This window comes from Nocardia sp. AB354 (genome assembly GCF_049538315.1).
Taxonomy (GTDB): Bacteria; Actinomycetota; Actinomycetes; order Mycobacteriales; family Mycobacteriaceae; genus Nocardia; species Nocardia nova.
This window is the reverse complement of sequence record NZ_JBMVFU010000004.1, coordinates 227723-285246: the sequence shown is the minus strand read 5'-3', so window position 1 is coordinate 285246 and position 57524 is coordinate 227723. Positions and strand designations below refer to the sequence as shown.

The 57524-nt window shown below is 67.7% G+C and carries 49 protein-coding genes and 1 riboswitch (1 of these 50 cut by a window edge); of the genes, 17 read left to right on the top strand and 32 right to left on the bottom strand.

Annotated elements, in window-relative coordinates; translation table 11 throughout:
• Positions 1-37: 37 nt before the first annotated feature.
• The 5 genes from ACPCUW_RS08145 to ACPCUW_RS08125 form a co-directional block, all read right to left on the bottom strand.
• The gene (locus tag ACPCUW_RS08145; RefSeq protein WP_305780986.1) at positions 38-784 is read right to left on the bottom strand and encodes a succinate dehydrogenase/fumarate reductase iron-sulfur subunit; all 747 of its coding nucleotides are present in this window, start codon (positions 782-784) and stop codon (positions 38-40) included.
• 2 nt (positions 785-786) lie between these two features.
• Positions 787-2727, bottom strand: coding sequence for a fumarate reductase/succinate dehydrogenase flavoprotein subunit (locus ACPCUW_RS08140; RefSeq protein ID WP_305780987.1), 1941 nt, complete (start codon positions 2725-2727; stop codon positions 787-789).
• A gap of 60 nt (positions 2728-2787) precedes the next feature.
• Positions 2788-3618 carry a hypothetical protein gene (locus ACPCUW_RS08135; RefSeq protein WP_423424164.1) on the bottom strand — a complete coding sequence of 277 codons (831 nt, stop codon included), beginning with the start codon at positions 3616-3618 and terminating at the stop codon, positions 2788-2790.
• A gap of 306 nt (positions 3619-3924) precedes the next feature.
• A complete protein-coding gene (locus tag ACPCUW_RS08130) occupies positions 3925-4215 on the bottom strand; it encodes a hypothetical protein (protein ID WP_030514117.1) in 291 nt (96 codons plus the stop codon).
• Between the two features lie 169 nt (positions 4216-4384).
• Positions 4385-5401: an alpha/beta fold hydrolase gene (locus tag ACPCUW_RS08125; protein WP_305780989.1), complete on the bottom strand. Its 1017-nt coding sequence runs from the start codon at positions 5399-5401 to the stop codon at positions 4385-4387.
• Positions 5402-5650: 249 nt separating this feature from the next.
• Between ACPCUW_RS08125 and ACPCUW_RS08120 the strand changes: the two genes are divergently transcribed.
• Positions 5651-6781 carry an epoxide hydrolase family protein gene (locus tag ACPCUW_RS08120; RefSeq protein WP_423424162.1) on the top strand — a complete coding sequence of 377 codons (1131 nt, stop codon included), beginning with the start codon at positions 5651-5653 and terminating at the stop codon, positions 6779-6781.
• 71 nt (positions 6782-6852) lie between these two features.
• Here ACPCUW_RS08120 and ACPCUW_RS08115 read toward each other — a convergent pair whose 3' ends face one another.
• Together ACPCUW_RS08115 and ACPCUW_RS08110 are read right to left on the bottom strand one after the other, a co-directional pair.
• Positions 6853-8808 carry an acyl-CoA dehydrogenase family protein gene (locus tag ACPCUW_RS08115; protein ID WP_305780991.1) on the bottom strand — a complete coding sequence of 652 codons (1956 nt, stop codon included), beginning with the start codon at positions 8806-8808 and terminating at the stop codon, positions 6853-6855.
• A 95-nt stretch (positions 8809-8903) separates the two neighbouring features.
• Positions 8904-10088, bottom strand: a complete 1185-nt coding sequence (locus ACPCUW_RS08110; RefSeq protein ID WP_030514121.1) for an ATP-binding protein — start codon at positions 10086-10088, stop codon at positions 8904-8906.
• Positions 10089-10252: 164 nt separating this feature from the next.
• Between ACPCUW_RS08110 and ACPCUW_RS08105 the strand changes: the two genes are divergently transcribed.
• The 3 genes from ACPCUW_RS08105 to ACPCUW_RS08095 all read left to right on the top strand — a co-directional run bounded on the left by ACPCUW_RS08105 (position 10253) and on the right by ACPCUW_RS08095 (position 12108).
• Entirely contained in the window at positions 10253-10537 is a 285-nt protein-coding gene (locus ACPCUW_RS08105; protein WP_063014352.1) for a hypothetical protein, read from the top strand.
• Between the two features lie 262 nt (positions 10538-10799).
• A riboswitch (cyclic di-AMP (ydaO/yuaA leader) is annotated at positions 10800-10963 on the top strand.
• Between the two features lie 18 nt (positions 10964-10981).
• Entirely contained in the window at positions 10982-11659 is a 678-nt protein-coding gene (locus ACPCUW_RS08100; RefSeq protein WP_063920660.1) for a C40 family peptidase, read from the top strand.
• 62 nt (positions 11660-11721) lie between these two features.
• Entirely contained in the window at positions 11722-12108 is a 387-nt protein-coding gene (locus ACPCUW_RS08095) for an RNA-binding S4 domain-containing protein (RefSeq protein ID WP_104391982.1), read from the top strand.
• Here ACPCUW_RS08095 and ACPCUW_RS08090 read toward each other — a convergent pair.
• From ACPCUW_RS08090 to ACPCUW_RS08075, 4 genes are all read right to left on the bottom strand, one after another.
• A complete protein-coding gene (locus ACPCUW_RS08090) occupies positions 12085-13815 on the bottom strand; it encodes a fatty acyl-AMP ligase (RefSeq protein WP_423424160.1) in 1731 nt (576 codons plus the stop codon). The two genes, ACPCUW_RS08095 and ACPCUW_RS08090, sit on opposite strands and share 24 nt — an antisense overlap.
• Positions 13812-19025: an SDR family NAD(P)-dependent oxidoreductase gene (locus ACPCUW_RS08085; protein ID WP_423424159.1), complete on the bottom strand. Its 5214-nt coding sequence runs from the start codon at positions 19023-19025 to the stop codon at positions 13812-13814. The genes ACPCUW_RS08090 and ACPCUW_RS08085 overlap by 4 nt, the downstream gene beginning before the upstream one ends.
• Positions 19022-19273 (bottom strand): acyl carrier protein, encoded by a 252-nt coding sequence (locus ACPCUW_RS08080; RefSeq protein ID WP_063014346.1) that lies wholly within the window; start codon positions 19271-19273, stop codon positions 19022-19024. The genes ACPCUW_RS08085 and ACPCUW_RS08080 overlap by 4 nt, the downstream gene beginning before the upstream one ends.
• Before the next feature lie 233 nt (positions 19274-19506).
• Positions 19507-20478, bottom strand: coding sequence for an NAD(P)H-dependent flavin oxidoreductase (locus tag ACPCUW_RS08075; RefSeq protein WP_423424156.1), 972 nt, complete (start codon positions 20476-20478; stop codon positions 19507-19509).
• Between the two features lie 417 nt (positions 20479-20895).
• On the opposite strand from ACPCUW_RS08075, the gene fadD5 reads away from it, so the two are divergent.
• Positions 20896-22461, top strand: a complete 1566-nt coding sequence (gene fadD5, locus ACPCUW_RS08070) for a fatty-acid--CoA ligase FadD5 (protein WP_423424155.1) — start codon at positions 20896-20898, stop codon at positions 22459-22461.
• Positions 22462-22618: 157 nt separating this feature from the next.
• Here fadD5 and ACPCUW_RS08065 read toward each other — a convergent pair whose 3' ends face one another.
• The 3 genes from ACPCUW_RS08065 to ACPCUW_RS08055 form a co-directional block, all read right to left on the bottom strand.
• The gene (locus tag ACPCUW_RS08065; RefSeq protein WP_305780996.1) at positions 22619-24991 is read right to left on the bottom strand and encodes a lysylphosphatidylglycerol synthase transmembrane domain-containing protein; all 2373 of its coding nucleotides are present in this window, start codon (positions 24989-24991) and stop codon (positions 22619-22621) included.
• Positions 24992-25239: 248 nt separating this feature from the next.
• Positions 25240-26010, bottom strand: a complete 771-nt coding sequence (locus tag ACPCUW_RS08060) for an SDR family NAD(P)-dependent oxidoreductase (RefSeq protein WP_423424154.1) — start codon at positions 26008-26010, stop codon at positions 25240-25242.
• Positions 25997-26770 (bottom strand): 2OG-Fe(II) oxygenase family protein, encoded by a 774-nt coding sequence (locus ACPCUW_RS08055; RefSeq protein ID WP_064906326.1) that lies wholly within the window; start codon positions 26768-26770, stop codon positions 25997-25999. Before ACPCUW_RS08055 ends, ACPCUW_RS08060 begins: the two co-directional genes overlap by 14 nt.
• A gap of 114 nt (positions 26771-26884) precedes the next feature.
• Between ACPCUW_RS08055 and ACPCUW_RS08050 the strand changes: the two genes are divergently transcribed.
• Both ACPCUW_RS08050 and ACPCUW_RS08045 read left to right on the top strand, forming a co-directional pair.
• A complete protein-coding gene (locus ACPCUW_RS08050) occupies positions 26885-27484 on the top strand; it encodes a GDSL-type esterase/lipase family protein (RefSeq protein ID WP_305780997.1) in 600 nt (199 codons plus the stop codon).
• A gap of 126 nt (positions 27485-27610) precedes the next feature.
• Entirely contained in the window at positions 27611-28171 is a 561-nt protein-coding gene (locus ACPCUW_RS08045) for a dihydrofolate reductase family protein (RefSeq protein WP_423424153.1), read from the top strand.
• Positions 28172-28183: 12 nt separating this feature from the next.
• Here ACPCUW_RS08045 and ACPCUW_RS08040 read toward each other — a convergent pair whose 3' ends face one another.
• From ACPCUW_RS08040 to ACPCUW_RS08030, 3 genes are read right to left on the bottom strand one after another with little or no spacing between them, the layout of a single operon-like run.
• Positions 28184-28537, bottom strand: a complete 354-nt coding sequence (locus ACPCUW_RS08040; RefSeq protein ID WP_305780999.1) for a glyoxalase superfamily protein — start codon at positions 28535-28537, stop codon at positions 28184-28186.
• Between the two features lie 36 nt (positions 28538-28573).
• Positions 28574-30136: a phytoene desaturase family protein gene (locus tag ACPCUW_RS08035; RefSeq protein WP_423424152.1), complete on the bottom strand. Its 1563-nt coding sequence runs from the start codon at positions 30134-30136 to the stop codon at positions 28574-28576.
• Positions 30137-30148: 12 nt separating this feature from the next.
• A complete protein-coding gene (locus ACPCUW_RS08030; protein ID WP_305781001.1) occupies positions 30149-30820 on the bottom strand; it encodes a class I SAM-dependent DNA methyltransferase in 672 nt (223 codons plus the stop codon).
• Positions 30821-30916: 96 nt separating this feature from the next.
• Between ACPCUW_RS08030 and ACPCUW_RS08025 the strand changes: the two genes are divergently transcribed.
• Positions 30917-31447: an NUDIX domain-containing protein gene (locus ACPCUW_RS08025; protein ID WP_063014322.1), complete on the top strand. Its 531-nt coding sequence runs from the start codon at positions 30917-30919 to the stop codon at positions 31445-31447.
• An 11-nt stretch (positions 31448-31458) separates the two neighbouring features.
• Here the strand turns inward: ACPCUW_RS08025 and ACPCUW_RS08020 are convergent, their stop codons facing one another.
• Together ACPCUW_RS08020 and ACPCUW_RS08015 are read right to left on the bottom strand one after the other, a co-directional pair.
• Entirely contained in the window at positions 31459-32154 is a 696-nt protein-coding gene (locus ACPCUW_RS08020) for a methyltransferase domain-containing protein (protein ID WP_423424151.1), read from the bottom strand.
• Between the two features lie 26 nt (positions 32155-32180).
• Positions 32181-33203, bottom strand: coding sequence for an NAD(P)/FAD-dependent oxidoreductase (locus ACPCUW_RS08015; RefSeq protein WP_305781003.1), 1023 nt, complete (start codon positions 33201-33203; stop codon positions 32181-32183).
• A 78-nt stretch (positions 33204-33281) separates the two neighbouring features.
• On the opposite strand from ACPCUW_RS08015, the gene ACPCUW_RS08010 reads away from it, so the two are divergent.
• Positions 33282-33872: a helix-turn-helix domain-containing protein gene (locus ACPCUW_RS08010; protein WP_063014320.1), complete on the top strand. Its 591-nt coding sequence runs from the start codon at positions 33282-33284 to the stop codon at positions 33870-33872.
• Here ACPCUW_RS08010 and ACPCUW_RS08005 read toward each other — a convergent pair.
• Entirely contained in the window at positions 33869-35404 is a 1536-nt protein-coding gene (locus tag ACPCUW_RS08005; RefSeq protein ID WP_423424150.1) for an FAD-binding protein, read from the bottom strand. The genes ACPCUW_RS08010 and ACPCUW_RS08005 overlap by 4 nt on opposite strands.
• A 189-nt stretch (positions 35405-35593) precedes the next feature.
• Between ACPCUW_RS08005 and ACPCUW_RS08000 the strand changes: the two genes are divergently transcribed.
• The 3 genes from ACPCUW_RS08000 to ACPCUW_RS07990 all read left to right on the top strand — a co-directional run bounded on the left by ACPCUW_RS08000 (position 35594) and on the right by ACPCUW_RS07990 (position 38367).
• Complete coding sequence (locus tag ACPCUW_RS08000) at positions 35594-36853, top strand: MFS transporter (protein ID WP_423424149.1); 1260 nt, start codon at positions 35594-35596, stop codon at positions 36851-36853.
• A gap of 105 nt (positions 36854-36958) precedes the next feature.
• The gene (locus ACPCUW_RS07995; RefSeq protein ID WP_305781006.1) at positions 36959-37315 is read left to right on the top strand and encodes an ArsR/SmtB family transcription factor; all 357 of its coding nucleotides are present in this window, start codon (positions 36959-36961) and stop codon (positions 37313-37315) included.
• Between the two features lie 32 nt (positions 37316-37347).
• Positions 37348-38367: an LLM class flavin-dependent oxidoreductase gene (locus ACPCUW_RS07990; RefSeq protein WP_423424148.1), complete on the top strand. Its 1020-nt coding sequence runs from the start codon at positions 37348-37350 to the stop codon at positions 38365-38367.
• 54 nt (positions 38368-38421) lie between these two features.
• On the opposite strand, the gene ACPCUW_RS07985 is transcribed toward ACPCUW_RS07990, so the two are convergent.
• Positions 38422-40107 (bottom strand): cutinase family protein, encoded by a 1686-nt coding sequence (locus ACPCUW_RS07985; RefSeq protein ID WP_218399546.1) that lies wholly within the window; start codon positions 40105-40107, stop codon positions 38422-38424.
• 209 nt (positions 40108-40316) lie between these two features.
• Between ACPCUW_RS07985 and ACPCUW_RS07980 the strand changes: the two genes are divergently transcribed.
• Together ACPCUW_RS07980 and ACPCUW_RS07975 are read left to right on the top strand one after the other, a co-directional pair.
• Positions 40317-40943 (top strand): helix-turn-helix domain-containing protein, encoded by a 627-nt coding sequence (locus ACPCUW_RS07980; protein WP_305781007.1) that lies wholly within the window; start codon positions 40317-40319, stop codon positions 40941-40943.
• Between the two features lie 46 nt (positions 40944-40989).
• Positions 40990-41841, top strand: coding sequence for a helix-turn-helix domain-containing protein (locus tag ACPCUW_RS07975; RefSeq protein WP_423424147.1), 852 nt, complete (start codon positions 40990-40992; stop codon positions 41839-41841).
• Here ACPCUW_RS07975 and dnaB read toward each other — a convergent pair.
• The 5 genes from dnaB to rpsF all read right to left on the bottom strand — a co-directional run bounded on the left by dnaB (position 41810) and on the right by rpsF (position 46972).
• Positions 41810-44458 carry a replicative DNA helicase gene (gene dnaB, locus ACPCUW_RS07970; RefSeq protein WP_423424146.1) on the bottom strand — a complete coding sequence of 883 codons (2649 nt, stop codon included), beginning with the start codon at positions 44456-44458 and terminating at the stop codon, positions 41810-41812. The two genes, ACPCUW_RS07975 and dnaB, sit on opposite strands and share 32 nt — an antisense overlap.
• Positions 44459-45225: 767 nt before the next feature.
• A complete protein-coding gene (gene rplI, locus ACPCUW_RS07965) occupies positions 45226-45681 on the bottom strand; it encodes a 50S ribosomal protein L9 (RefSeq protein ID WP_030514150.1) in 456 nt (151 codons plus the stop codon).
• 16 nt (positions 45682-45697) lie between these two features.
• Positions 45698-45970 carry a 30S ribosomal protein S18 gene (gene rpsR, locus ACPCUW_RS07960; protein WP_025353551.1) on the bottom strand — a complete coding sequence of 91 codons (273 nt, stop codon included), beginning with the start codon at positions 45968-45970 and terminating at the stop codon, positions 45698-45700.
• A gap of 58 nt (positions 45971-46028) precedes the next feature.
• Positions 46029-46571 carry a single-stranded DNA-binding protein gene (locus tag ACPCUW_RS07955; RefSeq protein ID WP_305781009.1) on the bottom strand — a complete coding sequence of 181 codons (543 nt, stop codon included), beginning with the start codon at positions 46569-46571 and terminating at the stop codon, positions 46029-46031.
• Between the two features lie 110 nt (positions 46572-46681).
• Positions 46682-46972, bottom strand: coding sequence for a 30S ribosomal protein S6 (gene rpsF / locus ACPCUW_RS07950; RefSeq protein ID WP_030514152.1), 291 nt, complete (start codon positions 46970-46972; stop codon positions 46682-46684).
• 260 nt (positions 46973-47232) lie between these two features.
• On the opposite strand from rpsF, the gene ACPCUW_RS07945 reads away from it, so the two are divergent.
• Positions 47233-48603 (top strand): hypothetical protein, encoded by a 1371-nt coding sequence (locus ACPCUW_RS07945; RefSeq protein WP_423424145.1) that lies wholly within the window; start codon positions 47233-47235, stop codon positions 48601-48603.
• Between the two features lies 1 nt (position 48604).
• On the opposite strand, the gene ACPCUW_RS07940 is transcribed toward ACPCUW_RS07945, so the two are convergent.
• Complete coding sequence (locus ACPCUW_RS07940) at positions 48605-49144, bottom strand: CGNR zinc finger domain-containing protein (RefSeq protein WP_063026064.1); 540 nt, start codon at positions 49142-49144, stop codon at positions 48605-48607.
• Between the two features lie 83 nt (positions 49145-49227).
• Between ACPCUW_RS07940 and ACPCUW_RS07935 the strand changes: the two genes are divergently transcribed.
• On the top strand, positions 49228-50172 hold the full coding sequence (locus tag ACPCUW_RS07935) for a DMT family transporter (protein WP_423424144.1): 945 nt from the start codon (positions 49228-49230) through the stop codon (positions 50170-50172).
• Between the two features lie 24 nt (positions 50173-50196).
• Here ACPCUW_RS07935 and ACPCUW_RS07930 read toward each other — a convergent pair whose 3' ends face one another.
• A complete protein-coding gene (locus ACPCUW_RS07930) occupies positions 50197-50562 on the bottom strand; it encodes a MerR family transcriptional regulator (protein WP_423424143.1) in 366 nt (121 codons plus the stop codon).
• A gap of 48 nt (positions 50563-50610) precedes the next feature.
• Between ACPCUW_RS07930 and ACPCUW_RS07925 the strand changes: the two genes are divergently transcribed.
• Positions 50611-51699: an alkene reductase gene (locus ACPCUW_RS07925; protein WP_423424142.1), complete on the top strand. Its 1089-nt coding sequence runs from the start codon at positions 50611-50613 to the stop codon at positions 51697-51699.
• Positions 51700-51840: 141 nt separating this feature from the next.
• Here ACPCUW_RS07925 and ACPCUW_RS07920 read toward each other — a convergent pair whose 3' ends face one another.
• The 4 genes from ACPCUW_RS07920 to ACPCUW_RS07905 form a co-directional block, all read right to left on the bottom strand.
• Positions 51841-52593, bottom strand: a complete 753-nt coding sequence (locus ACPCUW_RS07920; protein ID WP_423424141.1) for an isocitrate lyase/PEP mutase family protein — start codon at positions 52591-52593, stop codon at positions 51841-51843.
• Positions 52590-54305: a glycosyltransferase family 87 protein gene (locus ACPCUW_RS07915; protein ID WP_423424258.1), complete on the bottom strand. Its 1716-nt coding sequence runs from the start codon at positions 54303-54305 to the stop codon at positions 52590-52592. Before ACPCUW_RS07915 ends, ACPCUW_RS07920 begins: the two co-directional genes overlap by 4 nt.
• Positions 54306-54334: 29 nt before the next feature.
• Positions 54335-56986, bottom strand: coding sequence for a transglycosylase domain-containing protein (locus ACPCUW_RS07910; RefSeq protein WP_423424140.1), 2652 nt, complete (start codon positions 56984-56986; stop codon positions 54335-54337).
• Between the two features lie 359 nt (positions 56987-57345).
• Positions 57346-57524, bottom strand: partial view of a DUF5318 domain-containing protein gene (locus ACPCUW_RS07905; protein ID WP_030514161.1) — the 3' portion only. It continues 235 nt past the right edge of the window; only the last 179 of its 414 coding nucleotides appear in the window; the start codon falls outside the window, past its right edge; it ends in the stop codon at positions 57346-57348.

Below are 57524 nucleotides of genomic sequence, written 5' to 3'. Positions count from 1 at the left end.
GGAAGCGAAGAAATTCTTCTCCGATTCCGCCGTAGATTTATCGCCGGAACAATTTGTTACCCAGCCAGACGATCGGATCGTATTTGCGATCCACAACCCTTTCCTTCATCGGGATGAGGGCGTTGTCGGTGATCTTGATGTGCTCCGGGCACACCTCCGTGCAGCACTTGGTGATGTTGCAGAAGCCGAGTCCGAACTCCTCCTGCGCCATCTCGCGCCGGTCCGCCACATCCAGCGGATGCATCTCCAACTCGGCCACCCGCATCAGATAGCGCGGTCCGGCGAAGGCGTTCTTGTTGTCCTCGTGGTCGCGCACGACGTGACAAACGTTCTGGCACAGGAAGCATTCGATGCACTTGCGGAACTCCTGCGAGCGTTCCACATCCCGCTGCTGCATGCGGTAGTCGCCCGGCTTCAGATCGGCCGGCGGAGTGAAAGACGGTATTTCCCTGGCCTTCTGATAGTTGAACGACACATCGGTCACCAGATCGCGAATTACCGGGAAGGTGCGCAACGGGGTCACCGTCACCACCTCGTCGGCGGCGAAGGTCGACATTCGGGTCATACACATCAGACGCGGACGGCCGTTCACCTCCGCCGAACAGGAACCACACTTGCCGGCCTTGCAGTTCCAGCGCACCGCCAGATCCGGGGCCTGGGTGGCCTGCAACCGATGAATGATGTCGAGGACGACCTCGCCCTCGTTCACCTCGACGGTGTAGTCCTGCAGTTCGCCCTTGTCGTCGTCACCGCGCCATACGCGGAAGTGGGCATCGTAACCCATTGCTACTCATCCCCTTTCGCGGATGATTCGGCGGCCGCGGGATGAGCGGCGGTCTCCGCCGGGGTGTAATACTTCTCCAGCTCGCTCAACTCGAACAGGGCGAGCAGGTCCGGTCGCATCGGCTTCTGATCCTCCGAGGTGACCACCACCGGCGGCACGGTCTGGCCGACACCGTCCGGATCGGTCCGGCACACCAGCAGCCGATTGCGCCACTGCGGATCCATCTGCGGATGGTCGTCGCGGGTGTGACCACCCCGGCTCTCGGTGCGCAGCAGCGCGGCCTGCGCGACACATTCGCTGACCAGCAACATGTTTCGCAGATCGAGTGCGAGATGCCAGCCGGGATTGAACTGCCGGTGGCCCTCGACGGTCACGCCGTCGTAGCGCTCCCGCAATTCACCCAGGCGCACGATGGCCTGTTCCAGCTCGTGCTCCTTGCGGATGATGCCGACCAGGTCGTTCATCGTCTGCTGCAGATCGGTGTGCAGGGTGTACGGATTTTCTCCGGTCCCCGTGGTCGGCGGATCGAAGGGCGCCAGTGCGGATTTCGCGGCCGCGTCGATATCGGCGTCGGCGACCGCCGGCCGCTGTGCCAGCTGTTCGACATAGCTGGCCGCGCCCAAGCCGGCGCGTCGACCGAAGACCAGCAGGTCCGACAGCGAGTTGCCGCCGAGGCGGTTGGATCCGTGCATACCGCCCGAACATTCTCCGGCTGCGAACAATCCGGGCACGGTGGCCGCGCCGGTATCGGGATCGACCTCGATTCCGCCCATCACGTAGTGGCAGGTCGGCCCGACCTCCATCGGCTCCTTCGTGATGTCGACATCGGCCAGCTCCTTGAACTGGTGATGCATCGACGGCAGCCGCCGCATGATCTCCGCGGCCGGCAGTCTGGAGGCGATGTCGAGGTACACCCCGCCGTGCTGGGTGCCGCGCCCGGCCTTGACCTCTTCGTTGATCGCGCGAGCCACCTCGTCCCGGGGCAGCAGGTCCGGGGTGCGGCGCGCGGAATCGTTGTCGCGCAACCACTGATCGGCTTCGTCCTCGGTCTCGGCGTACTGCCCCTTGAACACCGCCGGGATGTACTCGAACATGAAGCGCTTGCCCTCGGTGTTCTTGAGCACGCCACCGTCACCGCGCACACCCTCGGTGACCAGAATGCCCTTCACACTCGGCGGCCAGACCATGCCGGTCGGATGGAACTGCAGGAATTCCATATTGATCAGCGAGGCGCCGGCGCGCAGTGCGAGCGCGTGGCCGTCGCCGGTGTACTCCCACGAATTCGAGGTGACCTTGTAGGACTTGCCCACCCCGCCGGTGGCCAGGACGACCGCGGGAGTCTCGAACAGGACGAACCGCCCCGACTCCCGCCAGTACCCGAAGGCACCGGAGATGGCATCGCCGTCCTTCAGCAGATCGGTGATCGTGCATTCGGCGAAAACCTTGATCCGAGCCTCGTAGTCGCCGGTCGCGGCATAGTCCTCCTGCTGCAGCGAGACGATCTTCTGCTGCATGGTGCGGATGATCTCGAGGCCGGTGCGGTCGCCGACGTGGGCGAGGCGGGGATAGGTGTGCCCGCCGAAGTTGCGCTGACTGATCCGCCCGTCGGGCGTCCGGTCGAACAGCGCACCGTAGGTCTCCAGCTCCCACACCCGGTCGGGCGCTTCCTGAGCGTGTAGTTCGGCCATGCGCCAGTTGTTGAGGAATTTTCCGCCGCGCATGGTGTCGCGGAAATGCGTCTGCCAGTTGTCCTTCTCGTTGGCATTGCCCATCGAGGCGGCGCAACCGCCTTCGGCCATGACCGTATGGGCCTTGCCGAACAACGATTTACACACCACCGCCACCGACAGACCGTGTTCGCGCGCCTCGATCACCGCACGCAGGCCGGCGCCACCGGCACCGATCACGACGACGTCGTACTTGTGCCGTTCGACTTCAGGCATGAAACGAATACTCCTGGGACACTGAGGAATTGGGCTCTATGGCGTTATCTGTCACCGGAATCAGCCGACGAAACGCAGATCGGAGATGGTCCCGCTGGCGACCAGCATGAGGTAGAAGTCGGTGATCGCCAGGGTGGCCAGCGTGGTCCACGCCAGCTGCATGTGCCGTGTGTTCAACTTCGACACCTGCGTCCACATCCAGTAGCGCACCGGATGGGCGGAGAAGTGTTTGAGACGGCCGCCGGTGATATGCCGGCAGGAGTGGCACGAGATCGTATATGCCCACAGCAGAACGACGTTCACCACCAGGACGATGTTGCCCAGGCCGAAGCCGAAGCCGCCGTCCTTGCCGTGGAACGCCATGACCGCGTCGTAGGTGTTGACCACCGACACGACGACCGCGACATAGAAGAAGTAGCGGTGCACGTTCTGGATGATCAGCGGAAGCCGCGTCTCACCGGTGTATTTACCGTGCGGTTCGGCGACCGCGCAGGCCGGCGGCGAGAACCACACCGCGCGGTAGTAGGCCTTGCGGTAGTAGTAGCAGGTCAACCGGAACAGCAGAAGGAACGGCAGCACCAGGAAACCGAGCGGAATCCACATCGGCAGGTCGCCGACCCAGTGCCCGAAGTGGCTCGAACCTTCGACGCACGAGGTACTCACGCACGGCGAGTAGAACGGCGTCAGATAGTGGTAGTCGGAGACCCAATATGCCGATCGCACAAAGGCTCTCACGGTTGCGTAGATGATGAATGCGGCCAGTCCGAGCACCGTGAGCAGTGGGGGGACCCACCATCGGTCGGTACGCAGAGTGCGTGTGGAAATGGCCGCCCGGCCTTTGCTGAAAACTCCCGTGCCCGCCTCGGGGGCGCGTGTCGGTGCTGCGCTCACTGCAAGCTGCCTCGCTGGTCTACCCCGTGGAACGTCATCGTTACCTCCGGCGTCGAATGTGATGCTGAGCACCATACGACAACCGGGCTATGACTCGAGGCCGGTCCAGGCAAGATCTATCGCCGCCCCGTCCTATGATTTGCGCCACATTTTCTGGGCGCGCGACGGCGGCGGTGCAACGAGTGAATGACGAGCTACTTCAGACCTTCTTCGCGAATACGGTGGGGTGGGAACCGACGGGCCGCAGCGCCGTCACGGCGGAATGGACAGCCGCCGCGACGGCCCGTGCTGCTGGTGAATGTTCGGTTACTTGGTTCGCGGCCGCGAATGGAAGCCGAGGCCTTCGTCCTGCGCGCCCATCCATGCCGCCTCGTCGGACTTGCTGTCCGGCACGTAGATGACCTCCTGCTGGCGGCGGCTGTCCACCTCGGGTGGTGGGGTGTGTTCGAACTCCTCGGCATCGATGGTGAGTCGTTCGAGATCGTTCTCCAGCCGGCGGACCGAATTGGCATCTCCGTAATGGGTGCGCAACGCGCCGACGCATTGCCGGAGCTGTCCGACTGCGAAGCGCAGTTCAGCGATCTCACTGCGTGTCATCGAAACCTCCTGGTGCTTCCGGGCCGATCACCGGCTCGGATCTCGCCCGAGGGCAAGATCAAACCTGTGACGGACCGCACATCGTGATCTACAACACATTACGTGATCATTTGCGTTCTGGCTCGTCGCCCATGGAAAAAGATCTCGTCACCTGCGCTGGATCCGAGTCTCATCCGGCGGCCGGCAGGGTCACCGTCACCGAGGGCGGCTCCACCTCGCCGAGAGGTGCGAGAACCGGAAGTACGGCCGTGACGGCCGGACGGCTCTCGGAGGTCCCGGCCGACGTCCCGAGCGCGCGGTCCACGAGTGCCGCGACGGCCACGGCCACTTCCTCCGCGCGTTCCAGGATCACGCTGTGCCCGGCGCCGTCGAGCCGCACCAGTTCCGAACGGCCGAGTTGCGCGGCGAGTACCACCGAATGCGCGAACGGAATCATGATGTCGGCCGATCCACCGAGGACCAGGGCCGGAAGATCGGACAGCAGTCGCAGCGTCGGCGTCTCGTCGAAGCGGATGAGCGAATCGAGGAAGTAGGCCATGGTGGGCAGTGGGGTGTCGTTGAGCATCGCGGTGGCGAGAGCGGCCATGCGTGGATTCACCCGCCGCGAGCCGAAACTCGCTTCGCGCACCATCGGCTCGAAAACGCGGCGCCCCAATCGCTTCGAGACCTGTAGCGCCCGCGGCGCCCGCTGTACCGCGACCCGCAGTGACGTCACGGTGTGCCGGTTGAGCAATCGGCCCAGCCCCACCGCGGTGATACCGGCGGCCGCTCCGGCGATCAGCCCGACGCCGACCACGCGGGTGCCGATCGTGGCCGGGAACAGGCGAGCGTAGGCCAGGACCACCATCGCACCCATGGAATGGCCGACCAGCACCACCGGACCGGTCGGCGCGACCGCGCGCAGGACCGCGTCGAGATCGTGGCCCAGCTGATCGATGGTGTAGGTCGCGGGATCGGCGCCGGCGGAATCGCCGTGACCGCGGTGGTCGTAGAACACCATCCGGGTGTCCGAGCCCCATTGCCGCAGCAGTTCATCCCGCAGGAACCACCAGGATTCGGTCCGCAGGCAGTGACCGTGGACGAAGACCACCGTCACCGAGGCCGTGGCCGGGCCGAAGGTCCAGGCGGCCAGCGGGGTGCCGTCGTCGGCGCAGACGGTGACGCGGGTGGCGATCGTCGTGGACATGACGTCCTCCTGCAGAGTCCGTTCCTGCCCGGATGTCGTCATTGATTGCCGTCGCGTTAACCGCTCTAACCTGGTGTTATGCAGAAGTTGCACAATTGCTGCCGCTGGGACGCCGACGAACCGGCGGGGCGGTGATCGGGAGAATCTTCGCGTATCTACCGACTTCTGTAGACAGGCGTAGAAAGGCATCGAGACCTTCCCGCCGTACTAGGGCGGAATCTGGCCTATATCGCCCATAGCGTGGCGTTCATGAGCGCAGAGATCCGCAGCTTCCGCATCGATATTCCGCAGTCCGACGTCGATGATCTGCACGAACGCCTCGCCCGGACACGGTGGGCGCCGCAATTGCCCGGCGCGGACGGCAGCCGGGGTGTCCCGGTGGCTCGGCTCCGCGAGCTGGCCGAGTACTGGCGCACCGAATACGACTGGCGGGCAGCGGAATCCCGGCTCAATCGGTTCCCGCAATACCGCACCGAGATCGACGGTCTCGATGTGCATTTCCTGCATGTGCGCTCGCCCGAACCCGAGGCGCTGCCCCTGGTCTTCAACCACGGCTGGCCCAACACCTTCACCGAATTCGCCGATCTCGTCGATCTTCTCGTCGATCCCCGGGCGCACGGTGGCGATCCCGCGCGGGCCTTCCATGTGGTCGTACCGTCGGTGCCGGGATACGGATTCTCGGCGGCGCCTGCCGAAACCGGGTGGAGCACCGAGCGCGTCGGACGGATGTGGGTGGAGCTGATGCGCCGGCTCGGCTACGAGCGGTACGGCGTCCAGGGCGGAGATCTCGGCACCTACGTGGGCACCGCGATGGCCGAGGCGGCGCCGGACCGGGTGGCCGGGCTCTACATCACCGCCGGTCCGGGCTTTCCCACCGAGGCCGATCTCCCGATCCTGACCGACGCGGAACGGGCCGGTTACGAGGCGATGATGGCGGCGGACTGGGTCAACGGCGTGGACCATCACGGCCTGCTGCGTGCGGCGCCGCAGACCTTCTCGATCGGATGGAACGATTCACCCGCCGCCGCACTGGCCTGGATGGTGCAGAAGTACACCGACTTCAGCGCCGCCGGCTCGCTCGAGGCGGCGATCGACCGCGATGCGCTGCTGACCACCGTGAGCATCTACTGGTTCACTCAGAGTTTCGGCACCTCCGCGTGGTCGTATTACGACAGCACCGGCTTCGCCTGGCCCACCGGTTCGGCGCAGGTCCCGACCGGGGTGTACAGCGGTGCGCCGGGTATCCGGCGGCTCGCCGCGCGCACCGCGAAGATCGTGCACTGGCCCGAGGGTAATCCGCCCGGGCACCATTTCATCGCGATGGATCAACCGCGGGCATATGCGGCGGACCTGCGCACCTTCTTCGGTAATCTCGGCTGAGCGCGTTTCATCGGGAAATCTAAGGCTCTCGATCGCTAAAGCTAGACAGCCCTAGATTTCCCGATGGATCGCTACGCGTCGGCCGCCGCGCGCGTGGACGGCAGGAACGGGGTGAGCAGATTGTGCTCGGTGGACGGCCCGAATTCCCATTCCGCGATCCACGGGCCGGTGCCCTCGCTCGGGTCGAGCACGCCCGATTCCAGCCATTCATAGCGGCCCTCGAGCACCTGCCGAGTCAGCGCGGTGTCGGCGTCATCGGTGTTGTCCCAGAGCGCGGCGAAGGCGGCCTCGACCCGCAACCGGGACTGGCGGCAGAAGGTATCGGCCAGTTCCGTCGCCGCGGCCGCGTCCCGGCTGTCCTCGGCGCGCATGGCCTGCGCCCGAACACAGGCCGCCGACATGGCGAACAGCTCCGCGCCGATATCCACGAGGCGGCCCAGGAACCCTTGCCGGTATTCGAGTTTCGCCTGCCAGCGCGCCATCGCGTACATCAGTTCGCGCGCCTGCTTGCGCGACATGCGCTCGACGAAGCGCAGATGTGTTGCCAGCGGGCCGAATTCGGTATATCCGGCAGGGAGGGTGCCACGGCCGACCGCCAACTGCGGGAACCACTTCGCGTAGAAGCCACTCGCCCCGACCGCTGCGGTGGCCTTGTCCTTCAACGCCGCATGACGGTCCACGAGTGCGCCCGCGGCGGCCATGTGCGCATCGGCCATCTCCCGGGCGATCAGCAGCCGCATGATCTCGCTGGAGCCTTCGAAGATCCGATTGATTCGCAGATCGCGCACCAGCTGTTCGGCCGGCACCGCCCGCTCACCCCGGCTGCGCAGGGAGGCGGCGGTCTCGTAGCCGCGCCCGCCGCGTATCTGCACCAGCTCGTCGGCGATGCGACAGCTCATCTCGGAGGCCCACAGTTTGGCCAGTGCGGCTTCGATGCGGATGTCGTTGCGCGCCTCGTCGCACATCGTCCCGGACAGCTCGAGCACCGCCTCCAGCGCGAAAGCGGTTGCGGCGACGAAGGATATCTTCGACGCGACCGCCGCGTGCTCACCGACCGGGCGGCCCCACTGCACGCGCGCCGCCGACCAGCCGCGGCTGATCTTGAGCGACCACTTCGCCGCCGCGGTGCACAGCGCGGGAATCGCCAGCCGTCCGGCATTGAGTGTGGTCAGCGCGATCTTCAGGCCGTCGCCCTCGCGACCGATCAGATTGCGCGCCGGCACCCGGACCTTGTGCATGCGGGTCACACCGTTCTCGATCCCGTGCAGACCCATGAAGGCGTTGCGGCGCTCGACGGTGATGCCGGGGGTGTCGGCCTCCACCACGAAGGCGGATATCCCGCCGCGATGTCCGGGCCCCTTCGGCACCCGCGCCATCACCACCAGCAGTTCGGCGACCACACCGTTGGTCGTCCACAACTTCACTCCGTCGAGTTCGTAGGCCTCGCCGTCGGCGGTCGGGGTCGCGGTACTCGCCATCCGGGCGGGATCGGATCCGACGTCCGGTTCGGTCAGCAGGAAGGCGCTGACCGCGCCCCGCGCGCATCGGGGCAGGAATTCGCGCTTCTGTTCCTCGGTGCCGGCCAACTTCAGCGGTTCCGGCACGCCGATCGACTGATGCGCCGACAGCAGCACGCCCAGGCTCGCGTGTACCGAGCCGACCAGCATCAGCGCCCGGTTGTAGCCGACCTGCGACAGGCCCTGCCCGCCGTATTCCGGCGGGATCTTGAGTCCGAAGCAGCCGAGTTCGGCCAGGCCGCGAACGTAGTCGTCGGGGATCTTCGATTCGGCCTCGATGACCGACCCGTCCAGCGTCTCGCAGAAGGCCCGCAGCCGTTCCAGGTAGGCCTCGGTCCGCGCCGCGTCGTCGGGAGTCGGCTGTGGATACGGATGAATCAGGTCGAGCCGGAACCGGCCGAGGAACATCTGCTTGGCGAACGACGGTTTGGCCCAGGTACTTTCGCGCGACTCCTCGACCAGTGCGCGGGCCTGCTCTTCGGTGGCGTGAACTTTCGCGGCTGTCGCCATGGGACCCTCCCTCGAAACGTGATCAGGATCACATTTGAGTGTAGAAGGCTTGGTTACCCGCCGGTAGGCCTCCGGCGAAATCGGCGGTCGAAGAATTACTGCACGCCGCGCAGGTACCGCCCGAAATGCGGCACCGTGAAGCCGATGGTGCCCCGCTCGGCGGAGTAGATCAGCCCCTTCTTGATGAGTCCGTCCCGGGCCGGAGACAGCGACGCGGGTTTGCGGCCCAGCTCCTGGGCGACCGCCGCGGTCGGCACCGGCCCGTCGTCGCCGGCCAGATCGGCCATCGCCCGCATGTACTCGCGCTCGGCCGGAGTTGCCCGTTCATAGCGGGAGCCGAAGAACCCGACCGCCAACTCCTCCTCGGCCGCGGGGGCCGCCAGTTCCACATCCTCGGCGCCGATCGGGCTGCGGGCGGCCACATCCCACGTGGCCTTACCGTAGGCCTGGACGAAATAGGGGTACCCATCTGCCTTGTCGTACAAGGCTTTCAGGGCCTCCTCGGTGAACTCCACCGCCTCGCGCTCGGCGGGGGCGATCAGCGCGCGGTCCGCGGAATCGCGATCGAGTCGGTCGATGCGGTGGTAGCCGAAAAGGCGCTCGGAATAGCTCTTGGAGGCCGAGAGGACGGCCGGCAGATGTGGCAGGCCCGCGCCCACCACGATCAACGGCGCTGTCTCCTGGCTCAATTCGTGGCAGGCGCCGCAGATCGCGGAGATATCGGCCGGTCCCAGATCCTGCATCTCGTCGATGAACACGGCGATGCCTACGCCGATATCTCGGGCGAGCTGGGCGGCCTCCAGCAGCAACTCCACCAGATCGATCTCGATGTCACCGGAGTCCGCGCGCCCGGTGACGGCCGGGACGTCGATACCGGGCTGCCAGCGTTCCCGCATCCCCTTGTCGGCGGTCGCGCGCAGGGCGAAGGCCTTGAGGATGCCCAGGAAATCGTCGACCATCTCGGGATTGCGGTGGGCGACCGCGATCTGGCGCACCGCCATATGCAGCGCCGATGCCAGCGGGCGCCGCAATTCCTGATCCGGGCGAGCCTCCAGTTTGCCGGTCCCCCAGCCGCGCGAGCGGGCCGTGGACCGAAGTTGGTTCAGCAGCACGGTCTTTCCCACGCCGCGTAGGCCGGTGAGCATCACACTGCGTTCGGGACGCCCGCGCGAGATGCGTTCGAGCACGATGTCGAACGCGTCGAGCTGTTTGTCGCGCCCGGCGAGTTCGGGCGGGCGCTGGCCGGCGCCCGGGGCATACGGATTCCGCACGGGGTCCATGCCCCGACACCGTAGCGCGTTCGCACCGAAATCTCGGGATATATAGGGGATGTCCTAGATTGCGCTATCCGAGCGAATGGCGGCCGCTGTGCGGGGATGACCGGGCGCGAGGGGCTCTCTACGCTGGTGGCTGATCGAGGTCCGAAATGTCCGCAGGAGGGGTCATGTCCACCGATTCGGAAGATCAGCAGTCCGGCGATCGGCCGAACCCCACGGTGGCCGAGGTCGTCGGGTCCTGGGACGTGCCCGCCGGAGCGAGCGTCGCCCGGCAGATTCGCGACAACATCCTGCACGCGATCGCGCAGGGGTACGACGATCCGCAACTGGTGGCGGATCTGGCGGTCGGTCCGCTCGTGATCGCCCTGGGCCGGCTGGAAACAGAACTGGCGGACGCGCGAGGACGCATCGCGGAACTCGAGCGCGCGGTCCGTCCGCACGGTGAGGCGTGAATCGGCCGCCGATGTAATGCCGCCGACGAAATGCCACGGATGTAACGCCCCGGCGACTCGTTTCGATAACGAGGGCAGAGCCGTGGATACCGTGCCGTGATCTCCATAGCAGATGGATTCGACGGGCTGTAATCGGGGGTGGTCCTGGCGTTTTGGCGACACGCGGGCAGACACGCCGTCGTGTGGGGTGGACAACAACACCGAGCCGTCGTAATCTCTTCGTGACTTCGCGGAGTATGTCGCTTCATTAGAGGGGCGGCCCGCTGAGTCACCGCCTAATCAGCAGTCGAGTGGGCAGCTCGATCGCTGAACCGGGGACCCAGGTTACTGGGGTGAATCCTCTTCGGTCGCAAGGTCGATGGGGTAGGACCGATCTTCCCGGTCCGAACCCGTCAGCTAACCCGGTCGGCGCGTGGGCAAGGAAGAAACAGGAGACTCAGCTCGGTGGGTAAACACAGTCTGCAACGGGAATCTCGGCTGCCGAATTCCGTCAAGGGTGCGCTGGTCTGCGGCGCAGTAGCGGCAACAACCGGTGCGATTCCGGCGATTCCGGCCATGGCGGCCACGATCAACGTTCCCGGCGTCGGCAACTTCGACGTTCCGCTGGGTTCGGATTTCGACCAGCAGGTCAGCCAGGCGAACCAGGTGCTCGCCGATCACGCGGATCAGATCAAGGGAGTTCAGCAGGCGCTGAGCTCGCAGGCGATCGCGCCCAGCATCCCCAACGCCGCGCAGAACCCGATGGGTAGCATGTTCGGCCAGCCGCAGCAGCAGCACGGCGTCGGCGACGTCGCTCTCGACGCTGCGCGCAGCAAGATCGGCGCCGACTACGTGTGGGGCGCCTCCGGTCCTTCGAACTTCGACTGCTCCGGTCTGGTGCAGTGGGCGTACAAGCAGGCCGGAATTCAACTGCCGCGGACCAGCTTCGAACAGTCGCATGTCGGCAAGCCGGTCGCCTTCCAGGACCTGAAGCCGGGCGACCTGGTCATCCAGAACGGTGGCGGCCACGTGTCCATGTACGCCGGGGATGGCAAGATTCTCCAGGCGCCGCAGTCGGGTGAGACCGTCAGCTACGCGCATCTGGATCCCGACTCGATCGTCACCGCACGCCGCGTCGCCTAGTCGTTTTCGCTCGACAGCACGGCCCGGCGGTGACCCGCCGGGCCGACTTGTGAGGAGCGAAACTGGAACAGGCACAACCAGCTACAGCTCGGGTCGACTCCTGGATCTGGGCTGTCCGGCTGTTCAAAACGCGATCCGCCGCAGCCACCGCGTGCCGCGGCGGTCATGTGCGTGTCAACGGCACGACGGTCAAACCCGCTCATCAGATCAAGCCCGGTGATGAGGTGCGGGTCCGCAATGCCGGGGCCGAACGCATCGTCGTCGTGGTCCGACCGGTCGTGAAACGCGTCGGCGCTTCGATCGCCACGCAATGCTATATCGACAAGAGCCCTCCGCCACCCGCACCGGAAATCGTCGCCGCGATGCCCAAGCGCGACCGCGGCGCCGGGCGCCCCACCAAGCGCGAACGCCGCGAAACCGATCGGCTACTCGGCCGGGATTCGACCTGAGTTCGCGCGGAGGGCGCCCGCGTCGGTGCCGAATTCCTCGCTGAACTTCCCTGCCCAATAGCGGGTTCGGCATTCGCCCCGGCGCACCTTTCCGCTCGAGGTCTTCGGAATGGCGCCGCGCGGTAGCAACAGCACGTCCGCCGGTGCGATGCCGTGCACGGTCGCCACCGCGGCCCGGACCCGTCGGCCGATATCGCTCGCCTCGGCCGGTGGGCTCACCAACTCGGCGACGACCACGAGGTCCTCGCGTTCACCGGTATCGACACCGAACGCCGCGATATGCCCGGGACGCAGTTCGGGCACGGAGTCGGCGGCGGTGGCTTCGATATCGGCGGGGAAATGGTTGCGGCCGTCGATGACGATCGTGTCGCGCAGGCGGCCCGCGATGTAGAGCCCCCCGTCGTGGAGGAAACCGAGATCTCCGGTGCGCAGCCACGCTCCGGACTGTCCAGGGAGCACTGCGCCGAAGGTGGCCGCGGTCCGCTCGCGCAGCCCCGCATATCCCGCGCCGACATTCGGACCCCGCACCCATATCTCACCGACGGCACCGTCGTCGCACGGTAGGCGCGTTACGGGATCGACGATGCGCACGGTTTGCCCGGCGGAACGGCCGCAGTCGACCAGCGCGATACCGTCGTGGCGCGCGGACGCGACGGTCGCCCGGCCCGAGCTCAGGGCGACGCGGTCGAAGTCGACGCATACCGGTTCCGCCTCCGGGCGCGAGATGGTCACCGGAAGGGTTGCCTCGGCCAGGCCGTATCCCGCGGTGTGGGCCCGGTGACGGAATCCGTACGGGGCGAAGGTGCGAGTGAAGGCGTCCAGAGCGGTGGCGCGGATCGGTTCGGCCCCGTTGAGCAGCAGATCCAGCGAGGACAGATCGAGACTGTCGCGCTCCGCCGCGGTTGTGCCCGAAACGGCCAGTGCCAGACCGAAATTCGGGCTGGCGGTCGCGGCGGCGCGATAGTCGCTGCACGCGCGCAACCATCGGATCGGCCGTTTGGCGAAGTCGGCCGGTGGCATCGTGATCGCATGAACGCCCAGATACAGCGGCAGCGACAGGGCGAAAACCAGGCCCATATCGTGGAAGAACGGCAGCCAGGTGACCATCGGACGGTCGTCGGCCGGTGCCAGAGCCGTACGCAACTGATCGAGTGCCGCCGCGAGATTGGCGTGGGTGATGCACACTCCCGCAGGCGAAGTGGTGGAGCCGGAGGTGTACTGGAGATAGGCGGGATGCGCGCCGGCCGGATCCACTCGGACGTCGCCGGTGCCGGCATGCACATCCACCGTCAGGAGTTCGCCGTACGGCATGGCGTCGGCATCCGGACATTCGGGCGTGCCGGTCGGCAAGCGTGGCGAGACGAGGCTCAGACGCGGCTCGGCGTCGACGAGGATCGTCCGTAGCCGTTCGGCATTGCGGCGCATCGACATCGGAAACAACGGAACCGCGGTGCGGGCGCTGTAGAGGCAGGCGAGAAAGGCGACGACATAGTCGAGACCGTGCTCGCACAGGATCGCGACACGATCACCGGGCGATGTCCGCTCGCGAAGCAGCTCGGCCAATGCGCCTGCCGCACTGTGTAATTCGGACACCGTGACGGTGGTCTCCGTACGCCTACCGCCCGGGTACGACAGCGCGGTGAAGGCCGGATCGTCCGGTGTGTTCGCTGCCCGGTCCGTGACGGTCGCCGCCAAGCGGTTGATCATCGTCGCTCCTGGCGCGGCATTCGAAGCGCCAACGCGGCCGACAACGCCGTGACAGAGGGGTTGTCGAACAGCTCGGCGGTGGCGATCCGCATCCCCAGCCGGTGCTCCAGACGGCGTCGCAGATCTATGGCCAGCAGCGAGGACAGATTCAGTGTCGCGAAATCGGCTTCGGGATCGACGAATTCGACGTCTCGCGACAGTACGTTCGCGACCGTGGCGCGCACGATTCGCTGTACATCCTCGCCCGCGTCGGCAACTAGGGACAGACGTCTGTCGGCCGCGGTGTTTGCCGAGCCCGGCGAGCGTCCAACCGGCAAATCGGCCCCGAGCGAACCCGCGGGAGCCAGCGCCTCGCGCAGTCTGGCCGCGACCGGTCCCGAGTCGTCGGTGGGCGTGTAGTCCAGCGCGAGCACCACCGCCTGCGGGCGCCCGAGAATCGCGGACAGCACGGACATGCCGCGAGCGGCATCGAAAGGGGTGATGCCGGCGGTTCGCAGATGTGCGGCGCCTCCGGCGGAGCGGGCGAGCCCGGCGTCCCAGCTGCCCCAGGCGATGCTGGTCACCGATCGGCCGGTGGCGGCGTGCGCGAGCGCATCCACTGCCGCATTGGCGGCGGCGTACGCGGCTTGTCCGGGTGCCCCGAACAGACCGGTGGCGGAGGAGAACAGGAGGGTGAAGTCGACCGGGTCGCTCGCCGTCAGTTCGAGCAGCGAGGCGGCCGCGGTCGTTTTCGGTTCGAAGTGCAAGGCCAGGGATTCGCCTGTCACGCGGTCGAATTCGGCGTCCTGCAGCACACCGGCGGAATGCACCAGACCTCGGATCGTCGATCCGCACGCTCGGATGTCGTCGAGGGCGTTGGCCAGGTCCGCGCGATCGGCGACATCACAGCGCACGACCACCACGCGGTCCTCGGCGCCGTCGAGCAGCGGCGGCAGCGGTCGCGGACGCCGGGTCAGGACGACCACATCGCGTGCTCCCTGCTCGAGCAGCCACCGCACCGCGGCGGCCCCCAGCGCGCCGAGCCCGCCGGTGACCACGTAGGTGCCGTCGGCGCAGATCGGGACCCCGGAGCCTGCTCCGCCGAGTCGTCGGAACCGCCGCATCAGCGTCCGCGCACCTTCCACGCGCACTTCCGCCGGCCCCCGCGAGTCGAGCACGAGCTCGCGCACGATGTCGGCGCCCGATTCGTCGGACCAGATCAGGCGCACCGGTCGGCCGGATTCCAGCTGCAGGGTCCGGACCAGCGCGGCGACAGCATTGTGTTCGACGGATGCCGGATCCCGCAGCACCACGGTGAGGCTCGCCGTCGTTTCCGCGGCGATCACCTGCTGCAGGACCCGCAAGGCTCGTTCGAGTCCGGGGGCGACCGGACTCGTGTCGGTTCCCGCGCCGAACGCGTCGTGCCGAGGCTCCGAGAGTGTTTCCGCCCAGACCAGCACCACGGCTGTGGGCGCCCGTCCTTGTGCCGCTGCCGCCAAGGCCGTCGACTCGCCGGGCTCGCGGGCGATCCGCTCGGCGGGGAGGTGGCGGTCCAGCGCGCGGGCGATCGACTTCGCGAGGCGCGATTCTCCGACGACCGACGCCCGCTCGACGGTCGGGTGCACCGCCCGCGCGGCGTCCGCGGAGAACGGCACAGCAATCCACTGTTCCTCGCGCAGTACGGAGTTCGCCCACTCCGGTGCCGTGGCGACCGTCGCGTCGTACTCGGCTCGTCCGCGCGCTGCGGTGCGCTCGAGAAGCAGGTTCATTCCCGATCCGGTGGCGACTCCGGAATCAACACCGGCACTCGCGCGTTCGCGCGGCGCATCGTCCGGTACCGCCGCGCGAGTCATCCGGGGCTGGGCGTACAGACCGTCATCGGTGGCAGCGTCGGGACGGTCGCCGTCGAAGTCGGCGTTTCCGGGCGGCCGGTAGACGACCGTGTGCCCGGACGGATCTCTCGCCGCTTGCCGCGAGCCGGAAGCCCTGTCCGCGAATGCTATCCGCACGCCGATCAGTGCCACTGCCGGGGCATCGTCCTGGTCCACCGCGACGACGTCGCACAGCAGCCCGCCCGGCTCGTGCCCGCGCACGAACGCGTGCGCCTCGGTCAGCAGCACACGGGGCGCATCGGAAAGCCATACCGACCCGATGGCTACCGGTACCGCGAGCCCGGCCGCGGGCAGGATTTCCCGGCCGGCGGCGGCGATCAGCTGTAAGCAGCCGTCGAGCGCGGCCGTGGTCAGCGGGATCGAATCGAAAGCTCCGACGGCGCCGCAGTTTCCAGCACGCACGGCGGTTAGCGTCCGGAACCGCGGACCGTAGTCGAGTCCACGGGTGCGCAAGGACGTATAGAACTCGTCGATATCGAGTTCGTCCGCTGTCGTGGCGGAGATGCGATGGTCGTCCACCGTACGCATCCACCCGAGAATGTCGGCGGGCGAGGCGGCGGTCTCCGCCCGCGCCGAGGCCAGCGACACCGGCCCCAGCAGTACGCGCAGATCCGATCCGCTGCGGTAGCCGACCGCGGCGAGATCCGCGATGTCCGTGCGTTCGTGAACCGCGAAGTCGGCCAGCCGGATCGGTCCGGGAACCGAATCCAGCAGGCGCCGAATCCAATACGCGGCGGGCACGGTCGGCACACCGTTCACCACGTGATCGTCCAGTCGTTCGCGGCCGGGATCGGTCGCGGTCCGGGTGAGCAACGGGAAAGTTCTTCGCCGCCAGCGTCGTTCGACCGCAGGACCGGCCGTCGCGCCCTGGATCGACCAATCGACATCACGCCCTCGCAGATACATGGCGCCGACCGTGCGGAGCAGGGCGGTGACCTCGCCGTCGCGATGCGCGGCCGAGAAGACCGCGTCGGCCAGTTCGGGATAGTCGCGCACGGCCGGCGCCAGCACCGGATGCGGTGATATTTCCACGATCGAGGTGTAGCCCCGGCCCACGGCGGATTCGACGGCCGCGTCCAGATCGACGGTGCCACAGAGGTTGTCGATCCAATAGTCGGTATCCATCGCGGCGGAATCGATCACCCGGCCGGATCGTGCCGTCGAGAACACCGGCACGCGGGGGGCCCGCGGCACCGGCGCTCGCAGCGCGGTGGTGAATTCGTCGGCGAGCGCGCGAACCTGCGGACTGTGCGCGGCGAAATCCACCGGCACGGGTCGTACGTAGTACTGCCGCCGCCGCGCTCGCCGCAGCAATGTCTCCATGTATCGCGTGGTCCCGGAGACCACCACCGCCCGGGGCCCGTTCACCGCCGCCACCGCGACCTCCGCGCGCAAGGGCTCGACCAGCCGCCGCGCTTGATCCGGCGTCGCCTCGAGCAGCGCCATCATGCCCTGTCCGGCCAGCCGGCCCAGCGCCCGTGAGCGCACGGTGACCAGATGCGCGGCATCGTCGAGGGACAGGGCGCCCGCGATCACCGCGGCCGCGATTTCGCCGAGGCTGTGCCCGGCCACCGCATCCGGCTCGATTCCCCACGCCGCGAGCAACCGGGCCAGCGCCACCTGGTAGACGAACAGCGCCGGTTGCACCGTCTCGGTGGCGCCGACGCTGTCGGCGAAGCCGTGCCGGGGCGTCCACACTCGCGGCCCGCCCGCATTCGCCACGGCGTCGGCCGTTTCGGCTACCGCCCGGGCGTATTCGGGATACCGGGCCGCCAGCTCGCGCCCCATGTGCGCATGCTGACCACCTTGTCCGGAGAACAGGAAAAGCACTCGTCCGCGCCGTCGCCCACCGACGCCGAGCAGGGCCGGCGAACGGGAGCCGCTCGCGACCGCGCGCAGTGCGTCGCCCGCATCGTCGGGCTCGTCCGCCACGATCGCGGCCCGAACCGGTTGGGGCAGTGCGCGTCCGGTTGCGGCGAGGGTGGACAGCGACATCTCGCCGCCGGCCAGAACGGTCGCGGTGTCACGCAGTTCGTCCTCGTCGCGACCGGTGAGGCCGATGAGCACCGGAGGCCGCGCCTCGCGCACCGGTCCCGGCTCCACCTCCCGCAGGACCACATGCGCATTGGTGCCGCCGAATCCGAACGAACTGACGCCCGCGCATCGCGGCATGCCGGAGTCCGTGGGCCAGCCGACCACTTCACCCGGCACCCGGAGGCCGCGTTCGGACAACCGCAGCAGCGGATTCTCGCGCTGAAAGTTGATGGTGGGCACGATGGTTCCGTGGTGCAGGCACAGCGCCACTTTCGCCAGCCCGGTCACCCCGGCCGCCGCCTCCAGATGGCCGATATTCGATTTGATCGATCCGACATACGGTTTCACCGCGCCGCCCGGCGCATCGAGTACGGTGGCCAGTGCCTCGATCTCCACCGCATCGCCGACCGGTGTTCCGGTGCCGTGACATTCGAAGTATCCGGCGGAGCGGACATCCAAGCCGGCGCGTGCCCACGCTGTGCGGATCACCTGTTGTTGCGCGCGCCCGTTCGGGGCGTAGAGACCGTTCGAGCGGCCGTCGGAACCCACTGCGGCGCCGGCGATCTCGGCGTAGCACCGGTTGCCCTCACGCTGCGCGTCGGCCGTGCGCTGCAATACCAGCACGGTCGCCCCATCGCCGCGAACGTATCCGTCGGCGGCCGCGTCGAACGGCTTGCACCGCCCGTCGGCGGCGAGGAAGCCACCCTGTTCGAGGTACTGCGAAGTGTGCGGCAGCAGCGCGAGATTCACGCCGCCGACGATGGCGTACGGTACGGCGTCGTCGGCCAGCAACCGCACGGCGAGGTCCACCGCCGCGAGCGAGGACGAACACGCGCTGTCGAGGACCACACTCGGTCCGTGCAGATCCAGTGCGTACGAGATCCGATTGGCGATGATGCTCAGCGCGGACCCGGTCACCGCGTAGGGCGCGTCCTGTCCGCCGCTGCCGAGGACGACCGCTCCGTGGTCGAAACCGCAGGCGCCGAAGAGAACCGCCGTATCCGACCCGCCCAGCCGATAGCCGATTCCGGCATCGTCGATCGCTTCGACCGCGACCTCCAGCGCCAGCCGCTGTTGCGGATCCATCAGGGCCGTTTCGCGATCGGAGATCGAGAAGCGGTCGTTGTCGAATTCCGTGATCGAATCCAGATAGCCGCCGCGGCCCGCGCCGTCGCGCCCCGGCGGCGGGTCACCGACTCCGCTGCGGCTCTCGATCAGCAAGCGCCACAATTCGTTCACGCCGGAAGCGCCCGGTACTCGGCATCCGATACCGATGATCGATATCGGTGGCGTGGCGGCTGTCATCGGCGCTCGAGATGGTCGACGAGCCGCTCGATATCCGGGTTGTCGTAGAGCTCGGTGAGCGAGATCTCCACGCCCAGAGCATCTTCCAGCACGCCCGCGAGGCGGGCGAGCTGCGCGGAGCTCAGGCCCAGGTCGGTGAAAGGCACTGTGGTGGAGACGGATTCGGGTGCGGCACCCAGCATGTGCGCGACGGCGGCGACCGCCGCGTCCGCCGAGGTGCCGATCCGTTCCCGCTGCCCCACCGCCATGTCCTCCCCGTATCCGGCGCCGTCGCACGACGGTCGGGTGGCATGTGAGCGCGATTCGCGCAGCGGCTCACAGTGCCGACCGGGTGCGGGTGTCCCGCATAGTGCAGGTTCCCCAGCGATTATGCCGACAAGTCGGGGCCCGGTGAAGAGGTCGAGACAGCTGAGGCCACAGGGGCGAGAGTGACGAGACGAGCCGCGTCCCATGCCGGTCTCGGCTCGCCCCGCACGCCGAATCAGACGACCAGCGAACCCAGTCGCGCGTTGATCAGCGTCTCGGCCTCGTCCACGATGCGCGAGATCAGCTCGGCGCAGGTGGGGATGTCGTCGATCAGACCCTGCACCTGTCCGGCCGACCAGATGCCGGCGTCCAGGTCGCCCTCGTCGAAGACGCGGCGGCCGCGGGCTCCGGCGACCAGATCGCGCACATCCTCGAATTTGCCTCCGGCGGCCTCGATTTCGACCACCTTGCGGCTGATCTCGTTGTCGGCGACCCGGGCGGTGTTGTGCATGGTGCGGAAGATCAGCTGGGTGTCACGCTCGGTGTGGGCGACGATCTGTTCCTTCACCTTCCGATGCACCGGGGACTCCTCGGTGCACAGGAAGCGGGTGCCCATGTTGATGCCGTCGGCGCCCAGAGCCAGCGCCGCGACCAGGCCGCGGGCGTCGGCGAAACCACCCGACGCGATGACAGGGATGTCGAGCGCCTCGGTGGCGGCCGGGATCAGGATCAGGCCGGGCACGTCGTCCTCACCCGGGTGGCCGGCGCATTCGAAACCGTCGATGCTCACGCCGTCGACGCCGATCTTCTGCGCCTTGAGCGCGTGCCGGACGCTGGTGCACTTGTGCAGCACCTTGATTCCGGCTTCCTTGTAGTACGGCAGGAACGGCTCCGGGTTGCTGCCCGCGGTCTCGACGATCTTCACGCCCGATTCGATGATCGCCTGAACGTATTCCTGGTACGGCGGCGGGTTGATCGACGGCAGGATGGTGACGTTGACGCCGAACGGCTTGTCGGTGAGCTGCCGGGTGCGCTCGATCTCGCGCCGCAGATCGTCGGGGGTCGGCTGGGTGAGCGCGGTGATGAAACCGAGCGCCCCGGCGTTGGCGACCGCCGCCACGAGTTCGGCGCGGCCGACGTGCATCATGCCGCCCTGCACGATCGGGTGTTCGATACCGAACATCTCGGTGAATCTGGTGCGCAACATCTGGTTGTCCTCCTGGCCGCGGTACGACTCGGGGCGACGCGCCCGGCATCTCCGGCACCCCTCGATGCCGGTGTGTGCACAGACTGCCGCCCCTCGGGTGCCTGGCCGCGTGCGAGCCGGGCCTGCCCGGATGGCTCGATACTGGCATGGCGACCGCGTCGGAGACAACAGGATGTGAGCGGCAGTTTGCTCCGAAAGTCTCGAAGGATCGCGAACTGAGGTCACTGTGAACTCGGCCAAAGACCCAGGTTATCGCCATGAGTTGGCGCGTTCGTGCGAATGTTCGGTGAACCGGGATTCTCGTATGTAACCCTTGTCACGGCAAAAAGTTAGTTGCTATTCTCGCTGTTGGTTCAGCCGTCGACGCCGCCGGGCCCATTCGGCGGCGAACTCCGACGGTCCGAGAGGAGTTCCTGCATGACCACCGGTGTCCAGACCGACGAACCGATCCGGTCGCGTCGAAACCACTGGAACAACCAGCTCGCCACGCATGCGCTGATGCGCCCGGACGCGGTGGCGATCCGGTTCCGCGGGCAGGACACCACCTGGAAACAGCTGCACGAGCGGTCACTGAAATTCGCCGATGCTCTGGCTCGGCGCGGTGTCGGCTTCGGCGACCGGGTGCTGATTCTGGCGCTCAACTACACCGAGTACCTGGAGGCCGTGTTCGGCATCAACGCGCTGGGCGCGATCGCGGTACCGGTGAACTTCCGGCTCACCCCGCCCGAGGTCGCCTACATCGTGGCCGATTCGGGGGCCGCGGCGATCGTCACCGACTCGCTGCTGCAGCCGCTGGCCACCGGTGTGACGGCGCAGAGCGAGGCGCTGCGTACCTGCGTCGTCATCGGCGGCACCACGGGCGAGGGCGTCATCGGCTACGACGACTTCCTCGCCGAGACCGGCGAACCCCATGTGCCGCAGGACATTCCGGAGGACACTCCGGCGTTGATCATGTACACCTCGGGCACCACCGGCAGCCCCAAGGGCGCGATCCTGTCCTACGAGAATCTGAATGCCCAGGCGCTGACCTGCATTCGGGCGATGAACGCCACCCCCGACAGCATCGGCTTCTGCACCTCGCCGCTGTTCCACATCGCCGGACTGGGCTCCCTCGCCCCGGCGTTCATGCTCGGCTCCAAGACCGTGTTGCATCCGCTCGGCGCGTTCAACGCGACCGAATTCCTCGACGCCATCGAGGCCGAACAGGCCACCACCGCCTTCTGCGTCCCCGCGCAGTGGCAGCTGATCTGCGAGGATCCGACGGTCAAGGAGCGCAAGCTGGCGTTGGAGACGTTGAGCTGGGGAGCGGCGCCCGCCTCGGAGACCGTGCTGCGGGCGATGGCCGAATGCTTCCCGAACGCGCAGAACGTCGCGGTCTTCGGCCAGACCGAGATGTCGCCGATCACCTGCGTACTCGAGGGCAAGGACGCGCTGCGCAAACTGGGCTCGGTCGGTAAGCCCATCCCGACCATCCAGAGCCGCGTCGTCGACGACGAGATGAACGATGTCGCGCCGGGCGAGATCGGCGAGATCGTCTACCGCGGGCCGACCATGATGCAGGGCTACTGGAACAAGCCCGAGGCGACCGCGGAAGCCTTCGCCGGCGGCTGGTTCCACTCCGGTGACCTGGTTCGCCAGGACGAGGAGGGCTTCGTCTGGGTGGTCGACCGCAAGAAGGACATGATCATCTCCGGCGGCGAGAACATCTACTGTGCCGAAGTGGAGAATGTGCTGTTCGCGCATCCGAAGATCCACGAGGCCGCGGTGGTCGGCCGGGCCCACGAGAAGTGGGGCGAGGTGCCGGTGGCCGTGGTCGCGCTGCTCGACGGCGAAACGCTGACCCTCGAGGAGCTGACCCCGTTCCTCAACGAGAACCTCGCCCGGTACAAGCATCCGAAGGATCTGGTGATCGTGCCGGAGCTGCCGCGCAATGCCAGCGGCAAGGTGGTGAAGGTGCAGCTGCGCAAGGAATACGCGGGCTGACCTTCGGGCAAAGGATATGCCCGGCACGGCCGAGAACAGGCCTGCGCCGCATATCCGGTCGTGAACGAGCCGCCGAGTCGACACTCGGCGGCTCGTCGCGGTATCGGCCCCGCGGCCGGGCGTTTCGCTCCGCGAGCGGTGCGAATCAGCCTGCGGCTCAGATCATGTCGTGCTTGGTGAGCCAGTTCATCAGCGGCCAGCCGCAGAAGACCGGCAGCCAGCAGGTCAGTACCCGGTACAGCAGAACGGCCGGCACGCCGATCGCCGCGGGCACGCCGAAGGCGGCCAGACCACCGATCAGCGCCGCCTCCACCGCGCCCACACCACCGGGCGTGGGTGCGGCCGAGGCCAGCGTCCCGCCGATCATCGTCACGACCGTCACGGTCACGAATGTCGTTGCGCCGCCGAATGCTTCGATGGCCGCCCACAGCGCGCCCGCCGCGCCGAGCGTGGTGGTCGCGCAGCCGCCGACGATCATCAGCAGCCGTTTCGGTTCACGCGAGAGCGTGCGCAGTTCCGCGACCACCTCCGCCAGCTGCGGTCGCACCTCGTTGCGCAGCCAGCGCCGCACCGTCGGCACGAACATGGCCGCACCGACCGCGCCCAGCAGACCACCGGCCAGCAGATACAGCACGGTCGCACTCGGCACGAAATGTTCCAGGTTCGCCGAGACACCGGCGGCCACGCTGAAGACGATCAGCAGCACCACGTGCGTGATCACCTGCACCGCCTGGTTCAGTGCCACCGCCGCGGTCGCCTTCACCGTGCCCAGGCCGCTCTTCTGCAGGAATCGCACACTCAGCGCCAGCCCGCCGACCCCGGCGGGCGTGGTGGTCGCGGCGAAGGTGTTGGCGACCTGCATGCCCAGCAGCTTGCGGAAATTCACCGAGGTCCCGGCACATCCCCACAGCGCCATCGCCGCGCCGACATAGGTGGCGGCCGAGATCGTCAAGCCCAGCAGCGCCCACCACCAGTTCGCGGTGCGCAGTTCGGTGAAGAAGGTCGGCACCTGGCTGATGAACGGGTAGGCCACGTACACCAGCGCGATCAGCAGCACCAGCTGCACGATCTGGTTGCGCGAGTAGCGGGTGATCCGCGCGGCCTCGATCCGATCCTTACCGGTTTGCTGGAGTACCTGGGCGCGGACCGTTTTCATCAGTTCGCCGCTGTCGGGCACCGATTTGCGGACCTGGGTGCCGATTCCGTTCTTGGTGAGCCGGCGCGAGGCGTCGAGTACCGCCTGTTCCCCCAGCACGTGAATGGCGGTGGCCACCACCGTTTCCGCCCCGAACAGGGAACTCGTGGTGAGCAACAGCTGCGCGATATCGGCGGAGAAGCGGGAGTCGAAGGCGCCGAATTCCGCCGCCATGAAGCCGCCGAACAGCACCCGCCCCTCGGCGATGCGGATTTCCTCGACTCGCAGATCGCCGTGGGTGATCTGGGCGCGATGCATGTTCTGCAGTGACCGCCAGACGTTGGTCAGCACCACCTCACTGTCGCCGGGGGCCAGCTGCCGGCCCCGGGGCGCGGTGTGCGCGTACAGGGTCCAGCCGCGGCTCAGCGCGGCCACCGTCAGCGGTTTGTTGCTGGCCAGTCCCAGATCGCCGAGCGCGATACCCATCAGTGCGCGATGCTCGACCGCGCGGCGCATCGAGGCGAAGGCGGGGGTGCGTTCGCTGCTGCGGAAGGTCAGCCAGCGCCGGGCCTGCCGCAACATTCCCCAGCTGCGCTGATTCTGTCCGTACATCTCCACGATCAGCTGGCGATGCGGCCCGGTGTCGGCACTCAGCAGCAGCGGTCCGGGACCGGCCGGGCGCAGCACGGTGAATCCGGTGACGGTGTATCCGCGGCCGGCCAGCACCCGGACGGCGGCCTCCAGCGGCACCTCCAATGCCGGAGTGCCGACCAGCAGGACGATCACCGCACCGACGAACCAGCCCACCGCGAGCCCGAACATCGCCCGCGAGGGCACCACCAGACTCACGAACAGGTGCAGCGGCACGAACGCGATCAACAGCGCCCACCACAACCGCCGCCAGGATGCCGGCAGCCAGGGACTGGCCACGGTCAATCCGGCGGCCAGCATCGCGATCCAGCGCGGATCGTCGAGAAATTGCGACAGGAACGTGTCGAGCTGGCGTGGCACCGCCAGATGCCACTGCGGCGCCGAGATTCCGGATTCGGTGATGGACAGCGCCAGGACCGCGATCAGGCCCGCGGTGACGTAGCCGCTGAGCAGTTTCCATTGCATCCGGAAGATCAGGCGAACGAGAATCGCGAAGGGCAATGCCAGAATCGCGATGCCGTAGAGCAGATAGACCAGGTTGGACTGTTCGGGCGTGAGGAAGCCGACGATGTCGGAGACCGATCGCTCCAGGGCTTCCCAGCGCGGCCGGGTGATGAGCGATCCGGCGACCACCACCGCCACCAGCAGGGCGGACAGCACCACGCGAATGATGTCGCTGGTCCGCCTGATCCGCGGCTGCAGCAGACTGCCGGAGACGGGGATCTCCCGCCCGTCTACTCGCATGTCGTATCGAAACTTTCGGATCGAGGGAGCTGCGTCGGTCCCTGGGTCGGCTCGGGTGTGAGTATGCAGGAGGCCGTCCGAGCGCCCGTCGGCAACACGCCGTTCCCCGGGTTCGCGCAGGTGGGCGTGCGCGTACTCCACACGAGCCGACCGAACTCGGGTGGCTGCTCCGCGTCCGGATCTCCGCTCGCTCGGGCCGAGGCCACCGCGCGAGCGCCCGGGTCTTCGCGGACCGGCAGGGCGCAGCGTCACCCGGGCGGTCCCGAGCCGGCCGTGACGGGTTCGAGTGCGTCGGTGTCGCCGACGCTGAAGATACCGCCGGTCATGGTGCCGGTGTCGAGTTCGGCGATCGCGGCCGCGACCAGCTCCGTCGGCACCAGCGCGGGAAAGGAATTGGGGGCGACGGCATTCGCGCGGACCCCGAATTCGGCGAATTCCGCGGCGACATGCCTGGTCAGGTGGTCGAGCGCGGCCTTGGTCGCGGAATACACGGCCTGCCCGCCGGAGTAGACCCGGGATCCGGACAAACTCGAGACGTTGACGATATTGCGATTGCGCGCCCGATTCTCGTCGCCGCGATGCAGCCAGCAACGCTGCGCGAGCCGCGTCGCCAGTCGCAGCGGCACCTCGACGTTCATCGCGAACTGCGGGGCGAGCGCGTCGAGGGCGGTGTCGCCGTCGACCAGGCCGTTCGGCTGCAGATCCAGCTGCGCCGCATTGTTGACCAGCAGATCGACCCCGCCGAATTTCGCCAGTGCCAGATCCACCACTCGCTCGGCCTCGCCCTCGCGGCGCAGATCGGCGCGCACGACGAAGATGCGGGAGTCGTTTTCCGGAACCGGCTGCCAGGGTTCCAGCGGATCGATGAACCATTCCTCCTGGGAGGGCGCGGCCGGAACCCGATTGCGGCAGACGGCCACGATGTCGTAGTCCCGGTAGTACGCGCGGCAGAACGCATCGCCCAATCGCCCACCCGCCCCGGTGAGCAGGCACACTCGACGGCTGTCACCACTGGACAATGCGGTCCCCTCCCCAGCGGCTCGCCGCCTGCTCCTTGGGCCGGTGCAACCACATCACCACACTGTTGCGGGCCGCGGTGTTGGCGCCGAGGAAGGTGTGCCAGGACCGCGGCGTGCATTCGAAGACGACCATCGAATTGTCCAGTGGCGGAACGACCACCGTGGGTGTCGGCTCCGCGGCGCCGATATCGGCGAACAGTCCCGTCTCGCCGCCGTCGCCCGGTTGCCATTCGCCGTTGCCCAGATAGAACAGCACCGCGACGGCGCGCACCATTTCACGCGCCGGCACCCCCGCGGGCCGGGCGCCGGACTTCAGATCGATATCGTCGCCCGGCAGGCCGACCGTGTCCGGCCCGGGCGCCGCCCCCGGGAACCAGGCCGGGGTGAGGTCGTGGTGCGGCCAGCCGCGCGGACTCCCCGGCGGGTGATGATGAAGTGAGCCCTCCACGTCGCCGCTGGCCGGGACGCCGGCGACCCGTTCGATCAGGTCGTGCCAGGCGCGCGACAGGAAGACCTCGAGCGGTCCGTTGCGCATCCGGGTCAGGCTCGCGCCGGAGGCGCCGTAGCCCGCGGCAACCGGACCGAACAGGTCCCGGCGATCGGTGCGCACTCGTTCGAATTCGATCGCGAGCCGCTGGTAGAACTCGGCGACGAAGACGTCGCGGACGTAGACGTGGGGGAAGGGGCGGGTGCGGCGAATCCATCGCCGATGTGCCAGCAGATCGATGAACCAGCGCGGCAACGGCGCCTCGGACAACATACAAGCTCCCTCCCGGACTACCCCGCCGATCTTATTGCCTTCCCGGTACCGCGCCGAGTTCGTCCCGGTTTGTGCAACCATCACCCGGTGGTGCGCGACGTTCGGGTCTGTTTCGTGGGAGATTCTCTGGTTGCGGGACTGGGAGATCCGCAGTGTCTCGGGTGGGCGGGCCGGCTCGCCGGGCGTGCGACAGCGGCAGGAATACCGCTGACCTATTACAACCTCGGGGTGCGACGCCAGACCTCCTCCGATATCGCCGCCCGCTGGGAGGCCGAATGCGGACAGCGATTATCCGGCGAGGTCGACGCGCGGGTCGTCTTCTCCTTCGGCGTCAACGACACGCTGTGGGAAAACGGGGCGATCCGGGTGCCGGCCGACGAGTCCGCGGCCAATCTCCGCCGCATGCTGCGCCGCTGCGCCGAACTCGACTGGACCGTCCTGATGATCGCGCCCCCGCCCTGTATCGACGACGAACAGAACACGCGCACAGTCGAATTGGACGATCGGTTCACCGAAATGTGTTCCGGCGAACAGGTTCAGTATCTTCGCGTTCACCAACCGCTGCGCCACAACGACATCTGGATGCGCGAACTGCGCGTTGGCGACGGCTACCACCCCGGCGCGCCGGGCTACGAGCAACTGGCGGCCATGATCGGCCCGCACTGGCTGCAATGGCTGACCGAACCTCGCACCCGGCTCCCCACGGTGAGCTGATCCGCCGTATTTCTCCGCACCGCGTTTTTCTCCGCACCGATTAGTTAGCGTTGTTCGTCCCGTCTTCATGGTTCGAACGCATCGGCCGACCGGGCCGGTGACAGGTTGCAGAGGAGCAGGTCAATCATGGGGAAGATCGTTGTCGCCGAGTTCGTTTCGCTGGACGGATTCATCCAGGATCCGCTGTGGACCGCACCCTTCTGGTGCGACGGCATCGCGAAGTACAAATCCGGTGAGCTGGAGGCGGTCGACGCCTTGCTGCTGGGCCGCACCACGTATCAGATGTTCGCCGCGTCCTGGCCGGACCACCCGGAAGAGGGTGCGTACAAGGACAAGATGAACAGCATGCCCAAGTATGTGGCGACCGATTCGCTGCGTGAGCTGGAGTGGAACGCTCAGCGCATCGAGGGCGATCTCGCTGCCGGCATCGCGAAACTGCGGACCGAGCAGAACCTGCTGGTCTTCGGCAGCGCTTCGCTGGTGAAGTACCTGCGCGAGCACGAACTGGTCGACGAGTACCGCTTGGTCGTCTACCCCGTCCTGCTGGGCACCGGCCTGCGGCTGTTCGAGTCCGTCGAGCCGGAAGCCACCCTCGCCCTCGCCGAATCCGAGGTGCTCGACAACGGCGTCCTCCTCACCACCTATCGGGTCACCGGCAATTCGGTGGTGCGACCCAGCTTCGGCTGACCGGCCCGCCACTCATTCGCGGTGGCGGACGATATTGAGCACGTTGCCGTCCGGGGCACGGACCAGGAACCGGCGAACTCCCCAGGGCTCGGTGGTGAGGGGATGGACGATCTCGTAGCCGAGGCGTTGCGCCTGCGCATAGGCGGCGTCGACGTCGTCCACCAGCACCGACGCGACGGAGTCCGCGGGCGCGGCCGCGTCCTGCGTGACGAGCTGGATGGTGGCGCCCGTATCCGGGGACGTGTAGCGGGCAACCCAGCCCATATCGAATTCCTCGGTGCTCAGGCCGAGGAATTCGGTGTAGAAATCGCGGGCGGCCTCGATATCGGCCACTCGAAGGTTGGGCAAGATGCGATGGGTGCGCATGCGGTTCTCCTGTCCGCCGGGCATCGGTCGGTAATGCTAGTCCGCCGCGGGGGCGGTGCGGCCCATAATCTCCAGTACCGCCATGGCCGCGTTGTGACCGCCGATTCCGCTCACGCCACCGCCGCGGACCGCGCCGGCACCGCACCGGAAGATGTTGCGATGGCCCGTGCCGACTCCCCACCGAGCGGCGGGCGCGGAATCGTCGTCGGTGCGAAACGGAAAATCCAAGTCGCCGTGGAAGATATGGCCGCGTGGCAGGCCGAGTTCGGCCTCCAATTCCAACGGCGTTCTGGCCTCGATACACGGATCGCCGTTCGCATCCGTGGCGAGACAGCCGGAAAGCGGCTCGGCCAGAACGGCATCCAGTTGTCGCAGCGTCGAAGCCAGCAGTTCGTCGCGTGAGCCGTGCTCGAAAAGAGTTGCCGGAGTGTGCAAACCGAACAGGGTCAGGGTATGCATGCCCTGTTCGGCGGCCTCGGAACCGAGAATCGACGGATCCGTCAGCGTATGGCAGTAGATCTCCGATGGCGGGGCGCTCGGGAATCGCCCGCCGGCCGCCTCGCGATACGCCCGTTCGAGCTGGTCGTATCCCTCCGCGATGTGGAACGTGCCCGAGAACGCCGCGCGCGGATCGATCTCGGTGCGCAGCCGGGGGAGCCGGCGCAGCAGCATGTTCACCTTGAACTGACTGCCCTCGGGCAGCGCGTCGACCGGCTCGCCCAACAGCCGGGCAAGGGTCGCGGGCGCCGCGTTGACCAGGACGTGGCGGGCATCGGCCAGGCCGGATTCGTCCGGCGTGTCGAACCGGACCTGCGCTGTGTCGCCGTCGGTGTCGATCCCGGTCACCGTGCACGACGTGCGCACCCGCGCACCCGCCCGCCGCGCCGCATCGGCGAGGGCATCGGTCAGCGCGCCCATCCCGCCGACCGGCACGTTCCACTCGCCGGTCCCGTTGCCGATCACGTGGTAGAGGAAGCAGCGATTCTGCCGCAACTCCGGATCGTGCGCGTGCGTGAACGTGCCGATCAGCGCATCGGTGAAGACCACCCCGCGCACGGTGTCGTCCCGGAATCGCGCCTCGACGGTTTCGCCGAGCGGCCGCTCGAACAGCATCTCCCAGGCGTCCGGATCGTCGAGCACCCGCTGTAGTTCGGTACGGGTGGGCAGCGGCCGCAGCATGGTCGGAAAGATCCGCTGCGCGGCCCGCGCGGTCGTCGCGTAGAACCGTTGCCACGCCTCGAAATCCGCATCGGATCCGGTGACCCGGCGAAAGCTCTCGCGGGTTCGTCCGGCATCGGCCGTATCGACGAGCAAACCGGTGTCGCCGACCGGCGTGTACGACGAGATCCGCCGCTCGCGGGTCCGGAACCGCAGATCCAGATCCCGGACGATCCGATCCGGAAGCAGACTCACCAGATACGAATACCGCGACAGTCGCGCATCGATCCCGGCGAACACCCGCTCCGACACCGCCGCTCCACCGGTATGGTCCTGCCGCTCGAGGACCAGTACCGACAGTCCGGCGCGCGCCAGGTACGCCGCGGCCACCAGCCCGTTGTGCCCGCCGCCGACGATGACGACGTCATAGGAGTCGCGCATCAGCCCTGGATATCACGAATCCGCGCGACCCGCGTCCGATCCGCCGGGTGTCGCGGACTTGCGCACCAGCAGATATCCGTGCGGGCACCGCTCGTCGGGTTCCGGGGGTCGCACCATCCGGGCCACCGGGACGAACCCGTGCGGCCGCAGCATCTGCGTGAGGCGTTCGGGAGACCACCGCACCACCGGCGCCACCTTGTGGTCGTACGGTTGCCGGTCGGCGCCGTCGTCGGCCGCCTGAAACGCCAGCATGAGATAACCTCCGGCGGCCAGTGCGCGAGCGAATTCCGTGAACAGATCCGGCAATTGCTCCGGCTGCATATGAATGATGCTGTACCAGGCCACAATTGCGCCGAACCCGCCGTCGGCGACGTCCAGCTTCTCCATCGAGCCCTGTTCGAATCGCAGATGCGGATGGACCTCGCGGGCCATCCGGATCATTTCCGCCGAGGCGTCGAGCCCGAAGGCGTTCAGCCCCAACCCATCCAGATATCCGGTGATCCGGCCCGGACCACATCCCAGGTCTGCCACCGGCCCGCGGTCCTCGGCCTGTACCAGCTCCGCGAACAGCCCCAGCATCGCCCGATCGACCGGCGCGTTCACCATCGCATCTCGGAAGAGGTTGGTATAGAGCTCCGCCACCCCGTCGTATGCGGCCGCGACCGCATCGGAATTCGCACTCACTCCGGCAGCCTACCCACGCCGAGCCCGGACCCTTCCGGGTTTCGGCGCGTAGGGTCGCGGCATGGCCACCTCGACGCAGCACCGGGAGGCGGACGGATGAGAACGCTCACCTCCCGCATCGTGTATCGAAATCCCTGGATCGAGGTCCGCGAGGACAGTATTCGCCGCGCCGACGGCTCCACCGGCATCTACGGCGTGGTCCACCGGGCGGAATTCGCGGTGGTGGTGCCGCTGGAGGGCGACCGGCTGCATCTGGTCGAGCAGTTCAGATACCCACTGGGACAACGGTGCTGGGAGTTTCCGGCGGGCGCGCTGCCGGGTGGCGAGTCCGACGACCCGGTCGAGATCGCCCGCCGCGAACTGCGCGAGGAGACCGGTCTGCGCGCCGCCGACCTCACCCACCTCGGCATCCTCGACGCCGCACCGGCCACGCTGGCCCAACGCGGCCACGCCTACCTGGCCACCGGTCTCACCGCGGGCGAACCCGAACGCGAACCCGAAGAACAGGACATGCGGTCCCAGTGGTTCGAGCGCGGCGTCGTGGAACGGATGATCCGCACCGGCGAGATCACCGACTCGCAGACCATCGCCGCCTACGGGCTGCTCCTGCTCCACGAGCGCCGCTGATCCGGCGGTGGTCAACGCCTCCGGGCTCGGAAAACGCTGTCCCGCAGTGTGATCGACTCCCCGTTCGAACGGACGACCGATCGCGTCCGGCTCTCGACCAGCTGAACATCCCAGCGATCCGGCGCCAATCCGGCGGCAATCTGCTCGGCGGTGACGTGCACGTGGGAAGCGGAGGTGTGGGCGGCCGACTCGTGATCCCCGGGGGCGTGGCCGACGATGAACAGCGTTCCGCCCGGCGCCACGGCGGCGGCCAGGCGCTCGAACAGGGCGTCGTTCGAATCGACCGGGTGTACGTAGCATGCGCAGACCAGGTCGAAGCGGTTCTCGCCCGCGTCCCACTGCGTCATATCCGCTGCGTGCCAATCGATTCGGCCGGCGACATCGCGGCCGGCCCGATCGGCGCGCTCCCTGCCGCGCGCGACGGCCGCCGCCGCGATGTCGACGGCGGTGACCCGCCAGCCCTGCCGGGCCAGCCAGATCGCCTCCGCGCCCTCACCGCAGCCGGCGTCCAGGGCCGTGCCGGGCGGCAGGCCGGCGAGTTCGCCGGTGAGGTGGGGATTGGGTTCGCTCTCCGACGCCGAACCGGCGCCGTGATAACGCTGTTCCCAATACTGCCGGTCGAATTCACGCCCGGCGGAGCCGTGCCGATGCTCGTGGTGTGCGTGGTCACCGGTCGGGTCGCCGCCGGTCGGATGGCTGCCGCTCATGTCGGCTCCTTCGGTGGGGTGCGAGTTCACAGGCCGTGGCGCCGATCGCCGAGCACGCGGTCGGCGAGCTCCCTCTCATCGTCGGCGGAGAATCCGCGTCGATGCCGTTCCACCGCCCGGCGCGTCTCCTCCTCCACCAGATCGGCATTGATCTGCGCGGCCGCGAACGCGCCCGCGGCGGCCGCCGCACCCACCTGTGCGCTCAGGTCGGTGACATTGCCCGCCGCCCACACGCCCGGAACGTCGGTGCGGCCCATCGCATCGGTGGCAATGTATTCGCCTGCGCCCGAGGGATGGTCGACAGGCTCGAGACCGAGTTTGCGAAGGATCTCGGATCGCGCGACCATGCGTGGGCCGACGGTGATCACCTCGCGTGCCACCACCGTTCCGTCGGCGAGCCGCACACCGGTGATGTGGTCTCCGGCGACCTCCAGCGCCGCCACTTCCCCCGTGATCACCGGAATGCCCCGCGCGGCAAGCTTTTCCGCCTCCGCGCCGCCGGGTGCGTCCATGGTGTGGGTGAACAGGACGACATCGTCGGTCCACTGCCGGAACAGCAGCGCGCCGTGGACGGACATCGGGCCGTTGGCGATCACCCCGATCCCGCGGTCCCGGACCTCCCATCCGTGGCAGTACGGGCAGTGCACGACATCGCGGCCCCAGCGTTCCCGCAGGCCCGCGATCTCCGGAATCTCGTCGACCAAGCCGGTGGTCACCAGCAGGCGGCGCGCTCGCACGGTCCGCCCGTCCGCGAGTTCGAGGAGAAATTCGCCGTCCTCGCGGACAGCGCCGGTGATCTCACCGGACACGATGTGCCCGCCGTAGCCGCGCACCTCGGTGCGGCCACGGGCGAGCAGTTCCGCCGGCGGCATCCCTTCCCGGCCGAGCAATCCGTGCACCCCGTCGGCCGGGGCGTTGCGGGGTGCGCCGGCGTCGACCACCGCCACCGATCGGCGGGCCCGCGCCAGCATCAACGCGCCGTTCAACCCCGCTGCCCCACCGCCGACGATCACCACGTCGTAGTTGCTGTTCAGCTCATCGGTCACCATGACCACCTCCTGGCGTCCACCGTGCCGGATACGTGGAGAACATGGCAAATATCTTTGCTGAAATGGCAAACTAGGGGCATGGACGAGAACCTGGACCGAGCGCTCGACGCCGTGGGCCCGCGGCTGCGCGCACTGCGGCAACAACGCCAGACCACGCTCGCCGATCTGTCCACGACGACCGGCATCTCGGTGAGCACCCTGTCCCGCCTGGAATCGGGCGACCGCAAGCCGACCCTCGAACTGCTGCTGCCGCTGGCCCGGGCCCACGGCGTCACGCTCGACGAACTCGTCGACGCCCCGCCCACCGGCGACCCGCGCATCCATCTGCGACCGATCACCCGGCACGGGATGACCATGCTGCCGCTGACCCGGCGCGCGGGCGGCATTCAGGCCTACAAGATGGTGATCCACCCCGAGAACCGCCGCGGCGAACCGGATCCGCAGACCCACGAGGGGTACGAGTGGCTCTACGTCCTCAACGGACGTCTCCGCCTGATCCTCGGCGAACACGACCTCGTGCTGGCCCCGGGCGAGGCCGCCGAATTCGATACTCGCGTCCCGCACTGGTTCGGCCCGGCCGACGAACAGTCCGTCGAATTCCTGAGCCTGTTCGGCAAACAGGGCGAGCGCGCCCACGTGCGCGCCCGCCCCAGAGCCGGCGGGGACTAGCGTCCGGCCATATCCAGCGCGGCCAGATGGCTGAACAGCACCGATGCCCCGATCGGATTACCGCCGCCGGGATAGACGGTTCCGCTCACCGCGGCCATGGTGTTACCCGCGGCGTACAGCCCGGGAATCGGGGTGCCGGATTCGTTCAGCACCCGAGCGGTCGTATCGGTGCGCAACCCGCCCTTGGTGCCCAGGTCGGAGATGCCGAAGGCGGCGGCGTGGAAAGGTCCCTTCCGAATCGGCACCAGCGGCGACTTTCCTTCCGAGAAGGCGCGATCGTAGGCCTCGTCACCGCGCCCGAAATCCTCGTCGACGCCGCGGTCGGCGAAGTCGTTGAATCGGTTCACGGTGTCGGCCAGCGCCTGCGCCGCAACGCCGATCTTCTCGGCGAGTTCGTCCAGGGTCGCCGCACTGTGCCGCAGCCCCGCCCGCACATACTCCTCGTGATCGACCATCGGCACGTTGCTGGCCTGCACCGGTGGTACCGGGCCGGCGCTGTCGTCGTAGATCATCCAGAACGGCAGTGTCATGGAACCCCCGTCCAGGCGGGCGATGATGTCGCGGCCCAGCCGGTCGTAGGGTGCGGATTCGTTGACGAAACGCTGTCCCGCCCCGTCGACGAATATGCCCCCGGTGAACCACAGTGCGAACGCCGCACGGCCGTCGGGATGAATCATTCCCGGCGACCACCACGCTTGATCCATCAGATCGGTATCGGCGCCGACCGCCATTCCGGCCTCGTGCGCCCTGCCCTGATTTCCCCAGGGCCCCATGGTGTCCCGCGCTCGTCCGGGGACGCCGAAGCGCCGGCGCAGGTCGTCGTTGCCTTCGAAACCGCCCGCCGCCAGCAGGACTCCCTTGCGGGCCCGGATGGCGACTCGCGTGCCCTCGCGTTGCACGATCGCGCCGACCACCGCGCCGTTCTCGGTGACCAGCTCGACGAGCGGGGTGTTCAGCTGCAGCGAGACGTGGGGGTACTTCGACAGCGCCAGCAGGAACCGCCCGACCAGGGCGCGGCCGCCGATCAGATATTTCGGCTGCGGCTCGCCCAGCCGATCGGTCCCCAGCGGGCCGCGCACGGCTGCGGCGAGTTCCCCCAGCGTCGCGGCGGGCAGCGGCGCCGGAACGATATGACGCTTACCGTCGGTACGAGCCTTCGGCGCCGCCCCGAAATAGTCCGGCCACGGGAACATCTGGAATTCGAAACTGTCGTCGCTCTCCAGGTACTCGATCACCCGGGCGCCGTTGCGGATATAGGTCTCCTGCAGGTCGGCGGGTGTGCGATCACCGACGACCGCGCGGAAATAGGTGAGCGCGTCCTCGAAGGTGTCGTCCACACCGGCCCGCCGCAGCACCGGGTTGCACGGAAACCACACTCCGCCGCCGCCCGAATACGAGGTGGTGCCGCCGAATTTCTCGGTCGCCTCCACCACGGCCACCGAAAGTCCCTCCCGCGCAGCGGTATAGGCGCCGGCCAAACCGCCGCCCGAACCCGCGACCAGTACATCGACTTCTTCGTTCCAGTCCGTCACCGCACACTCCCAGCACTCGTCTGTGCTCACGGTAAGCGCTCGGCGCGCACGCGTCACCGATCATCCCGATGGGCAGGAACGGGGTGGTCGCCGCGGCCGATCCGTGTCACCGCGATACAACCGGCGGTTGTGGCCGCGCGCGTGTCGGTTGTTTGCGCGCCGCCCGGGCCGATTGCTTCGATCCCCTCGATGATGAATCGTTCGCTGGGCACCTCGTTCACCCGGCTCTGGTCCGCCTACGCGGTGAGCACCTTCGGCACCTACCTGGCTCTGGATGCGCTACCCCTGATCGCGATCCGCGTGCTGCACACCGGACCAAGCGCGGTCTCGGCACTGGCCGCCGCCGGTCTCGCGGTCGGCGTGTTGCTCGCCCTGCCGCTCGGTCCCTGGGTCGAGTACCGGCCGAAACGTCCGGTGATGGTCGCGACCGATCTGCTGCGCTTCGCCGCCATGCTCAGTATTCCGGTCGCCTTCGCCTTCGGCGTACTCGGTTACGCGCAACTGCTCGTCGTCTCCGTCGTGGTGGCCGCGGCCGATATCGCCTTCCGCGCGGCGAGTGGCGCCTACCTGAAAAGCGTTGTCTCGCGGGAGGATCTGCTCGCCGCCAACGGCAGATTCGAATCCACCACCTGGACCGCGACCGCGCTGGGGCCGCCGCTGGGCGGTACCGCGATCGGATTGTTCGGTCCGGTCACGACCGTCCTCGCGGACGCGTGCAGCTATCTGCTGTCCGCCGCGGCGCTCGGCTCGATCCGCGCCGGCGAACCGCGTCCGGATCGCGGGAAGGCCGCGCGCACCCGCGCCGCCGATCTGTTCGCGGGCTGGCGCTATCTGCTGGCCCATCCTGGACTGCGGCCGCTGTTTCTCAACTCCGTCGCCGTGAACGGGCTGATCATGGCGACCGCGCCGGTGCTGGCCGTGCTGATGCTCGGTCGCCTCGGCTTTCCGACCTGGCAGTACGGGCTGGCATTCGGAATCCCCTGCCTGGCGGGCCTGCTCGGCTCCCGGCTGTCGCCCCGGCTGGTCCGGCGGTACGGGGAACGCCGGATCGTCCTGGTCGCCGGCAGCCTGAGGGCCTGCTGGCCGATCGGATTGGCAGGGATCACCGCGGGGCTCGATGGTCTGGTGCTGGTGATTCTCGTCGAGGCCGGTCTCATCGCGAGCATCGGGATCTTCAATCCTGTGATGGCGACCTACCGCCTGCAGCGCACGGATCCGGGAGTGGTGGCACGCATGCTGACGGCGTGGTCGATCACCGGAAAGGCCACGACCGCGATACTGACCGCACTCTGGGGCGTGCTGGCGCAACTCACCGGCCCGCGCACCGCACTCGCCGTCGCCGGTGTGCTGTTGCTGGCCACGCCGTTGCTGCTGTTCCGAGGCGGATACGTCGACGCGGACGCCGCGGTGGAACCGCAGCCGGCGCCGGAGCCGATGCGGCAGGGGTGACCGGCGACCCGGGTGATGAGCGACCCGGGTGATGAGTGACACAGTGCCGTGCCGCTGTCCGGCGCCTAAATTCGTTAATTAGCGAAATGCCGAAGGATGGTGGATGTGCGCGACAGCGGATCGGTCCGCGCGGGAGACCTCGCGGAGGTGAGCGAGGCCGAATGCGAGATGCTCGAGGAATGCAAGGCCCTGGCCAACCGGACCAGGCTGCAGATCCTGCACTGGCTCAAAGATCCGCACGCGAATTTCGCTGAGCTGGACCAGGATTCGGCTGAACTCGGCGTGTGCGTCGGACTGATCCAACGGCGGGCCGGAACGTCGGCCTCGACCATCTCCGCCCACCTGGCGGTACTGCAGCGCGCGGGCTTCCTCGTCGCCACCCGGCGCGGGCAGTGGACGTACTACCGCCGCGACGAGGCCCGCATCCGGCACTTCACCGACCGACTACACCGCGTGCTCTGATCCACGCACCCCGAGTACGAAAGGCAGCGACCATGCCTACCGCCACTGGGCCCTCCGCCCTGTCCATCCTCGACCTGGCGTCGGTGGCACCCGGCGCGACCGCGCGCGAGAGTTTCGCCAACAGCGTCGCCCTCGCCCAGGCCGCCGAGCGCAGCGGATATCGGCGCGTCTGGTACGCCGAACACCACAACATGCGCTCGATCGCATCCAGCGCCACCAGCGTGCTCATCGGCCATGTGGCCGAACACACCGAGACCATCCGGCTCGGTGCGGGCGGCATTATGCTGCCCAACCATTCCCCGCTGGTCATCGCCGAACAGTTCGGCACTCTCGAAACGCTCTTCCCCGGCCGCATCGATCTCGGCCTCGGCCGCGCGCCCGGCAGCGATCAGAAGACGATGCTCGCCCTGCGCCGCGATCCGCATTCGGCCGACTCGTTCCCGCAAGACGTTCTGGAGCTGCAGGGATACCTGAGCGGCCGGTCGCGGATCCCCGGGGTGGAGGCCGTGCCGCGTGCGCAAGGCATCGTGCCGCTCTACATTCTGGGTTCCTCGCTGTTCGGCGCCCAGCTCGCGGCGCATCTCGGCCTCCCGTACGCGTTCGCATCGCACTTCGCACCCGACGCACTCCACCAGGCGGTCCAGGTCTACCGCGAGAAGTTCCAAGCCTCCGAACAGCTTTCCGAACCGTATGTGATGGCCGGCGCCAACGTGTTCGCCGCCGAGACCCACGACGCGGCGATCGCGCAGAAGACCGTCTCCTACCGGGCCCGCGCCCGCATGATGATCTCCCGCGGCGCCGGCACGGCGACCTTTACCGACGCGGAGATCGACGCCTTCCTCGCTTCCCCGAACGGCGCCCAGCTGTCCTCGATGACGCGCTACACCGCCGCCGGCACCGCCGACGAAGTGCGCGACTACCTCGACGAATTCGCCGCCTCGATCGGCGCCGACGAGCTGATTCTCGTCCACCACGCCACCGATATCGCCGACCGCGTCCTATCGGTCGAACTGACCGCGTCCGCGATGCTCGCCGAGCGAGCGGCCAACTGAAACGGCCGGGCCCGTTGCTACGGGCCCGGCCGTTGTCGGCTCACCTGGGGTCGGCTACTTCGTGGCCGTCGTGGTCGGCGCCGCCGATGTGGTGGTCGGCTGCGTCGTCGTCGGCTCGGTGGTGGTCGACTGGGTAGTGGGCGGTGCCGTGGTCTCGACCGGGGCCGCGACCTGCGTCCGAGCCGGCGGTTCGGCCGGCGCGACGGTGGTAGTCGTGGTGGCCGGGGCCTGCGTGGTGGTCGGCGCCGTGCTGCTGCTGGTGGTCGTCGGCGTCGCGGTCGTCGGCGCGGGCGCAGTGGTGGTCGGTGCCGGGCTCGTGGTCGTCGCCGCCTTGGCGTCCGCCGCCTTGGTGTCCTGGACGGTCTTGTATGCCGCCTGGACGTCGGCCTGGGTCGGCTGCGACTTCGGGTCGATCTGCTGACCCGCCTGCGCCTGCTGCGCCAGATGGGTGAGCCACGCCGCCGCATACTCGGCCGAGGTCATCGGCTTGCCGTTCGCGGCATCCGAATCGCGCCAGTAGTCGAAGTGGTGACCGGTGCCGTTGGGGCCCAGGGTCAGCTGGTACGGATCACTCATGATCACCGGGATCGTGTTCTGGTTGGTGACGATCAGGCCGATGATCTCGTTGAGCACCTTCTGCGGCAGATAGGCCAGCGGCGCCATCTGATCGGTCGAAATCGACTGTGCCGGAGCGGGTGCGGGCGGATTGTCGCCCGGCTTGTAGCCCGGCTCGGACACCTTCAGCAGCACCTGCAGGAAGGTCTCGTTACTGGCCATCCAATTCGGCTGCGATGCGATGTAGGAGAAGGCGTTCATCGCGATCCGGCCCAGCGTGACCGCCACGTCCTGACCCGTCGCGGGCGTCAGCCCCTCGTTCTGCAAGGCGTCGACGTTCAACTGCCGGCCCACGTTCGCGGCCAGCTGCAGCAGCGAAATGTTCTGCGGCGCAGCGCACGTGAGATCGCCTTCGGAGCAGAAGGAGGCGACCTTGCCGTTCAGCGCACCGAAGTCGCCGGCCTGGTCGGGCAGCGCGCCCTGTCCGGAGATCGGCTTGTTGCCGTTCTGGTAGTTCTGATCGAAACCGTCGGGATGGTTGGGATCCTGGGCGCCGGGGAACGGGCCATCGCCCGCGGTACGACCGGCATCCGCCAGAATCACCACGCCCAGAACATTTTTCGGGTCGACGACATCGTATTTGCCGTCGGCGCCCGGCTGATCGTGGCCGATGCCCATGGCCACGCGGCGCGCGACGTCGGCGCCCTCGCTGTAGCCGACGATGGAGAACTTGGTGTCCGGGCAGGCCTGCGCGATGTCGTGCATGACCTTCTCGGCATTGGCCACACCGGTGTCGACCGCTTGCTCGTAGGTGCTCATATTCGCCGGATACGCGACGTACACCGCGGCATAGGAACCCGGATCGACCTTGTCGGCGGGTGCGTTGACCACCGGATCGACCCAGTGACTGCTGTAATCACTCGACAGCGCCGCCGGCAGCGCATTGCCGTTCGCGTCGACCAGCATGGCCGTCTTGTTCGGGTCCGGGCTGTCGTTGCGACCGGCCACCGAGATGGTCACCATGTCATGACATTCGGTGACCGACGAGGTGAGCCGCGTATCGCGGGTCTCGGGCGTCGCCATCAGGCCCCACGAGGCCGCGACAATGGCCGCCACCCCCAAAACTGCTGGTCCGGCGGCCGCGGAGGCAATGCGGTGCCGTTTGATGAACTCGCGAAGAGCCATGTCCTGATCCCCAATTCGGTCCGACAAGAAAGCGGGACAGGCCCCCCGACGGGCCGTGTGTGTCACGAGAGGTGTCGGGAACCACAGGCCCGGTGTTACCAGCCGGAACAGTTCTGTGATCTGAACCGCGACGTGTAAACACGAAGCCTTCTCGCAGCGATAAGGCCCTTTTCTCCGCCGCGACGACGACCACTTTGACGATCCGGCAAATGTCTTTGCGTTCGGGGCGCGCCACCGGTCACGGTGAGGGCGTGGACGACGGCTTCGAACCGGTAGTGGCAGCGCTGGGACCACGGCTGCGTGAGTTGCGCCGACGTAGTGGCAGGACGCTGGCCGAGCTTTCGGCCGGAACAGCGATTCCGGTCAGCACCCTGTCGCGGCTCGAGTCCGGGCAGCGCAAACCCGGACTCGAACAGTTGCTGGCACTCGCCCGGGCCTACCGGATTCCGCTGGACGAACTGATCGGCGCCCCGGCGAGCGGTGACCCCCGCGTCTATCCACAACCGTTCACACGCGACGGCATGACCGTCATCCCGCTGACTCGCAATCCGGGTGGCCTGCAGGTATTCCGCCAGATCCTGCCCGCCGGAGGCGGTCACCGCGAGCCGGCGCCGCGCTCGCACGAGGGTTACCACTGGCTGTATGTGCTCGACGGCCGGTTGCGCGTGGTGCTCGGCGACCACGACCTGATACTCGGCACCGGCGAGGTCGCCGAATTCGACACCCACCTTCCGCACTGGTTCGGCAACGCCGACGCCCGCCCGGTGGAATTCCTGAGCATCCTCGGTCCCCAGGGCGAACGTTTCCACCTGCGAGCGCGCTACCGCCCGAACTGAATTCGCCAGGCGCGGCGGATCGGTGAATCGCTCGTACCATGGCGTCATGCCTGTCCAGCCGGTGTCGCTGGCCGGTGCCGCGATGGATGTCGCGGTGCCGGCGGGGCGGGGTATGCCGGGAGTGAGTATGGCCGGGTTCCGCGGCAGAGCCGGGGAATCGGTCGCGTTGCAGATGATTCCGTATCCGGCGCTGACGGTTTTCATCGATGTCGGTGACGCGCTGGTCGTGGACGGTGAACGCACGGGCGGAGCTCTGGTGGTCGGCCTGCCTCGCGGCGCGCTGCGGGGATCGGGCCGCGGGGTCGACCTGCTGCAGATCCGGCTCTCACCCGTGATCGCCCACGCGGTGCTCGGTGCGGGTGCGGAACTGAACGGCATGGTGGTCGGGCTCGGCGAACTGTGGGGTGGTGAAGCCGTGCGAATCCAGGAGCAACTGCGGGCCACGCGGTCGTGGGATACGCGCTTCGCGCTCGCGCACGCCGCATTGGCCCGGCGACTCGCCACCGGTCCGGAGCTGGATCCGGAGGTCGAATTCGTTTGGCGGCGAATGGCATACAGCCACGGCCGGGCCCGGATCGAACCGCTGGCGGCCGAGGTCGGCTGGAGCCGTCAGCGGCTGTGGTCGCGCTTTCGCGCCCAGATCGGGATCACGCCCAAACAGTGCGCCCGCCTGGTCCGGTTCGACCACGTGGCCCATCGCCTCGCCGCCGGCCACCGCCCCGCTCGGGTCGCCGCCGACGCCGGTTTCGTCGATCAGTCCCATCTCCATCGCGACATCGTCGACTTCGCGGGAATGACCTCCGCTGCCGTCGCGGCCGCACCATGGCTCTCGGTCGACCACATCGCCTGGCCGCGGCGACTGACCGCTACCCGCGAGCCATGTCCACGAAGCGGCTGAGGTGGAGCTGATGGGCGACGGTGATCGTCGCGGTGGGCCCGTTTCGGTGTTTGCCGAGGATCAGGTCGGCCTCGCCGCCGCGCGGGTCGTCGCGTTCGAACGCGTCGGGGCGGTGCAGCAGGATCACCATGTCGGCGTCCTGCTCCAAACTTCCCGATTCACGCAAATCCGACACCATGGGGCGCTTGTCCGTTCGCTGTTCCGGACCACGGTTCAGCTGACTGATCGCGACCACCGGAACTTCCAGTTCCTTGGCCAGGAGCTTCAGGCTTCGGGAGAATTCCGAGACTTCCTGCTGGCGGGATTCGACCTTCTTACCGGAGGTCATCAGCTGCAGGTAGTCCACCACGACGAGCCGCAGATCGTGGCGCTGCTTGAGGCGGCGCGCCTTCGCTCGGATCTCCATCATGGTCAGGTTCGGCGAATCGTCGACGAACAGCGGCGCCTCACTGATCTCACTCATCCGCCGCGCGAGCTTGGTCCAGTCGTCGTCGCTCATCCGCCCGGCACGCATATCCCCGAGCTTGATCTTCGCCTCCGCCGACAGCAGACGCATCACGATCTCGGTCTTACTCATTTCCAGCGAGAAGATAACGCTCGCCAAGCCGTGCTTGATCGAGCAACTCCGCATGAAATCCATTCCGAGGGTGGAATTGTGCGTGGGGACCATCGAGCGCCCGGCCAGGTAGAGGTGGTCGGGATTGTCGACCTCGACGCAGCGGACCGGGACGCTGGGGATAGGCCGGATGTCGACGATGAACCGTGAGTTCGACCGCGCGGTCCCGGTCGCACCCCGACGCCGCTTGTGCAGCAGATTCTTTCGGCTCAGGCCGAATACCTCGTCGTCGGTCGCGAACGTGAGGGTGTACGCCACCGAACTGTCCGCGGTGCGTCCGCGAACGCTCTTGCTCGATCGGTGGCATCGATATCCGAGGCTGACGATCAGTTCTTCGACATCGGAGACCAATCGTTCGTTCGTCACCGCAAATTGCACGGAACCGCCGTGGGTCACCGTGCCGTCGGTATCGAGCAGTCCGGCCAGCAGCGCTCGCCGCTGCGCTTCGGAGGCTCGCAGATAGGCGGTCGGGATGTGCTTGTTCCCCAGAACACCGATGGTGCGCAACCGTGCCTGCACCGTGCCTGTGGCATTGCGGCAGCCCTGGCACGTCCGCAGACCCGTGGAAGGCCGGCCGCATTGCGGGCAGGTCGGCCGCGGCGAGCGGGCGGACACGAATCGCGACTTGCCACCGCAGGATCGGCCGCAGGTCTTCACCTCGGAGGTGAAGGGCACGAACTCGGCTCCGCACACGACGCAGTTGCGAGGAGAAATGGGAGCGGGATCGGGCAATTGCAGGCTGTAGCGCAACTCGGCACTTGCCGACGGCACCGCAACCAGCCCCTCGTTCTCGATGCGCAGCACGATTTCTGGGTCTGCGGTGGTCAGCTGGGCTGAGGCAGAGGTGCCGTCGCCCAGCCAGGCGCCCAAGGTATATGGCGGAACGAGCAGGTCACGCTCCGGCAGCTGAAGGGGCGCCGCATTGGTGACCGAGTGGTTGAGGCGCGCGTCCGCGGTCGTACAGCGAAGTGTTCCGGCGATATCGGCGGTCGTCCGAACCTCGGCGAATGTCCGCTGGTTCCGGTACCGGTTGTAGCCCGTCGCGGCTTGCTGCGCCGAGCGCCGTGAGGCGCGTGTCTCGGTCAGCCATCGATGTTCGGCGTCTGCGACGATCACCGTGCCGTCGGAGAATTCCACCTCGTAGCAAGGGCGTTCGTGCATCGTCTCGGTCGCTGCTACGACGCGGGTCGGTCGTCCGTGAGCGTCGAGCAGTTCGTCTCCGACCGCCACCTCGCCCATGGTCGTCCAGCCATCCGGGGTGGGTAGCGGGGTATCGAGTGCGAGCGCCTTACCAACTCCGGGTCGAGCCGCGACGATGATCATCTGGCCGGGGTGCAGGCCGTTGGTGACCTCGTCTAGTTCGGTGAAGCCGGTCGGTACGCCGAGGGAGATGCCGCCGCGGCTGGCGATGGAGTCGATTTCGTCCATCGTGGGCTGGAGCAGTTCCTCCAGGGGCAGGAAGTCCTCGGTGGACCGGCGTTCGGTGACCTCGTAGATCTCGGCCTGGGCGCGGTCGACGACCTCGGCGACGTCCTGGCCCTCGGAGCCGGCGTAGCCGAATTGGACGATGCGCGTGCCGGCTTCGACCAGGCGCCGCAGAATCGCCTTCTCCGCAACGATTTCGGCGTAGTAGGAGGCGTTGGCCGCCGTCGGCACGGTTTGGGTCAGGGTGACCAGATACGGCGCGCCGCCGATGCGTTTGAGTTCGCCGCGGCGATCCAGGGTGGCGGCGACGGTGACCGGGTCCGCGGGTTCGCCACGGCCGTAGAGGTCGAGAATCGCGTCGTAGACGGCCTGGTGCGCCGGGCGGTAGAAGTCGCCGGGACGGATGACCTCGACGACGTCGGCGATGGCGTCCTTGCTGAGCAACATGCCGCCCAGAACCGACTGCTCCGCGGCCATATCGTGCGGCGGCTGCCGACCGAAATCCTCGCCGGGCTGATCGTTGTAGTCCGAGTGCCCGCGATCGTCGACGACTGCCACTCGACCGTCCTCTCTCATCGCACCCGGCCTGATCCCACCCGGCTTCGACCCTATTGATGACTTGTTGTACGCCCGGGTACCGACACGTCGGAACATGGCACACCGGACGTCGGCGCGGCCACCACATGATCGGAAATCCGCTGTAGCTAACGATGTCTCGCAGCGAGAACCGCGGCGTTCCCGGCGCGTGATGACGGCGCCTGGAAGAACCTAAGGGACCGAGTTGGGGATCGCCAAACCGTCCTGTGGAAACAACTGTGGATAAACTGGGCACAGTTCACCCGCTGTTGTGTAGGTCTTGTGCATCAACTGGGGATAACCCGGTATGCGCAGTGGCTATGACCAGGTGGAACCACGTTTTTTCGATTTCCCACATGTGGATCGAAATCCCGTCGGCGTGTCATTCAAGATGAACAGCCGGGCGTGTTGGGTAAACACCGCTCTCTCGCGCTATGGCGCAGATCACATTCCAGAAGGTCGGTTCGGCTACTTGTCCACAAATCCCCAGGAGCTGGGTAAAAAGTGCGCACGATGCGTCGGCGACGAGATCCGGTGCCTACCGTCACCATCTAGCAAATCTTTCGCAACTCTATCGTGTCGGATCCGATCCCGCCCCGAAATGCGACAAGAGCCGTTGACGGGCCTGTCCGGCCCGGCGAACGCGCGCAGGCGAAGACCATCCCCGCAGTGACTACGGGGATGGTCTTCGAAGAACTGTGATCCACCGTCCGGAGCGAGCACATCGGCGAACCGATGCGGGACCCCGCCGGACGGCGGAGCGGATATCACTCCGCGGCAGCAACCTGCAGATCGAACTTGGCAATCACGTCGGGGTGCAGGTGCACGGTGACGTTGTGCTTGCCGGTGCTCTTGATGTGCGACTTCGGCAGCTCGATGCTGCGCTTGTCGAGCACCGGGCCGCCGGCGGCCTTGACCGCACCGGCGACGTCGGCGGTGGTGACCGAACCGAACAGCTTGCCGGTGCCGGCGGTCTTCACCGACAGGGACACGCCCTCCAGGCCCTCGATCGCGGCCTTGAGCTCCTTGGCGTGGTCCAGGTCGCGCACGCGGCGAGCGTCCTGCGCCCGGCGGATGCCCTCGACCTGCTTCTCGGCACCGCGGGTGGCGACGATCGCCAGGCCGCGCGGCAGCAGGTAGTTGCGGCCGTAGCCGTCCTTGACCTCCACGGTGTCGCCGGGCGCACCGAGGTTGTCCACATCAGCAGTCAGAATCAGCTTCATCGTCTGCCTCCCGTTCTCAGCGAGCCGTGGACACGTAGGGCAGCAGCGCAACCTCGCGAGAGTTCTTCACCGCGACGGCGATGTCCCGCTGGTGCTGCACGCAGTTGCCGGTGACGCGGCGGGCGCGGATCTTGCCGCGGTCGCTGACGAACTTGCGCAGCAACGCCGTGTCCTTGTAGTCGATGACGGCCCCGGTGCCCGAGCCGTCCTTCTTGGCTTTCTTGTCGTCCTTGCAGAACGCGCAAGCCTTCTTCTTCAGCACCTTTTCGCGTGCCGGTGCTTTGGCCATGGGTCTTCACTCCGTTTGCCTGGGAGCCGCATAGCGCGGGCCCCGATATGTGAGCCGTTCAGAACGGCGGTTCGTCGTCCATCTGGCCGCCTCCGAAGGAGCCGGCCGCGGGAGCGCTGCCCCACGGATCGTCGCCGGCGGAACCCTGTCCGCCGCGACTGCCACCGTTGGAGCCGCCGAAGCCCCCACCAGTGCCGCCGGAATTGCCGCCGAAACCACCGCCGCCGCCACCGCCGCGCGAGGTCTTGTTGACCTTCGCGGTCGCGTAGCGCAGGGAGGGACCGACCTCGTCGACCTCGAGTTCCACGACCGTGCGCTTCTCACCCTCGCGGGTTTCGTAGGAGCGCTGCTTGAGCCGTCCGCTCACGATCACGCGAGCGCCTCGGGTCAGACTCTCGGCGACATTCTCCGCGGCCTCACGCCAAATGTTGCAGCGCAGGAACAGTGCCTCGCCGTCTTTCCATTCGTTGGCGTTGCGGTCGAACACCCGGGGAGTCGAAGCGACGGTGAAATTGGCCACCGCCGCGCCCGCGGGCGTGAATCGAAGTTCCGGATCTGCCGTCAAATTGCCGATGACGGTGATTACGGTGTCGCCTGCCATGGTTCCTCCTGGTCTCCGGTGCGATCAGCTGTGCACTCGCCTGTTGCGCTAGAGCCTAAGGCCAGGCAACGACAAGTGCGGTTTGCTTTCCGGCAGGTATGCCAGGGACCTTACTTCTTGTCCTGCCGCAGCACCTTGGTGCGCAACACCGACTCGTTCAGGCCCAGCTGACGGTCGAGCTCGCTGACCGTGGCCGGCTCGGCGGTCAGGTCGACGACGGCGTAGATGCCCTCGGCGCGCTTCTCGATTTCGTAGGCCAGCCGGCGGCGGCCCCAGAGGTCGACCTTGTCGATCTTGCCGCCCTGCTGCGAGACCACACTGAGCATCTTGTCCAAGTTCGGACCGACAGTGCGCTCGTCCAGGTTCGGATCGAGGATGACCATCACTTCGTAATGACGCACGGGAACCCATCACCTCCTGTGGACTGTGAACGGCCACGGACTTTCCGTGGCAGGAGGGGTCGTTGCGTCAGCAACCCGACAAGGCTACATGAACGGCCGGTCCGGACCCGAATCCGGGGCACCGGGTGCGAAATGGGTCTCCTTCCCGGGGAATAACGCCGTCCGCGGGGTAGCCCACCTATCGTGGTGCACATGCCGATTCGATCCGCCGATCGTGGAAACTCCGGCGGTGGCGACGGCGTGGCTGCGGAGGTGGCCGCGTGGCCGATGCCGTAGTCCGGGCGCGCGCCACCGGCCGGGTCGCGGCCGCGGCCGCGGTGCTGGCCTGCGCGGTGACGCTGATCTTCGCCTATCTCAACAAGGCCCGCTGCGCGGGCGCGCCGTTCGACGGCGACGGGCGCAGTCTGATCTTCGACCGCATCAAGGATGCCGAGGTCTGCTATTCGGACATCCAGTTCCTCTGGCTCGGCCGCGGCATCGACGAGCATCTGTTTCCGTACGTCGGCGGCGGCATCACCCCCGACGGCACGCTGACCGGTGGCGCCGTGGAATATCCGGTGCTAAGCGGACTGCTGATGTGGCTCGGCGCGGCCGGGGTGCACGACGACGCCGGCTTCCTGCTGCACTCGGCCCTGCTGCTGGCGCCGTTCGCCCTGCTGACCGCCTGGATGCTGGGCCGGATGTCGGGAGCCGTCGCGCTGCTGTGGTCGGTGGGCCCGCCGCTGGTGCTCTACGCCTTCCACAACTGGGAACTCCCGGTGGTGTGCACGGCGGTCGGCGCGGTCTACGTGATGACGACGCTGACTCGATATTCGTTGCGCACCAGGGGAATTGTCGCGGCGGTCCTGCTGGGCATCGGGTTCTGCCTGAAGTTGTATCCAGGGATCTTCGTGCTGCCGCTGATGCTCCACATATTTCTCGGCGAGCCGGACCTCGGCGAGCCGCGGCCGGATACCCCCCGCCGCGGCTACGACCCGGGCGGTGCGCTCGCGGCCGCGGGTGCGGCGATCGCGACGGTGGCGGCGATCAACCTGCCCTTCGCGCTGCTCGGCTACGACGGCTGGCGGGCCTCGTTCATTTTTCAGCAGATGCGCCAGGCCGACATCACCACCAACTCCGTCTGGTACTGGGGACTGCGGCCGATGTTCGCGCAGGGGCAGAGCGGGGAGGCGTCGTTCCAGGACGTCGTGGCGACGGCCTCGCCGATCCTGGTGGTCGTCTCGTTCGCGCTGGCTATCTGGTTGGGGTGGAAGCGTTTTCCCGCACTCGGCTACTACCCGTGGGTGGGCGTGAGCGCGGCGATGCTGTGTGGATTCCTGCTGTTCCACAAGGTGCACTCACCGCAGTACACGCTGTGGATACTGCCGTTCTTCGTCCTGCTCGAGGTGCCGTGGGCGGCGATCGGCGCCTATCTGCTGGCCGATCTGGCGCTCGGCATCGGGGTCTTCCGCTACTTCCATGCCCTGGGCAGCGGGACGGGTGCGGACTTCTACGAGAAGCTCGTGCAGTTCGGGGTGTGGGGACGCGCGATACTGCTGGTGTTCTTCTTCTTCGCGTTCGTCCGCGCCCGGCCGCGCGGATATCGGCCGATGGTGTCGCCGGTGACACGCGAACTCGTTCCCGCGCGGTGACTTACGGCTTGCCGTGGCGAGCGCGGAACGACGCGCTCTTGGCGCGGTTGCCGCACAGCGTCATATCGCACCAGCGTCGCGAGCCCGCGCGGGAGGTGTCGAGGTAGAGGCGTGTGCAGGTGTCGCGGCCGCATTGTTTGATCCGATCGCGATCGGGTCCGCCGAGAAGTTCGATCGCCTCGGTCGCGATCCGGGCGAGGGCGTGATCGCAATCGCCGCGCCGGGTCACGCCGGTGTCGGCACGCAGGGCGATCGAGGGTTTCGGCCCGTCGGCGATCCGATTCACCAGCACGCGGTCGGCATCGCGCCACGGCTCGCCGACGCTCGTGGCCAGGGCCAGGCGGTACACCGCTTCGCGCAGTTCGACCGCCCGCGCGAGCGCGGCCGCGTCGCACTGTGCCGCGGAGTCCAGTAGTCCGGCCGCGATCAGCCATTCGTCGAGTGCGGCGGGAGCCGTCAGCAGATCGATGAAACCGGCGTTGCGCTCCTGGACCGTGCCGGCGAAATCCAGGGCCAGGTTGCCGCTGACGAAGGTGAACACCTCCCCATCGTAACCCCCTTGACAGGTTAGTTGTGCCGATGTCAGGGTTGATAACCAGTTGAAGCGGTTACTTGGGAGGCGTCGTGCGGAACCGACTGATGGAGACGGCCGCGCCCGCGGCCTTCGTCGTGATGTGGAGTAGCGCGTTCATCGCCGGCGTCATCGGCGTCGGCTCGGCGCCGCCGATGGTGGTGCTGTTCGCACGCTTCGCCTTCGCCGGGGTGGCCTTGGCCGCGTATGCCGTTGCCGTGCGGGCGACATGGCCGCGTGGCCGGGAACTACTGCATGTCGCCGTCGCCGGCTTGCTCATGCAAATGGTGCAGTTCGGGGCCTTCTACACGGCCATGGCCGATCATGTGTCCGCGGCGGTGATCTCCCTGGTACAGGGATTGAATCCGGTGGTGATCGCACTGTTCGCCGGGACCGTGCTCGGGGAGTCGGTCACCGTGCGGCAATGGATCGGATTCGGTGTCGGCGGCATCGGGGTCGGACTGGCCGTCTTCGATCAATCCCATTTCTCCGCAACGGGTGTGGTGCTGTGTGTGCTCGGTCTGCTGGGCCTGAGTCTCGGCACGGTCCATCAGAAGCGTTTCGCGCCGCAGGTCGACCCTCGCACCAATACCGCTGTGCACGTTCTGGTCAGCGCGCCGGTGGCCGGAATCTTCATGCTCGCGAGCGGCAGTACCCATATCGCCGATCCCCTTCGGTTCGCCGGCTCGCTGGTGTGGATGGTGGCGATCAACGCCGTCGCGTGCTTCCTGTTGCTGAACGCCATGCTGCGGCGCTGGGACGCCACCCGTGTCGGCAAGCTGTTCTTCGTCACCCCGCTGGTCACGGCGGTGCTGGCCTGGCTGCTGATCGCACAACCGTTGCGCCCGCCGACGATTGCGGGCCTCGGCGTCGGCCTGATCGGGATGGTGCTGGCCTCGCTGCGGTCCGGAACCCGGCGGGATGCCGCGCCGGCCGGGGAGCCGACATCGCCGGTACCCGGCGGTGTCCGGGAGCATCGGGCGGGCGTGGCCGCCTGACGTGCGGGCGCGCCCGACCGGGCGTTACTGCGGCTCGCCCTGCGCCGCGCTGATCACGCCGTCGAGCACGTCCCTGGTGCGGACCAAATCCTTGATGCACGTCTCGATGCGCTTGCGTTCGGCGGCAAGGGTTTCCGTGAGCCACGGTGTCGCGGTCGCCGCGGGCGTGCCGTCGGTGTCGTTGATGCACGGGAGCAGTTCGGCGATGGTGCGGCTGTGCAATCCCGCGGCGAACATCTCCTGAATGCGAACGACACGGTCCACGGCCTGCTCACGGTATTCGCGCTGACCGCCGGAGGTCCGGGTCGAGGCGAGCAGACCCTGGCTCTCGTAGTACCGCAACGACCGCACGCTGACGCCCGTGCGTCGTGCCAGTTCACCGATGCGCACCGGTTTCTCCTTGCACCTCACATTGATGTCAGGTTCTACGGTACGCGCATGCTGTTGCTGACCGACTATCACGCACACCACCTGCATCTGCCCAATCGTGTCGTGATGGCGCCGATGACTCGGCTGCGCTCCCGTCCCGACGGTTCACCCACCGCCGATGTGGCGACCTACTACGCCCAGCGTGCGGAGGCCGGACTCATTGTCACCGAGGGCATCTGGCCGCATTCCAGCGGGCAGAGCGAGGCGTGGGTGCCGGGCCTGGCTATTGAGACGCACATCGCCGAATGGCGCCGGGTCACCGACGCCGTCCACGGCGCGGGCGGCCGGATCTTCGCCCAGCTCATGCACGGTGGCCGGTGGGGCCATCCGCTCGCCCGGATCGACGGCACCCTGCCGGCCGGTCCGTCCGCGGTGCCGGCATCCGATCCGGTCCACCTGCTCGACGGCGGGAAGGCCCCGGCGCCGCACCCCCGTGCCATGACCCGCGCCGAGATCGCACAGGCCGTCCAGCACTACGCCGATGCCGCCGCCAACGCGCTCGCCGCCGGATTCGACGGTGTCGAAATCCACGGGGCGAACAGCTATCTCGTTCATCAGTTCCTGGCCGACAACACCAATCTGCGCACCGACGAATACGGCGGCACGATCTCCAATCGCATGCGATTCGCACTCGAGGCCACCGATGCCGTTGCCGCGGTGGCGGGTTCGCATCGAGTCGGGATCCGGCTGTCCCCGGGTAATCCGCAGTTCGGGATGCGCGAGGCAGATCCGGCGCCGCTCTATCGCGCCCTGGTGGGTGAACTCGCCGGGAGAGATCTCGCCTATCTGCACCTCACCGACAACGACGACTATCCGGCGCTCGACGATCTGCGCCCGCGCTGGAACGGCACACTCATCGCCAATGTCGGCGAGAACCGCGCGCCGACCACACCGGCGGCGGCCGAGCGGGTACTCGCCGACGGCCGAGCGGATCTGGTGTCCTTCGGGCGCGCCTTCATCGCAAACCCCGATCTGGTGTCGCGGATTCGGCACGGGCGAGCGCCGGCACCGGTGCGCGAGGATGGTCTCTACGGCCGGGGACCGATCGGATACACGGACTACCCGTCCTGGACCGACCGCGACGAGTGGGTCGCTTGAACGGCGATCACAGCGCCGATGACCGCCCCGTTCGCATGCCGTCGGCTCGCTCATCTCGGGCTTCGTGGCATGCGTTGCGACGGGCATCGGCGTGTTCCATTGTCACAGAACCGCACCCGGTTCGGTGCCGGGGTTCCGGGATTACTGCCAGCGGGCCAGCAACCGGTTCGCCTCGGTGCTCAGTGCGCGTTGCAGGAAAGGCCCGAAACTGACTCGGGCAACACCCAATTCGGCGAACCACGCCCGATCGCCCTGATCCGGCAGACCGATGGCGTTGACGGGCAACGGAAGTTCGGCACAGAGCCGGCGCAGGATCTCCGGATCGCGCTGGCCCACCGGATACAGCACGTCGGCACCCGCGTCGGCCGCCAGCCGCATCCGCTCCAGCACCCGCTCCACGCGATCCGGGGTGTTCTGGTCCTCGCGCAGGAACAGATCGGTGCGGGCGTTGACCACCACGTGCACACCGGCGGCATCGGCCGCCTGCCGCAGTCCGGCAACGAAGTCGGCGTGCTCGCTCGGATCACGCAGGCGGCCACCCTCGCTGTGCACCGAATCCTCGATGTTGAGGCCGACCGCGCCCGCCTCCAGCAGCCCGTCGATCAGTTGTGCCGGCTTCAGGCCGTAGCCGGATTCGATATCGACCGAGACGGGAATGTCCACGGCCGCGGTGATTTCGCGAACCCGGGCCATCGACTCGGGATAGGTCATCCCCTCCTGATCCGATTTGCCCAGCGAATCCGCCAGCGGATGGCTGCCGACGGTCAGTGCGGCGAAACCGGCCGCCTGCACCAGATTCGCCGACCACGCGTCCCAGACGGTCGGCAGAATCGCCGGGTCGCCGGGGCGGTGCAACTCGAGGAAGGTGGTCGCCTGCTCGCTCAATGCGGTCATGTGTCGATCCTGGCCCATGAGCGGGTGTTCGCGCCAGAGGCCGGATACGGCGCCCTGGGTTGCAGGGCCGACGGCAACCACGGCAGCGCCGGGTCCTGCGCGCGGTCCAGGATTCCGCCCACCGGATCGTCGGCGCCGTCGCTTCGCACGAGGTCCAGGTCGGGCCGGTAGATCTGGCGGACCACCAACGCGCACAGGCCCACGACCGCGAGGTCGCGGATCAGGACCGCGCTGGTGAACCACTGTTCGGGGACGCCCTTGTCCTCGGTGCCGAGGTAGTAGTACATGCGCGGGAACCACACCAGCGCGTCGATCGTCATCCATGCCAGCAGGATTCGCCGGTGCGGCAGGGCCAGCACCGCCAGCGGCACCAGCCACAGTGAATACTGCGGACTCCACACCTTGTTGGTCAGTAGGAACGCCGCCACCACCAGGAAGGCCAGCTGTGCCACCCGGGGCCGGCGGGCGGCGGTCAGCGCGATGTAGCCGATCACCGCGCAGGCGGCCGCGAACAACACCAGCGACACCGTATTCAGTGCGGTCGGAGTGTCGGAGGAGGCGAGTGGACCGTCGAACCCCTGCCAGCCGGTGAAGGAGGTGACCACGTTGTAGAGCGAATCCGGATCGGCATGGCGTTCACTGTTGAGCCGGAAGAATTCCCACCAGCCCTCGGTGAACGGCACGGCGATGGGCAGATTCACCGCCAGCCAGGCCAGCACCGCCGACACCACCGTCACCAGCGCCGCGCGCAGCGGGCTGATCCGCGCCCCGGCCAGATAGTCGCGCAGCGCGGCGATCACGTTGTTGCCGTTGCGCCGCAGCTGTTCTCGCAGGCCCGGCAAGCGGCCGCGGCCGTCGACGCGCAGGCACAGCACCACGATCGGGCCCAGCAGCAACAGCGGATACAGCTTGGCCGCACCGCCCAGCCCGAGCAGTATCCCGGCCAGGACCGGTCGCCGCCTGGCCCACGCCAGCAGGCCCGTGGCCGCGAAAGCCGTTGCCAGGGCGTCGAAATTGGTGAATATGTGCACGAGCACCAGCGGTGAGAGGGCCACCAGCGCGGCATCCCAGATGCGGCGGCCCGAGAGCATCGCCGACGCCCACACCGTCACCAGCCAGGCCAGTGCCAGTCCCACGGCGACGACGTTGAAATACACCACCACCGACAGCGCCTTCGGCAACGGCAGCGACATCCAGATGTTGGCGACCTCCATCGCCAGGTACTGGTAGAGGCCCGACAGCACCGGATACTCCATGTACCGGGTCTGCAGCTTGCCGTCGGGACCGACCTCGGTCCACTTCTTCTTGTAGGGGAACGCGCCCTCGTCGAGATGCTCGGCGCCGTAGAGCGGCACCGTATCCGAGTAGCACATGGCCACGTACTGGCGGCCGTTGTTCCAGTCGAGGGTGAGATGGCCCTCCGAGGTGGTCGTCTGCTGGATGCAGCCGGCCTTACCGGCCCAGCCGAAGGCGAGGAACACCACCGCGAAGGCCAGCAGGATGCGCAGCGGAGTCCAGAAGCGGGCCCGGCCGATCAGGGCGTGGTCGCCGACCGGGCCGCCGATCGTGCTGCTCAACTGCGCGGTCATCGAATCGGTGCGGCTGGGTTTGTCCCGGCGGGCCGCCGACCTCCGATCCGCCGCGAGGGGCGCCGCGGAAACGAAACCGGTGGCGGTCTCGACACCTTCGTCACCGAACGTCGAGGCCGCCACCGGCTGTTGTTCACTCACGCCACCCGAGGCTACCGGTGACTGTTGGTGTACCCGTCTCCTGTCCCGTCGGTACTGTTGCCGACGCCCGCACCCGGACGCTGGGACCGTGAATTGCCGCTGGTGTCACCGGAGTTGGAGGTGCTCGGTGACGTGCCGTCGGCGGGCGCCACCGGTTGCCCCGGCAGCGGCCCCGTGTCCTGCGACTGCGGCTGGTTCTGCTGCGGTTGTGAGCGCGGGTTCGGCTGGATGCCCGGCACCGGAATGGTGATGCCCGGCAGGATCTCGACCTGCGACGGCTTCACCACGACCGGCGGCTGATACTCCTGCTGTGTGGTGCTCGGCGCGGTGTAGGGCGCCGAGAAGGACGGCACACCGGCCTGACCGCCGATCGCGGCCGGCTTCGGGAAGTTCTCCTTCGGCGTCCCCTCGAGCGCGCCGTCCATGGTGTCCTTCCAGATATCCGACGGCAGGCCGGAGCCGTACATGATCGAGCCGCCGGGCGTCTTCAGCGCGACACCGTCCGCGGTACCCACCCAGACCGCTGTCGACAGCGACGGAGTGAAGCCGATCATCCACGCGTCCTTGTTCTGACCGGTGTCACCGAGCTGGGTCGTACCGGTCTTGGAGCCGGACAGCCGGCCGCCGGCCAGGCCGTGGTTGCGGGAGGATGCGGCGATCGGTTGCATAGCCGACGAGAGGTTGTCGGCGACCGCTGCGGAGATCCGCTGCTCCCCGGCGACCTGTCCGCGGTCGAGCAGCACCTGACCGTCGGCCGTGACGACCTTCTGCACGAAATGCGGCTTGTGATACACACCCGAGGCCGCGATGGTCGCGTACGCGGAGGCCATATCCAGCGGCCGCACCTGGTACTGACCCAGGATGATGCCGTTGTTGGGCCCGGAACCATCGGGTTCGGTCAGGGTCTGGCCCACACCCGGAATCGTGTCGGGGATGCCCATCCGATGCGCCATCGCCGCGATCTTGGCCGGGCCGTCCGGCATATCGAGTTCCATGCGGTAGAAGCTGGTGTTCAGCGACCGCTTGAGTGCCTCGGCGATGGTGCAGGTACCGCAGGTTTCGCCTTCGGCGTTGGTGATCTTGATGCCGTTGACGGTCAGATCGGAACTGTCGTACATCGTCGACAGCGGCTTGCCGAGTTCCAGATTCTCGGCCAGGCCGAAGACCTTGAAGGTCGAGCCGGACTGCAACCCGGCGTTGGCGAAGTCCCAGCCGGTCGCGTTGTCGCCACCGTAATAGGCGCGCACCGCACCGGATTTCGGATCGACCGAGACGACCGCGGTCCGGACCTCGTCGCGTTCACCCTGCATGTTCTTGTGCACGGAATCGATCGCCGCCTGCTGGGCCTTCTGATCGATCGTCGTGGTGATCTGCAGGCCCTCGGTGTTCAGCTGGGTATCGCTGATACCGGCCTCGGACAGCTCGCTGAGCACCTGCCGCTTGATCAAGCCGTTGGGGCCCGCGGTCTTGTTCTCGCTGTCGCTGTTGGCGCTGGACGGCAGGACCTTCGGATACACCATCTTGGCGCGTTCGGCGGCGGGTACGGAACCGGCCTTGACCATGCCGTCGAGGACGTAGTTCCAGCGCTGTTCGGCGCCCTTCGGGTTGTTCTCCGGGTCCAGGCCGTACGGCTGGTTGATGGTGGCGGCCAGCATCGCGCCCTCTTCGACCGTCAACTGTTCGACCGACTTGCCGAAGTAGGCCTTGGCCGCGGCGTCGATACCGAAGGTGCCGCGACCGAACGGAATCGTGTTCAGATACGCGGTGAGGATGTCGTCCTTACTCCACTGCCGCGCCATCTTCGCCGAGATCACCAGCTCGCGCATCTTGCGGCTCAGCGAATGCTGATTGCCGACCATCGCGTTCTTGACGTACTGCTGGGTGATCGTCGAACCACCACCGGCGGTGTCCTTGCCCATCAGGTTGTCGCGCGCGGCGCGGGCGAAACCGCTGATGGAGAAGCCCGGGTTGGAGTAGAAGTCCCGGTCCTCGGCCGCGATCACCGCATTGCGCACGTGCGGCGGGATCTGGTCGATGGTGACGTCGGTCCGGTTGCCTTCCGGCGGAACGATTCTGCTGATCTGCGTGGTGCCGTCGGAGGCCAGGATCGAGGCGACCTGAGGGGTTTTGAGGTCGCCCGGCTGGGGTATCGAGACCGTCGTGTACGCGATCAGGAAGACCGCGCTCGGCACCACGATGGCCAATGCCACCAGGACATAGATCACTCGGCGCACGATGCGCCACGGCGATTTCTTCTTGGTCTTCGGGCCCCTGCCCGCCGATCCACCCGGACCGTCACCGCCGCCGTTGCCCTTGCGCGGCGGCGGACCCGACGGGGGCGTACCTCCGGCGACCGCGCGGCGTCCGCCGGTGCCCGGACCGGATCCGGGGCGCGTCCCGGCGCCACCGGGAGCCGACCGGTTGGCCGCGGTCGAGCGCGGGCCGCGCTGCGCCATCGCCTCACCGAGGGTTCCGGCCGCGATCTTCTGGGTGGCCTGAGGTTTCTGCTCGCCCGGTTTGGCGATCTTCTGCGTTGCCCCCGCACCCGGACGCGATGCCGGGTTCGCGGGACGCCGCGGCGGGCCACCGGCCGGATTCGGCTGACCGCCGCGCACCGTGGGCTGCCCGCCCGTCCGTGGCGGGCCACCGGCCGGGCCGCGCATCGGCGGCGTGCGGTCACCGCCGGGCGGCGGCCCGGGGCGTCGCGGTGGGCCACCGGCCGGATTCGGCGGTCCGCCCGGCTGGCCGCCGCGGGGACCGCCCGGTCCCGGGGGCGGTGCCTGGCGACGCGGCGGTAGCGGCCGGGCGCCGGGCGGGTTGCCGCCTGCCGGACGCGGTGGTTGACCACCGGGTCCGGATTGCGGGCCGCGCGGGGGCCGACCGCCGTTCGGTCCATCGTCGTAAGGCGAAGTCACAGCCTGGATCTCCATAACTCGATACGGTCCGGATAGCTCGGTGCGGGCGTGCGCGGCCGTCGTCGGCCGGTATGGGAACCGCTCCACATATCAGTCGAGTGTGCCCGTCATTCGGCGGCAGTCCGACGAGCGCCGCCACCACGACGGCGCCGCGGTGCCGGGGTGTGCCCCAGCACATACGACTGCACCAGATGATTCCAACTACAGGTCCGGCACACCTCGACCACGTGCACCGAGAACTCTTCCCGAGTCTCGGCCAGCCGCACCAGTTCCTCGGGGGTTCGGG

Excerpts from the sequence above, each read along its gene's own strand:
- ACPCUW_RS08140 (WP_305780987.1), bottom strand. The coding sequence starts at position 2,727 with ATGCCTGAAGTCGAACGGCACAAGTACGACGTCGTCGTGATCGGTGCC.
- fadD5 (WP_423424155.1), top strand. The coding sequence starts at position 20,896 with ATGACCACCGGTGTCCAGACCGACGAACCGATCCGGTCGCGTCGAAAC.
- ACPCUW_RS08000 (WP_423424149.1), top strand. The coding sequence starts at position 35,594 with ATGATGAATCGTTCGCTGGGCACCTCGTTCACCCGGCTCTGGTCCGCC.
- ACPCUW_RS08040 (WP_305780999.1), bottom strand. The coding sequence starts at position 28,537 with ATGCGCACCCATCGCATCTTGCCCAACCTTCGAGTGGCCGATATCGAG.
- ACPCUW_RS07980 (WP_305781007.1), top strand. The coding sequence starts at position 40,317 with ATGTCTTTGCGTTCGGGGCGCGCCACCGGTCACGGTGAGGGCGTGGAC.
- ACPCUW_RS08115 (WP_305780991.1), bottom strand. The coding sequence starts at position 8,808 with ATGGCGACAGCCGCGAAAGTTCACGCCACCGAAGAGCAGGCCCGCGCA.
- rplI (WP_030514150.1), bottom strand. The coding sequence starts at position 45,681 with ATGAAGCTGATTCTGACTGCTGATGTGGACAACCTCGGTGCGCCCGGC.
- rpsR (WP_025353551.1), bottom strand. The coding sequence starts at position 45,970 with ATGGCCAAAGCACCGGCACGCGAAAAGGTGCTGAAGAAGAAGGCTTGC.
- ACPCUW_RS08085 (WP_423424159.1), bottom strand. The coding sequence starts at position 19,025 with ATGACAGCCGCCACGCCACCGATATCGATCATCGGTATCGGATGCCGA.
- ACPCUW_RS08065 (WP_305780996.1), bottom strand. The coding sequence starts at position 24,991 with ATGCGAGTAGACGGGCGGGAGATCCCCGTCTCCGGCAGTCTGCTGCAG.
- ACPCUW_RS08045 (WP_423424153.1), top strand. The coding sequence starts at position 27,611 with ATGGGGAAGATCGTTGTCGCCGAGTTCGTTTCGCTGGACGGATTCATC.
- ACPCUW_RS08055 (WP_064906326.1), bottom strand. The coding sequence starts at position 26,770 with ATGTTGTCCGAGGCGCCGTTGCCGCGCTGGTTCATCGATCTGCTGGCA.
- ACPCUW_RS07975 (WP_423424147.1), top strand. The coding sequence starts at position 40,990 with ATGCCTGTCCAGCCGGTGTCGCTGGCCGGTGCCGCGATGGATGTCGCG.
- ACPCUW_RS07990 (WP_423424148.1), top strand. The coding sequence starts at position 37,348 with ATGCCTACCGCCACTGGGCCCTCCGCCCTGTCCATCCTCGACCTGGCG.
- ACPCUW_RS08035 (WP_423424152.1), bottom strand. The coding sequence starts at position 30,136 with ATGCGCGACTCCTATGACGTCGTCATCGTCGGCGGCGGGCACAACGGG.
- ACPCUW_RS08015 (WP_305781003.1), bottom strand. The coding sequence starts at position 33,203 with ATGGTGACCGATGAGCTGAACAGCAACTACGACGTGGTGATCGTCGGC.
- dnaB (WP_423424146.1), bottom strand. The coding sequence starts at position 44,458 with ATGAGAGAGGACGGTCGAGTGGCAGTCGTCGACGATCGCGGGCACTCG.
- ACPCUW_RS07920 (WP_423424141.1), bottom strand. The coding sequence starts at position 52,593 with ATGACCGCATTGAGCGAGCAGGCGACCACCTTCCTCGAGTTGCACCGC.
- ACPCUW_RS07985 (WP_218399546.1), bottom strand. The coding sequence starts at position 40,107 with ATGGCTCTTCGCGAGTTCATCAAACGGCACCGCATTGCCTCCGCGGCC.
- ACPCUW_RS07955 (WP_305781009.1), bottom strand. The coding sequence starts at position 46,571 with ATGGCAGGCGACACCGTAATCACCGTCATCGGCAATTTGACGGCAGAT.
- ACPCUW_RS08080 (WP_063014346.1), bottom strand. The coding sequence starts at position 19,273 with ATGGCGGTGGGGCAGCGGGAACGGATCGGCACCTCGGCGGACGCGGCG.
- ACPCUW_RS08020 (WP_423424151.1), bottom strand. The coding sequence starts at position 32,154 with ATGAGCGGCAGCCATCCGACCGGCGGCGACCCGACCGGTGACCACGCA.
- ACPCUW_RS08075 (WP_423424156.1), bottom strand. The coding sequence starts at position 20,478 with ATGTTGCGCACCAGATTCACCGAGATGTTCGGTATCGAACACCCGATC.
- ACPCUW_RS08120 (WP_423424162.1), top strand. The coding sequence starts at position 5,651 with ATGAGCGCAGAGATCCGCAGCTTCCGCATCGATATTCCGCAGTCCGAC.
- ACPCUW_RS08130 (WP_030514117.1), bottom strand. The coding sequence starts at position 4,215 with ATGACACGCAGTGAGATCGCTGAACTGCGCTTCGCAGTCGGACAGCTC.
- ACPCUW_RS08010 (WP_063014320.1), top strand. The coding sequence starts at position 33,282 with ATGGACGAGAACCTGGACCGAGCGCTCGACGCCGTGGGCCCGCGGCTG.
- ACPCUW_RS07925 (WP_423424142.1), top strand. The coding sequence starts at position 50,611 with ATGCTGTTGCTGACCGACTATCACGCACACCACCTGCATCTGCCCAAT.
- ACPCUW_RS08125 (WP_305780989.1), bottom strand. The coding sequence starts at position 5,401 with ATGTCCACGACGATCGCCACCCGCGTCACCGTCTGCGCCGACGACGGC.
- ACPCUW_RS08105 (WP_063014352.1), top strand. The coding sequence starts at position 10,253 with ATGTCCACCGATTCGGAAGATCAGCAGTCCGGCGATCGGCCGAACCCC.
- ACPCUW_RS08110 (WP_030514121.1), bottom strand. The coding sequence starts at position 10,088 with ATGGACCCCGTGCGGAATCCGTATGCCCCGGGCGCCGGCCAGCGCCCG.
- ACPCUW_RS08145 (WP_305780986.1), bottom strand. The coding sequence starts at position 784 with ATGGGTTACGATGCCCACTTCCGCGTATGGCGCGGTGACGACGACAAG.
- ACPCUW_RS07910 (WP_423424140.1), bottom strand. The coding sequence starts at position 56,986 with ATGCGCGGCCCGGCCGGTGGCCCGCCACGGACGGGCGGGCAGCCCACG.
- ACPCUW_RS08090 (WP_423424160.1), bottom strand. The coding sequence starts at position 13,815 with ATGATCAACCGCTTGGCGGCGACCGTCACGGACCGGGCAGCGAACACA.
- ACPCUW_RS08025 (WP_063014322.1), top strand. The coding sequence starts at position 30,917 with ATGAGAACGCTCACCTCCCGCATCGTGTATCGAAATCCCTGGATCGAG.